This is a genomic window from Streptomyces sp. S.PNR 29 (genome assembly GCF_030386795.1).
In the GTDB taxonomy this organism is placed as follows: Bacteria; Actinomycetota; Actinomycetes; order Streptomycetales; family Streptomycetaceae; genus Streptomyces.
Genome location: NZ_JANUQM010000001.1, coordinates 741,944 through 798,232, shown reverse-complemented (window position 1 = coordinate 798,232; position 56,289 = coordinate 741,944). Strand labels below are relative to the sequence as shown.

The following is a 56,289-nucleotide window of genomic DNA, read 5'->3' as shown; positions in this document are numbered from 1 at the left end:
CAGCTGGGCGTGGTTCATGGAAGTCAGAATCGCATACGGGACTGACAACGCCCCTTACGCAGGGACGGCCAGGCGGTCCAGGAGGTCGTACTGATCCCGGGTCAGGCGCAGGTCGGCCGCCGCCACGTTCTCCTCCAGGTGGGCGATGCTCGCCGTGCCGGGGATGGGCAGGACGACCGGGGAGCGGGCGAGGAGCCAGGCGAGGGCGACCTGCGTCGGGGTGGCGCCGAGTTCGGTGGCCACGGCCGTGATCGCGGGCTGCGTGTCCGCGGCGTCCGGGGCGAGGGGGCGCCAGGGCAGGAAGGCGATGCCGGCGGCCTCGCAGGCCTTCAGGACGGCCTCGTGTTCGCGGTCGAGGACGTTGTACCGGTTCTGCACGCTCGCGATGTCGACGACGGCCCGCGCCGCGTCCAGTTCGGTGACGGTGACCTCGGACAGGCCGATGTGCCTGATCTTGCCTTCGTCGCGCAGGTCGCGGAGGGCGCCGAGTTGGTCGGGGAGCGGGACGCCCGGGTCGAGGCGGTGGAGCTGGAGGAGTTCGATGCGGTCGAGGCGGAGGCGTCGAAGGGCCTCGTCGACCTGCGCGCGGAGATCGGCCGGCTCGCCCGCGTGCCGCCAGCCCTCGCCGGAGGTCGTGTGGCGGATGCCGACCTTGGTGGCGATCACCAGCCCTTCCGGGTACGGGTGCAGGGCCTCGGCCAGGAGGTCCTCGTTCGCTCCCCAGCCGTACATGTGTGCCGTGTCGATCAGCGTGACGCCCAGCTCGACGGCGTGCCGGGCCACCACGAGACCGGCGGCGCGGCCCTCCGCGGTCCCGGGCAGCAGACGCATCGCCCCGAAACCAAGTCGCCGTACTTCCAGGTCGCCGCCGATGCGGAACGTAGTCGGTGCCGTCATGTGGCCACGTTAACAGGGGAGTTGGAGTCGCAGCCGTCAGCTCTGCACCGCTCCGAGCGCCGCCCGGAGGTGGCCGTCCGCCTTGGACAGGAGTCCCGTCGCCGTGGGGCCGTCCACATCGGCCAGCAGGATGAGGATCGCCGTCTTCACTTCGCCGCCCGCCTCGGCCAGGGCGCGTTCGATCTCCTCGTCGCCCGCTCCCGTGGCGAGGGCGACGATGCGGTGGGAGCGGGCGCGCAGCTTCTCGTTCGAGGCGCGTACGTCGACCATCAGGTTCCCGTACGTCTTGCCCAGGCGGATCATCGTGATCGTCGAGAGCATGTTGAGGACCAGCTTCTGTGCCGTGCCGGCCTTCAGGCGGGTGGAGCCGGTGAGCAGTTCGGGGCCGACGACGATCTCGATGCCGTGGTCGGCGGCCGCCGCGAGGTCGCTGTCCGGGTTGCAGGACAGGCCGACCGTCAGGGCACCCTTCTCCCGCGCGTACTCGACCGCGCCGACCGCGTACGGGGTGCGCCCGGAGGCGGAGATGCCGACGACCGTGTCGTCCGTCGTCAGGCGGAGCGCGTCGAGGTCCGCCCGCGCCAGGTCCTTCGAGTCCTCCGCGCCCTCGACGGAGGTGACCATGGCGTCCGGGCCGCCCGCGATGAGGCCGACGACCTGGGAGGGGTCCGTGTTGAAGGTGGGCGGGCACTCCGAGGCGTCCAGCACGCCGAGCCGGCCCGCCGTGCCCGCGCCCGCGTACACCAGCCGGCCACCGCGTGCCATGCGCGCCGCCACGGCGTCGATCGCGGCGGCGATCTCCGGCAGCCGCCGCCCGACCGCCGCGGGCACGGTGGCGTCCTCGGTGTTCATCAGCCGCGCGATCTCGAGGGTGGGGAGGCGGTCGATCTCGGCGAGCTCGGGGCGGAAGGCCTCGGTGGTCAGGTTCTCCAACTCGGCTCTGAGATCGCGGGGGTTGGATGTGGAGGTCATGGCGGGTGGCTCTCTTGAGGTGATCTTCCGAGTGCGGTGGTACGGCTACCTGCGGTGCCGGTGCGCCAGCGCCTCGTACGACGCCGACAGCGCCGGCGCGGCCGTCTCGTACGTCCGCTGCGCCACCCCCACGAACAGGCAGTCCACGACCAGCAGCTGGCTGGTGCGGGACGACATCGCCGCCGGGCGCAGCTCGCTCTCCCGGGCGGTGGAGGTGGTGAGGACGTGGTCGGCGTACTGGGTGACGGCGCTGTCGGGCCGTCCGGTGATCGCGACGGTGGTCGCGCCGTGCTCGAAGGCGACGCGCAGCGGCTCGATGACATCGCCGGTGGAACCCGAATGGGTGATCGCGATGGCGACGTCGCCGGCGCGCAGTTGCACGGCGTTCGTCACGGCGAGGTGCGGATCGCTGTGTGCGTGGGCTATGCGCCCTATGCGCAGCAGTTTCTGGGTGAGGTCCTGGGCGACCAGCCCGGACGCGCCGACGCCGTAGACGTCGATGCGGCGGGCGGCGGCGGCCGCGGTGACGGCCGCGCCGAGCTGGACGGTGTCGAGGCCGGCGGCGGTGTCGGCGAGGGTCTGCTGCTCGTCGTGGGCGAGTTTCGTCACGACGTCCGCGATCGGGTCGTCGACCGCGATGTCCGTCGTGAGGGCCGGGGCCCGGCCGGACTGCTGCTGGGCGGCGAGGCCGGCGAGGGCCAGGCGCAGGTCGCGGTAGCCCGGATAGCCGAGCAGGCGGGCGGTGCGTACGACGGTGGCCTCGCTGGTGCCGGTGAGCTCGGCGAGGCCGGTGACCGTGAGGGCCGCGCAGCCGGCCGGGTCGTTCGCGACGGCCTCGGCGACCCGCTGCATGGACCGGGTCATCGACGGGGCGAGCGTGCGCACCTTGGCCGCCAGAGCGGCGGGCGCGGGGAGCGAGCCCCTCGCTGCGAAAGTTTCCTTCAGGCGCTGGGTCACAGATGAAAGATATTTTCGACTCTGCGTTGTGGTCAAGAGTGCGCACAATGGGTGCATGGACCCCATCAGCCCCCTGGAGCAGGCCCTGCACGCGGCCCGCGCCCTGGTACTCGCCGACCTGGTCGCCGGCCAGGTCGCCGAGGCCGACGTCGTGTCCCTGGTCGAGGAGTCCGTCACTCAGCGGCGATGGTGGGTCGAGCAGTGGCCGGAGGGCGCGCAGTACGTGGCCGGGCTGGTCGCCCAGGACGTGCAGGACGCCCTGCTGGAGCGCAAGGGCCGCTGGCCCCTGTGCCCGGTGTGCGGCTCCGGCGACCCGCACGCGCTGGACGTCGAGCCGGAACTCGGGCCCGACCCGCACTGGGTGTGCGGCAAGGCGGGCGTGAAGGTCGCCGCGGTGGGGTCGCTGGGGGAGGCGACCGGCGGCATGGCCTCGTCGTGACGGTGTACATCGACCCGCCGACCTGGCCGGGCCACGGACGTATGTGGTCGCACCTGGTCAGCGACGCCTCGTTCGACGAACTGCACGCCTTCGCCGAGGAACTGGGCATCCCCCGCCGCGCCTTCGAACGCGACCACTACGACATCCCCGCCCACCGGTACGCGGACGTGGTGCGGGCCGGGGCGGTGGAGGTCAGCAGCCGCGAGGTGGTGCGGCTGCTGCACAGCTCCGGTCTGCGGCGGCCGAAGGGGCGGATTCAGCCGCGCAGTTCGTAGCCGAGCTGTTCCTCGTCCTCCGTGGCCGGCCTGAAGCCCGCGCGCGTGAGCACACGCTGGGACGGAGTGTTGTCCCGGTCGGTGGTGGCCCACACCGTCCGTACGTCGTCCCGGGCCAGCGCCCACGCCGACAGCGCGCGCAGCGCTTCCGTGGCGTAGCCGTTGCCGCGGGCGCCCTCGGCGAGGTCGTAGCCGACCTCCACCCGGCCGTCCTCGTCCGGGGGGCCGTGGAAGCCCATGCCGCCGACCGCGCGGTCGTCCTCCCGCCGGACGAGGACGAACACGCCCCACTCCGGCCGGTGCACTCCGGACTCATAGGCCTTGACCACCATCCCGGCGGCCTCCCGCGTCCCCTCGAACGGCCCGCCCTCGACCCACGAGAACCCGCCGTCACCGCCCGCGCTCAGATCGGCCGCGGCCGCCGGGGTGATCCCCTCCAGGGTGAGCCGTTCGGCGGGCACGACGAGATTGTTCGACCAGCGCCACTCGGTGACCGGGGCACGGCCGGGCAGCTCGCCACGGCCCGTGGCCCACAGCAGGGTGCGCCAGTGATCGGGGCCGGGCTGGACGTGCGGGAAGATCCGGGTGAGCACGTACGCACACAGCTCGGCGGGCGGCTCGTACGTGATGCCGAGCCCCTCGGCGATGTCGTGCGTGTGCAGCAGCACCTCGGCGACCCCCATCGCGGCGAATCCCACACGGTTCGCACTGCGGAAGGGGTACGGGTGGAAGGCGCGGACCTCGCGGGGGGTGGTGCGGACGGCGGCGGTGAGGAGGGCGCCGGTCGTCTCGATCACGTGGAGGACACCGTCGTTGTCGGTGCCGTCCTCCACCACGAGCTCGAAGGGAACGTAGGAATCGGTCGGACGTCCGGTGAGCTGTCCGGCGTACGCGAGCAGACACTCGGCCATGTGCTGCGCCGTCGAGCGGCAGCTCCAGTCCAGGTTCTTGGCGTTCACCCTTTCCCAGTCCTGGTCCGTCACGGTCCGCAGCGCTGCTGTGGCGCTTGCTACGGCTTGCTGTACGTGGTCCCCGCCCTTGTCTGCCATGGGGGCAGGCTATGAGGCCCAACTGCTCGGGGCTACCGTATTTTTGAGCGGCTCAGAGTGGGTCGGGGGCGAACCAGTCCTCGATTTCGTGGCGCATGCCGAGTTCGGTGGCTTTCAGGGCCACTTCGCGGAGGGTTCTGGCGGTCGACAGGGCTACTACGGCAAGGGTCACCAGGGAGAGCGGGGGATCATCGGGGTCTGCGGGGACAGAGAGGGTCGGGGTGGTGAGGGCCTGGAGCAGGTCCTTCTCCAACTGGCGTTCTCTGAGCCAGGCCTCGGACGGGGGAACGAGGTCGTAGCCGAGGTCGGCGAGGGATGGGGCGGCCTGGTCGCCCACCGCTTGGACGGTGTCGGGGGAGACAGGGCCGAAGGCGACGGGGTCGTGAACGTCTGCGTAGCCGACATGTGAGGCCGCCTCGGCTGTGACGGAGCACCTGAAGCCCCACGAGGAGAACACGGAGATGGCCTCGGGCAGGGAGAAGCCCGCCTTCCTCGCGCTGTCGGCCACCCGGCTCAGCTCCAGCGGACGGTTCCGGTCCAGCCTGATACCGAGGTCGATGAGATCGAGCTCCGCGGAAGAAGGCAGCTGATCTGCGCCGTCGGGGACCGGCGCCACCGCGTAACCGAGTTCGCGCAGCCGTGCCGCCACCGCACGGACGGGTCTGTGCAGGTGCTGGGCGACGGCTGCCATGTAGAAGAGCGATACCTCCTGGTCGGCCCACGGGGCCTGTCCCTTGTACAGGAGAAGCGACCGGTCGTCCTCCCTCAGGTCGGGTCTGGCCGAGGCGTCGGCGGGCAGGAGGAAGCCGAGTCCGGACAGGAATTCGGTGACATCGCGCACGGTCGTGTCCGTCTCGAACACCACTGACGTCAGCTGGGCGTGGGAGATGTGGGGAGCCGCTTCCGGGGACGGTGGTTCGGCGTGCGACGACCAGAGGAGCCCGATGATGCGCCGTTCCTCATCGGTCCATCGGCCCCGGGCCGGGTAGTCCGCCGGCACGGTGAAGCCCAGTTCTCGCAGGCGCTCCGCGGCCTCGCGGGTGGAGCAGGAGCGCCAGGCCGCGCTGACGCACACCTGGACCGCGGAGAGGGTGGAGCCGGGAACCAGCCAGCCCGACGAGTCACCTGCCCGCCGCAGCAGCGGAAGGTCGTCCCAGTCGGCGTCGGCGCAGCCGGACAGAGGCTCGACCCGGTACCCCAGAGCGGTCATCCGCTCGGCGACCTCGGTGGGCGCGTGCTTCGACCACAGGCTCAGCTCGAAGACGTCGGCCGCACTGAGCGGCTCGGAGGGTTCCCGCCAGTGAAAGAGCGCGCCGAGCACCTTCACGGGGTGCTGCCTCGGGCCGTCCTGCTGCTGCCAATCGAGGTACGCCCTGTCCCAGGGCGGAAGGCGCCGGTGGAGTTCCCTGGACAGCAGCAACAGATCCGACGGTCGTGCGCACACCTCATCCGACGGGTCGGTCCCCGGAAGCGACACCGGGCCGCCGGCTCCCGCGCGGTACAGCGCGCGCAGACGCCAACGCAGCACCAAAGACGGCATGGTGCGGAAGAACTGGGCGACGTACGGCTGGTGACCCTCCGGGTAGGCGCCTGTCACCAGCGGAAGGAGGCCGATATCGGGGAGGAAGTAACCGACCGCGCCGAAGGGTACCGAGACATCCCCGAGCCGCCACTCCAGATCGGCACACTGCGCATGCTCCGCCACAGCGTCGCCGTACCGCAGCGCGGACCTGCTGGCTTGCGTCAGCCAGCCGACCGTGGGAAGGGGAAGCCCCGGACGCGTCAGACTCGGCAAGGCGGCCGTCACCACCGCGCTCAGATGGTCGGTGTCGTAGGAGCGCACCGTCTTCCGGTCCACCGTCAGAACCGGCGCGTGCTCACCGTGCAGGTTCACGATCATGCCGTAGGGACACCGGACCGTTCTGCCGAAGACGAAGCGCTCGGGCTCTGTCAACAGACCGTCCGCCAGGATGATGCCCTCGTGGTCGATCCACCACAGGTCGGGAGAGCCTGACACCAGGCAGACCGGACTCCTCCCCCGCCGGCGCGACTCGTGCTTCGAGAACTCGATCTCAAGTGCCGCCCGGGACAGCTCCCCAGGCACCCATGTGTGCTCCCGTGACCCGTGCACGACCGACGTCCGGTACGGCGCGACCCACAGCAACCGGCGCAGAGCGTCCAGACAGGAGACCCGCTTCCCCTGCCGCGACAACAGCAACCGGACCGACGTCCCCGGCTCGATGCCCTCCCCCAGATCCTCCACCCGGAACAGATTCCCCGGCCCCGCGATCGTCACCTGCAACAACCGCCCCGGCCGGCCGTCCCGCCCCATCCGGCAGGTCCGGACGACGATCTCGTCGGCGAGCATGAAGTAGCTCAGCACGCCGATGCCGAACCGCGAGTTGGGGTGGAGCCGGAGCCTGGGCTCCGGGAGCTCGCTCCAGGCGACCTGTTCCTCGATGTACTCGGGCAGGTCGACGAAGCGCGTCCCGCCCTGGGAGAAGACGCTGCCGAGCTCGGTGATGCCCATGCCGATGCCGTTGTCGCGGCACTCCAGGTAGGGGCGTCCGTCGGAGCCGACGCCCTGCACGAACTCGATCCGCCCCTCCCAGGGGGCCGTCGGGCGATGGGTGCGCTGGAGGTACTGCGTGCGGCAGTCCCGGTAGCGAAGGGCGTCCAGGGCGTTCTGGTACAGCTCGCGGACGGCGAGCTCGCGGTCGCCGTAGAGCTGTTCGCCCATGAGGAGTTCCTGGACGCGGTCCTCGGCCAGCTGGAAGCGGATGCCGTCGGAGAGCTGGTCGGGGGTGTTGCCGTCGAGGCGTACCCGGCTGCCGTCGGCATAGGGAGGCAGGGCACGAAGCGGAGCCAGGGCAGGGTTGTCGCCGCGGTTGATCTCGCGGAGCAGGGCGTCCACGCGGGTGGCGTGCTCCCGCAGGGCGATCTGCACGGCCGGGTGGGTGCACACGGCGTTCAGGGAGCGGCCCACGCCCGAGCTGTGCCAGTCGGAGCGGCGGACGGTGACCATGAGGGCGTCGAGGTCGACGCTGTCGTAGATCCCGATGTGCTCCACGACGATCTCGGGCAGGTCGACGGGGTCCACGGCCATCGCGTACGCCGCCTTGAGCAGGGCCGAGACCAGGGGCGTGCGCACCTCGTGCTCGTCGCCCGTGCTGGCGGCGATGACGTCGTGGTCCTCGTGGTGCGTGCCGACGCCCGGCCGGGGCCCGGGGTGCGCGGCTCGCCGTACCGAGAAGGGGGCCGTGCGATGCTCCTTCAGCAGCCGCATCAGCCGGTCCGCGGAGAGTGCGTCGGCCACCCACGGCGGCTGCTCGGGGGCGCTCGCCACCTCGCCGAGAAGTGACTTGAGGGACTCCGCCGCGTACAGCTCCGGCTGCTGGATCAGCCAGCGGTGGAACAGCCACCACCGGATCCGTTCCACGGAACCGGTCGCTCCGCTCGCGTGGTCCAGGGTGAGCAGCCGGCGCTTCAGGCGGGGGAAACCCTGGGTGAACTTGCGGAAGCGGTTGTGGTCGGGGCCTGGGGCGCAGACGTCGCTGCCGAGGATGCCGACGCGCTGCGCGGCCTCCTGGGCCCAGAAGGTCTGCTCCACCAGAGGCAGCAGGACGGCCAGCGCGGCCTCGGTCGGCGACAGGGACACACCGTCCGCCAGTCGGCGGGTGAGGAAGCCCAGTCTGACGTGCGTGCGCTGGGCCAGCTCCGCGTCGTGCCAGGGGTCGCCGTGCAGGGCGCGCGCCGCGCCCTCGTACGCCGTGGCCAGCCGGGCCGCCAGGGCCGTGCAGGTCTCCTGGAGCAGCCGGTGCGCGGTGCCGTCGGGGGTGAGCTGCCAGATCGGGTGCCGTTCGACGGCACGGATCCACGGGTGCGCCCCGGTGTGCCGGTCGGGGCCGGGCAGCAGCGGGAAGTCCTCGCCGCCGGGGGTGGCTTCGGTGGCCGTGACGACGGTGACGCGCTGCGGTGGGCGGTTCTTGCCGTAGGCGTGGTGCAGTTCCTCGACGCGCAGCTGGACCCGCCGTGCGAACTCGTGCAGACGCAGGGCGTGGGGGTCGGCCGCGATCGTGTCCGCGAGGGCCCGGGAGAAGAGGCTGAACGACTCTCCCGGCTGCGTGCCGGGGTCGAAGCCCGGCCGTACGGTCTCCTTCTCGCCGACGAACAGCGCCAGTTGGGGTGCCGCGCAGGCGTGGACGTACGCCACCTTGCGCCGCAGCGCGTCGGCGACCTTGCGGCGGGGCCAGGGCTGCACGCCCGGCAGGGCCGCCATGCTGTCCCGGTCGACGCCCTCCCGGCAGGCGTCGACGAGGAAGACGACATGACCCGCGGGGGAGTCCTCCAGCTCCCGCTCCCAGCCGATCTCGATGCAGCTGTCGGCGAACACCCCGACATCGAAGGTGGCGTCCTCCGGGATCAGGTAGTCCTTGCCCTCGAAGTGCTGTCCGTGCCCGCTGAGCAGGATCAGCAGCGTGTCCCCCTGGCCGGCGTCGCGCAGGAAGCTCCGGATCCGTCCGTTGACCGTGTTCGGGGTGATGCCGCGCTTGCTCTCGACGATCTCCGCCGACTGGAACCCGCGGTCGGCCAGGACGTCACGGATCCGCTGGAGGTCGTCGCGGACGAACGGCAGGTCCTGGATGCGCGGGTCGTCGTACTCGCTCGCGCCGATGAGCAGGGCCTTGTGCCGGGGCGTACGCGGCGCCGCGCTTCCGCTCATGCCGTCCCCGCCCCCTCGGCCGTCGTGGTGGACCAACTTTAGTTCTCACGGGGACTGTTGTGGCCGGAGTCGGTGGGCCACCAGTCCTGCGCGTCGTGGGTGAAGCCGAGTTCTGTCGCCCTGGCCGCGACCTCCCGGAACGGGCGGCGCACCCTGAGGGCGGCGGAGGCGATCTCGGCGAGGGTGATGTCGCTGCCGCGGCCCGGGTGGGGTGGGAGGGTGGCGGGGTCCTGGAAGGCGCGGACGAGGAGCTCGTCGTGGGCGGGGTGGTCGGGGACGTCCGCTCCGTACGCGTCCTCGAGGGCGGCCAGGGGGATGCCGGAGAGGGCGGCGGCGCGCAGGTGGACCGCCGTGATGACGGGGGTTTCTGGTTCGCGGGCAGCCGGACGGGCCGTGACGCCGAAGTCGGCGAGCACCGCCTGCAGCTCGGGGCTGGTCACTGGCCACAGCAGGACGTCGGCAGGCCTGACGGAACGTGTCCCGGACGGTGCGGCCGGGATGCTGAGGGAGGCCACCCTGTGGTGTGCCGGCGTGAGCACCACGTGCTGCTCGACGTGGGGAACGACGAAACCGAGCTCGGTCAGCCTCTTCGCCACGTCGTCCGGACTGGACCGGCTGAGTGCCGCCGCGAAGAGGAGCTGGCCGCGAGTGATCCGGTCGCCGTCCGACGCCGTGGCCGGGATCGCGTCACGATGACACATGACATCCCGCGCGAGCTCCAGATCCGCCTCGCGGACCGAACCCCGGTCGAGGAGTACGTCGAAGGCGCGCGGCGGCAGGACGTATCCCAGCTCCTGCAGACGGCGGGCCGCGGCGACGGGGTCGTCCTGCAGGTACAGATGGGCGAGAGGAATGCAGGCGCCGGGGACAAGGAAGTCGTGGGGGGACGGTTGTCCCCGGTAGGGACCGCCCGGCGGGGGCAGACTTCTGCGCACCGCGAGGAGAGGGAGATCGCCGACGGTTGCCTGGGCCAGAGGACCCAGATCGCCGACGCTGTAACCGAGTTCGGTCAGCCGGGCGGAGACCTGGGCGGGGGAGCGGCCCATACCGGCAGCTGTGACGAGCACCTCCCTCTGCTCGACCGTGGTGTGGGCCGGGCGCCACCGCGGCAGGAGACCTCGCAGCTGGGCCAGCGCGTGCAGGGCGCGGTCCTGTGCGGCAGCCGAGCCGAGGTGTGCGGGTGGCTCGGCACGCGCCTCGTGGATCTGCCTGGTCACCTCCTGGAGGCCGCGTCTCCAGGTTTGGCGGCCACCGACGCAGAGCAGCGCCAGGTCGGAGGGACGGGCCACCGACGCACGGGCCGCCGGCAGATCGCTGTGCAGGACCCGCAGCCGCCAGCGCAGGACGGGCTCCGGCATGCCGAGGACGAAAAGGGCCGCGACGCTGTCATGGGCGCCTTCGGGCCAGGGGAAGGTTCCGGTGACGGCCGGCAGGAGAAGCAGATCCGGCGGAAAGAAACCGGTCCTGCTCACGTCGAGCTTCCATGTGTAGCTCGTCCAGACGACCGCCCTCTCCGCCGCCCGGAGAGCGATCGCCTCGGCGAGTTCGGCGTCCTGCCTGAGCAGCCTGTCCAGCCAGGCGGGCGACAGCAGGCCGGGCGCGTCGATCAGGTCGTCCACAGCCGCCAGGCACCGGTCGTGGACCAGTCGCGCGTCGTAGGAACGGAGTTTCTTGCGGTCGACGGACAGGGTCGCCTGCTCGGAGCCCGAGAGATCGACCACGCGCCCGAACAGAGCGGTGTCGTTGGCGATCCCGTCCACCAGGACGGCGCCGCTGCCGTCCGTCCACCACACGCCGTCCTGTCGGCAGACCACCGCGTATGCGGGCTTGGCCGGTCCGCGTTGGGGTGTGCGGAATGGCTGTCGGCCGAGTTCCGAGGACCAGACGTACGGTGTGGCGTCATCGCTGGACTGGTACCCGGGCAGGGAGTGGCCTGGCACCCGCACGTGGCCCTCCGTCTCCCCGGCCTCACCCACCAACTCCCGCGCCGCCCACTCCAACTGGGCCTCGCGCCCCGGAGCCGACACCCGATACGGCGACACCCACAGGTACTTGCCCAGCTCCTCCCCACTGGACGGAATCGGCCGCTCCGGCACGCTGTGCAGCCGCACCCTGGTCCCCGCCTCCCGCCCGGGACCGAGGTCCTCGACCCGGAACAGGTTGCCGGGGCCGGCGATGGTCACCTTCAGCAGGTGACCGGGGCGCCCTTCGCGGTCCAGGCGGCAGGTCAGGACGGTGAGCTCGTCGGCGATCATGAAGTAGCTCAGGACACCCAGGCCGAAGCGGCTCACCGGGACCAGCTCGATCGGCGGGTCGAGCGAGGCCCACAGGGCGCCCTCCTCCAGGTACTCGGGGAGGTCCACGAAGCGGGAGCCGCCCTGCGCGAAGGCACGGCTCAGTTCCGCCACGCCCATGCCGATGCCGTTGTCGGCGCACTCCAGGTAGGGACGGCCGTCGTCGTCGACGCCCTCCGTGAAGACGACCTCGCCCCGCCAGTCGGGGACGGGGACGCCGGTGCGGCGCAGGTACTCCGTGCGGGCCTCGCGGTAGCGGAGGGCGTCCAGGGCGTTCTGGTACAGCTCGCGGATCGCGAGCGCCCGGTCGCCGTAGAGCTGTTCGCCCATGAGGAGTTCCTGGACCCGGTCGTCCGCGAGGCGGAACTTGATGCCGCTCGACAGTTCGGCGGGCGCCGCACCGCTCGGACGTACCTGCTGGGCGTCGGCGTAGGCGGGCAGGGAGGCGAGAGGGGCGAGGGAACTGCCCCTCTTGACCGACTCCTTGTTGATGTCGCGCAGCAGGATGTCCACCGTCTCGGCGTGGCGCTTGAGCGCCAGCTCGACGGCGGGGTGATCGCACAGCGCGCTGAGAGAGCGGCCCGCCCCCGAGGGCAGCCAGTGCGCCTGGTGCAAGGTGGCCCGAAGGTCGTCGAGACGGACGCTGTCGGAGATGCCGAGGTGCTCGACGAGGACTTCCGGCAGGTCGGCCGGGTCGATGGCCAGGGCGTGGGCCACCTTGAACAGGGCGGAGACCAGGTGGTCCCGGACCGCGTGTTCGTGCGGGGTGCTGGGGGCGACCTGCCGCTCCTCCTGGAGTGCGGTGCTTCGGGTGGTGCCGGGTACGGACGAGGGGGCGATGCGCTGTTCTTTGATGAAGGGCACAAGACGGTCGGCGGAAAGCTCCGCGACGGCCCAGGCGGGCGCCATGGCCCGCGGCTGCGGGGCGGCGGCGGGAAGGAACGCCGGGCCGAAGGCGTCCGGGTGCCGGACCAGCCAGCGGTGGTAGCCCCACCAGCGGATGTCGTCCAGGGCCCGCGACGGGTTCTGTTCCAGCGTGCGAAGGCGGCGGGCCAGACGGGGGAACGACGCGAGGAAACCGTCCAGCTCGGCGGTGGGAAGGATCTGGCCGACGGTCTGCCGTACCCAGTGGGTCTGGGCGGCGAAGGGCAGAAGGGCGAGCAGCGCGGCCTCCGTGGGAGACAGCTCGGTGCCCTCGGCCAGGCGCAGCAGCAGGAAGCCGACGCGCTCCGTGACGCGTTCGGCCAGGTTCCTGTCGTACCAGGGGTCGTTGGCGAGCTGTGGCTCGGCGTCCGCGCAGGCGCGGGCGTACCGGCTCGCCAGATGACCGCAGAGCGTCCTGAGGACCTCCACGCTCGCGGCCCGGGCCGGGGCGGTGAGGTTCCAGGCCGGATGGCTCGTGACCGTCTCGGCCCAGGTCCGCTCGGCACCGCTGAGGCCCACCGTGCTCTCCGGCGGGGGGAAGAGCACGAAGGTGTCGTGGTCCTCCTCGGTGAGGACGCGGACGTGCTGCGGTCTGCCGCGTTTCCCGTACGCCTCGTGCAGGGCGTCGACGCGTTCCTGAGCGGCCGGACGGAACTCGCCCAGGGTGCTGACCGGGCCGGCGAGCAGTTCGGTGACCGTCCGGGAGAACAGACTGAAGGTGTCCCCCGGCTCGGTCCCCACGTCGTGGCCGTTGCGGACCTCGTCGGTCTCCCGGACGTAACGCGCCGTCTCGGCCTGCGAGCAGGCGAAGACGTAGGCGACCTTGCGCCGCAGCGTCCTGGCGATCTTGCGGTCCGGCCACTTCGAGAGGCCCATCTCGTCGCCGCGGACGGCCTCCTGGAAGCCCTCACGGCAGGTGTCGACCAGGAAGACGACCTGGTCCGCGCGGCTGTTCTCCAGCTCGCCGCGCCAGTCGATCTCGACGCAGCCGCCGGTGAACGGGGACAGCTCCGGGCGGAAGTCCTCGGGGACCAGGTAGTCCTTCCCGCCGGAGTGCACTCCGTGACCGCTCAGCACGATGAGCAGCCGGTCGCCGGGCCCGGCCGCGGCCAGGAACGCCGTCACCTCGCCGTTGATCACGTTGGGTGAGAAGTAGGGCGACTGGGCCAGGTGGACCTTGTGGAAGCCGCGTGTCTTCAGCGCGGTCGTCATCCGGTCCAGGTCGTCCGGGACGAAGGGCAGCGGGCTGATACCCGGGGCTCCGTACTGGGAGACCCCGATGAGCAGTGCCTTGTAACGGGCCAATCCGGCACCGCTTTCAGGACGGCCGCTTGAAGACCAGCGTCAGCCCGCGGGTGCCCTGCATCTGACCGGTGCCGATGAGCTGGATGCCGCCGCTCGCGGTGACCTGGAAGGACAGCTGGGCCTCGGCGAGCGGGAGGGTGCCGCCGTGGGCCGAGGCGTCGGCGAACAGCTGCTGGAGGGCGTCGACGGTCTCCGCGAGGTTCTTGCGCAGGGGGCCGAGGGGGACGGAGCGCAGGGCCGGTTCGCCGTTGCCGCTGCCGAACAGGCCCATCGAGTCGTCGTCGCCCTCCTCGGTGACGGTGACCCAGAACGGCAGGCTCGGCTCCAGTGCCTCGTGGTCGTTCGTGTCGTGCATCTGCACTTCCCTCCCCGTGACGCAGATGGGCCAACCATAGGGCTCGTGGGGCGGCCGGGGGAGCGAAACCGCTGGATACGGCCGGGTGCGCTCAGTCCGCGAGCAGGTCCAGCTCCGACCGCAGGTTGTAGCGGGCGGTCGCCTCCCAGTGCTCCTCCCCGTAGGGCGTCCTGAACAGCCTTGGCAGGTCGAGGAGTTGGCGCAGGATCGCGGCGCGGCCCGCGCGGAAGGCGTCGCTGGGGACGAAGTGGTACTCCTCGCGGACGGCGGCGGTGTAGGCGGCGTACGCGGACGGGGGCGCGGCGAGGACCGCCAGGTCGGCGTCGCACAGGACCTGGCCGTCGCGGTCGTCGTCGGCCGGGTCGTGGCTGACGGTGAGCCGGACCAGCCGGGCCACCTCGGCGGTCTTCCCGTCCGGGACCCCGGCCTCGGGGAGGGCGCGTTCGGCGAGTCGGGCCGAGCGCTCCTCGTTCTCGGAGCGGTCGGGGAGGTAGACGGCGTCGTGGAACCAGGCGGCGAGGCGGACGACGTCCGGGTCGGCCGCGTGCTTCTCCAGGACGTCGATGTGGTCCAGGACCGCCGTGAGGTGGGTGAGCGTGTGGTAGCGGCGCTGCGGTTCCTGCCAGCGGGCGAGCAGGTTGTCGGCGTACGGGGCCGGGTCCGGGCCGCCGCCGGGGCCCCGGGCTCCTTCCAGCGCACGGGCGAAGCGGGCACGCAGGGCGTCGAGATCGGCCATGGGGTCATTCTCCCGCCGAGGGGCTGTGACCCCTAGCGTGGACACCATGACGACTCCTGCCGATGTGAACGAGGTACGGGACCCCGAGCTGCCCGGGCGGCTCCTGACCATCGAGCGTGACGCGCTGATTCCGCTGCTGCGGGGGAGGGCGGACGCGGACTTCGCGTTGCCGGTCGCCGCGTGTCCGGGGTGGACGGTACGGGATGTGCTCGCGCACTGCTCCTCCGCGCTGATGCGGGTGGTGGAAGGCCGGTTCGAGGAGGGTGTCTTCTCCCCCGAGTCCAACGACCGGGACATCGCCGAGCGCGCCGAGTGGACGAACGCCCAGGTCGTGGACGAGCTGGAGCGCGGGATGACCGAGGCCGGGCCGGCGATCGCCAAGGCGGGCGGGGTGCTGGACGGCGTCGCGCTGGGCGAGTGGGTGCACGCCGGTGACGTGCGCGAGGCCTTCGGGGAGCCGGGGGCGTACGCGGGTGACGGGCTGCCGGACGCGCTCGCGCTGCTCGCCTGGGTCACCCAGAGCCGGGGGCATGTGCCGCTGCACGCCGACCTCGACGACGTGGACGAGCCGGTACGGCTGGGGGAGGCGAGCGGTGAGCGGCCTCCGGGGCGTTTCATCGGCGACGCCCCGACACTCGTACGGCTGTACACGGGGCGGCCGGTCGCGGGGGCCGCTTATGAGCTGGTCGGGGTGGAGGCGGCGGAGCTGAACCTCTACGGGTGAGCGGCTCGGGCCGGGTGCGTGGGCGTAGGCTTGGATTGGACTAGACCTCTCGGTCGGACCCGCAGTGTCCAACCCAGCCGCCGACGAATGGGGCCCCATGAGCAAGCGTGCAGTCCTGGAGGTGATCGCCCTCGACGTCGAGGACGCGGTCGCCGCCCGGGCCGGAGGCGCGGACCGCCTCGAACTGGTCACCGACATGGCCGCCGACGGGCTCACCCCGCCGGCCCGGACCGTCGCCCGGATCCGCGGTGCCGTCGACATCCCGCTGCGGGTGATGCTGCGGACGGCGGACGGGTTCGCCGCCGGAGACGCCGCGGATGTCGAGCGGCTCGTGCGGGTGGCGGCGGAGTTGCGGCAGGCCGGGGCCGAGGAGTTCGTGCTCGGGTTCCTCGACGCGGAGGGGGACGTCGACCTGGGGGCCGTGGAGCGGGTCCTCGGGGTGCTGGACGGGTGCCGGTGGACCTTCCACCGGGCGATCGACCGCGCCGCCGACCGGCACGCCCTGCGCAAGCGGCTCGCCGGCCTGCCGGGCCTCGACACCTACCTGACGGCCGGCTCGGCGACCGGCGTCGACGACGGCCTCCCCACGCTGCTCGCCGAGGCGGAACGGCACGGGGAGCCCGGGTACGAGCAGCGGCTGCTGGTCGGCGGCGGGCTACGGCTGGAGCACGTGCCGGCGCTGATGGCCGCCGGGATCGACGGCTTCCACATCGGCGGCGCGGCTCGGCCGGGGGGCTGGGGCGGGCCCGTGTCGGCGGATGCGGTCGGAAAGTGGCGGGCTGCGCTGGACGCCGCTTGACCGGCGGCGGGCGCTGGGCTGAGGCGGGGCGTGCGCGCGACCCGGCCCTGCCAAGCGCCGCCCGCGCCCGCCTGTGCCGTCCGCGCCTGCCCGCGTCCGCCTCTGCCGTGCGCGTCTGCTCGTCCGCGCCTGCCCGTGCCCGCCTGCCCGTGCCCGCCTGTGCCGTGCGCGTCTGCCCGCGTCCGCCTGTGCCGTGCGCGTCTGCCCGTGCCGTCCCGGGCGGCACGCATGCCCGTGGCTGGGGTTCAGCCCAGCTGATGCGGCAACGGTGCCTTGTGCGTCACGATCAGGCCCGAGACCGCTCGGGTCAGGGCCACGTACAGGCGCCGCAGGCCGGTGCGTTCGTCCGGTTCGCCGTCGACCACCGCCTGCGGCTCGTCGAGGACCACGTAGTCGTACTCCAGGCCCTTGGCGAGCGAGGCCGGGACCAGGGTCAGGCGGGTCTGGCGGGTCGTCTCCTCGCCGGGCGCGAGGCAGGGCAGGCCGGAGGCCGCGAGCGCCTCGGTGAGCTCCGGGATCCGGGCGTCGGCGGCGATCAGGCCGACCGAACCCTCGCGGCGCAGCAACTCCTCGCAGGCGGCGGTCACGCCGGCGGTGGCGGAGACCTCGCGGATCTCGAAGAAGCCGGGGTTCTCACGGATCGAACGCACCGGTGTCAGGCCCGGCGCGATGTGCGGCAGCAGTCGCGAGGCGTACGCGATGACGTCCGTCGGCACGCGGAAACCGGCCGTCAGCTCCTCGATCACCGCGTCCTGCTTGCCCAGGTGGGCCAGCGCCTCCTGCCAGCTCCGCGTGGCCCAGGGCGTGGTGCCCTGCGCCAGGTCGCCGAGCACGGTCGCCGAGCCGGTGGTGCAGCGCCGGCCCACCGCCCGGTACTGCATCGGGGAGAGGTCCTGCGCCTCGTCGAGGACGACATGTCCGAGGGAGTGGGTGCGCTGGATCAGGTCCTGCGCCTCGTCGATCAGCACCGCGTCCGCCGGCGACCACTTGGCCGACTTCACCGACCGGGCCGGCTTCGCCCACACGATCGCCTTCTGCTCCTCCTCGGTGAGGACACCCTCGGCGTGCACGGCGAGGAAGTCCGGGTCCGTGAGCAGGCGCAGGACGAGCTTCGCCGGGTCGACCGGCGGCCAGATCGCCTTGACCGCCGCCTTCACCGCGCTGTTGCGGGCCACCGCGTCCTGCACCCGGTCGTCCGGTGCCTCGCCGGCCCGCTCCATCTGCACCAGCACGGCGTGCGCGATGCGCTGCGGAAGGGCCTCGCGGGCGGCGCCGTAACGAATGCCCCGGTCCAGCAACTCCCGGACGATGTCCTCCAGTTCGTACGCGGGCACCCGCCAGCGGCGCGAGCCGCGCACCACCACGACCGGCTCGGTCGGCATGGTCACGTGCGCGTGGACGGCCCTGCGCAGGACCTCCGCCATACGCGCGTCGCCCTTGACGGTCGCGGCCGTCGCGTCGTCGCTCCCGCGCACCTCGACATGGGCGACCAGGTCGTCCACGGTGGCCTGCTGGACCGTCAACTCGCCCAGTGCGGGGAGGACCTGCTCGATGTAGTGCAGGAAGGACCTGTTCGGCCCGATGACGAGGGTGCCGGTGCGGGCGAGGCGCTCGCGGTGGGCGTAGAGCAGGTACGCGACCCGGTGCAGGCCGACGGCGGTCTTCCCGGTCCCCGGCCCTCCCTGCACGCACACGGTGCCGCCGAGCCCGCTGCGCACGATCTCGTCCTGCTCCGGCTGGATGGTCGCCACGATGTCCCGCATCGGGCCGACGCGCGGGCGCTCGATCTCCTGCTGGAGCAGCTTGCTGGTGGCGGCGGCCTCCGCGGGGTCGGACAGGTGCTCGTCCTCGTACGCCGTGAGGTCGCCGCCCGTGTAGCCGAAGCGGCGGCGCAGCGCGATGTCCATCGGGTCCTTCTTGGACGCCCGGTAGAACGGCTGCGAGACCGGCGCACGCCAGTCGATGACCATCGGGTCGCCGTCGGCGTCGTGCACATGCCGCCGCCCAATATAGAAGCGCTCGCCTTCCGCTCCCTCCGCCTGCTCGGCGCCGACCGCGTGCAGGTAGTCGAGGCGGCCGAAGAACAGCGGGGTGTCGCTGAGGTCGGCCAGGGCCTTGATGCGTTCCCCGATCTGGCGTTCCAGGACCTGGGCGTTGACCCAGTTCGCGGTGACGTCGCTGATGTCGAGGGACTCGACGTCCTTCCGCATGGCCCGCAGGGCGGCGCGGGACGCGGCGAGATGGGAGCGCTCGCGGGAGAGTGGGTCGGCGGCGGGCGTGGACAAGGGGGTGCCTCCGGAGGGCCTGCTGAGGGGTGGCGGTGAGATGCCGGCCGGTTTCCGTCCGGTCGGCGGCACTCCGTGAGGGAGGCGGGCAAGAGCGGAGATTTTAGAGCAGCGGCAGAGACGACGGCCAACGGTTTTCTCACCCTCCTTCTCACCTCCTTCTCGCCCCCCTCTGCTCATCCCCTAGGGGGCGGAGGCCTCCTCCCTGGGGGGAACGGGTCACTCCGGAGGCGTACGTAGGCAGTACGGAGGTTCGGCCTTCAGGCCGATGCCGTCAGCGTGTCCGGAAATCCACCATGGACCCATGAGCGCAGCCATCATCTCCCCAGCCCCCGCACCGGGCCGGCCGTCAGGTGCCGCTGTCCTGCCCGGCAGCCACGCCCACCCCTTGGGCACCGCCCTGCGCGCCCTCAGGGTCTTCGCGGGCGCCGCCTTCGACGTGGTGATCCTCGGTGAGTACGCCGAGGAAGCGGGCGTCGTACGGCGGAAATAACCGGCCGGGTCACCGCGTGCATCGAGTACGACGACGCGCACCCGCTGAGTACGCGCACCGGTGTTCCGGCACCCGCCGGGCCGCTTCACTGTGCGCATGACGAGCACGACGGCAGACGAGATCACGCCACGCCCCGCCCCCTTCTGGACGGCGCCGGTCATCGCGACGGTGCTGCTGGCCGTGCTGTGGCCCGCCGCCCTGTTCTTCGGCGGCCTCTCCGCCATGGCCACCGACGCCTGCGGCCCCGACGACTGCTCCTCCGGGCTGATGACGTCGCTGTCCGTGATCTACGGGACGCTGTCCTACGGCGGCCTGTTCTCGGCCGCCGCCTACGTCGCCGCGTGGGCGCTGCCCCGGGAGCGCCGCTGGTCCGCCCTGCGCTCCTGGACCGCGATCGCCGCGCTGCTGCCCCCGGGGCTCGTGCTGCTCCTGGTGTTCACCCTCCCGGCGCCCTGAGCCCGCCCAGCCGCCCCGCTCAGCTCTCCGCCAGGATCTCGTCCGCGTCCACGATCCGGTACGCGTAGCCCTGTTCCGCCAGGAAGCGCTGGCGGTGGGCGGCGAAGTCCTGGTCGATGGTGTCGCGGGCGACGACCGAGTAGAAGTGGGCCTGGTGGCCGTCGGCCTTGGGGCGGAGCACCCGGCCGAGGCGCTGCGCCTCCTCCTGCCGTGATCCGAAGGTCCCCGAGACCTGGATGGCGACGGTCGCCTCCGGCAGGTCGATGGAGAAGTTCGCGACCTTCGACACCACCAGCACGCTGATCTCGCCCTCCCGGAAGGCGTCGAACAGCTTCTCCCGCTGTGCGTTCGACGTCTCGCCCTTGATCACGGGCGCGTTCAGATGCTCACCCAGCTCGTCCAGCTGGTCGATGTACTGCCCGATGACGAGGATCTGCTGCCCGGCGAACCGCCGCACGATCGCCTCCGTCACCTTCCGCTTCGTCTCGGTCGTCGCGCAGAAGCGGTACTTCTCCTCCGTCTCGGCGGTGGCGTACGCCAGCCGCTCGGAGTCGGTGAGGTTGACCCGGACCTCCACGCAGTCGGCGGGCGCGATGTAGCCCTGCGCCTCGATCTCCTTCCACGGCGCGTCGAAACGCTTGGGGCCGATGAGGGAGAACACGTCCGACTCGCGGCCGTCCTCCCGCACCAGGGTCGCGGTCAGCCCCAGCCGACGCCGGGCCTGCAGGTCCGCCGTGAACTTGAAGACCGGCGCGGGCAGCAGATGCACCTCGTCGTAGACGATCAGCCCCCAGTCCCGGGAGTCGAACAGCTCCAGGTGCGGGTAGACGCCCTTCCGCTTCGTCGTCAGCACCTGGTACGTGGCGATGGTGACGGGCCGGATCTCCTTCCTCGTCCCGCTGTACTCGCCGATCTCGTCCTCCGTCAGCGAGGTCCGCCGCACCAGCTCGTGCTTCCACTGCCGGGCCGAGACGGTGTTCGTGACCAGGATCAGGGTGGTCGACTTCGCCTGCGCCATCGACCCGGCGCCGACCAGCGTCTTGCCCGCGCCGCAGGGCAGGACGACCACACCGGACCCGCCGTGCCAGAAGTTCTCCACGGCCTGCTTCTGGTAGGGCCTGAGCGCCCAGCCGTCCTCGGCCAGCTCGATCGGGTGCGCCTCGCCGTCGACGTACCCGGCGAGGTCCTCGGCGGGCCAGCCCAGCTTCAGCAGCACCTGCTTGATCTGCCCGCGCTCCGAGGGGTGCACGGCGACGGTGTCGGGGTCGATGCGGGCGCCGACCAGCGGCGCGATCCGCTTCGACTTCAGGACCTCCTCCAGCACCGGCCGGTCGGTGGTGGAAAGGACCAGCCCGTGCGCCGGGTGCTTGGTCAGGGTGAGGCGCCCGTAGCGGTCCATCGTCTCGGCGACGTCCACGAGCAGCGCGTGCGGCACGGGGTAGCGGCTGTACTGCACCAGCGCGTCCACGACCTGCTCGGCGTCATGGCCGGCCGCCCGCGCGTTCCACAGGCCGAGCGGTGTCACGCGGTAGGTGTGGATGTGCTCCGGCGCACGCTCCAGCTCGGCGAAGGGGGCGATGGCCCGACGGCAGTCGTCGGCCCGCTCGTGGTCGACTTCCAGGAGCAGGGTCTTGTCGGACTGGACGATCAGTGGACCATTCACGCGGGCACCCTTTCGTACGGCCTGACGGTTCGGCCAAACGTCCAGTGTGCCTGATCGTTTTCGCAGCTGGGGCGGTGTACGCGTCCGGTCCTACAGAATGTCTATTCATTCCTGTGGGTGGCATGGATTGAGCTGTTCGGCGGTGCCTTCCGAAGAATGGCGCGCGTGCAGCCCTCCACGCCTTCGCCGTCCCCGCCGACCGCCATGCTCGGGTACTCCCTGTTCGCGACCCGCTGGCTCCAGGCGCCCCTCTACTTCGGCCTGGTCGCCGTCCAGGGGGTCTACGTCTACAAGTTCTTCAACGAGCTGTGGACCTTGATCCTCCGGTGCGTGACCGGGCGGGCCACCGAGACGTACGTGATGCTCTCGGTGCTGAAGCTGGTCGACGTCGTCATGATCGCCAACCTGCTGATCATGGTGATCGTCGGCGGCTACGAGACCTTCGTCTCGCGCATCGACCTGCACGGCCACCGCGACCAGCCGGAGTGGCTCTCGCACGTCAACCCCAACGTGCTGAAGGTGAAGCTGGCCACCGCCATCGTGGGCATCTCCTCCGTCCACCTGCTCCAGATGTTCGTGAACGTCGATCACACCGCGCACCACTCCCTGCTGTGGGGCACGGTGATCCACATGGCCTTCATCGGATCGGCGGCGATCCTGGCCTACATGTCGGGGCCGATGCTCGCGCAGGCCGAGCAGACACACAGGGCCGGACAGGCGGAGCACGCCCACAAGGAGCAGGCCCACCAGGAGGCTCCGGCGCACCGGACCGACCCCGGCCCCCGGGCGCACGCCACCGTGCCGGTCCCCGCCCAGGCGGCCCCGCCCACCGCCGACGCGGGCGCCGAGGCCCGCGTCCGGGCCGCCGGGTTCCCCGCGCGGAAGCTGCTGGAGGACTTCGACGAGGCGCACCCCCGGTCCTTCGACCGGGAGACCCTGGCCCGGCTCGGCAAGCTGGACTTCGTCGCGGCCCGGCGGAACGTCGTGTTCGTCGGCCCGCCCGGCACCGGCAAGACCCATCTGGCCGTCGGTCTCGGGGTGCGCGCCTGCCAGGTGGGCCACCGGGTGCTGTTCGCGACCGCCGGCGAGTGGGCGGCCCGGCTGGCCGGCGCCCGGAACGCCGGCCGGCTCGCCGCGGAACTGACCGGCCTCGACGGCTACCCGCTGCTGATCGTGGACGAGGTCGGCTACACGCCCTTCGACGCCGAGACCTCCGCCCTCTTCTTCCAGCTGGTCGCCCACCGCTACGAGCGGGGCGCGCTGATCGTGACCGGCGACCGCCCGCTCGGCCGCTGGCACGAGATCTTCGGCGGCCCGTCCGCACCGGCCATGGTGGACCGCCTGGCCCACCACGCCGAGGTCGTACGGCTCGAAGGGGAGAGCTACCGGACACGCCGCGCTACTTCCCCGTGGGCAGACTGACGTTGTTGACCAGCGGCCCTTCGACGCTCACGCCCTCGGTGACCAGGGACTCCGGTCCGGCCGCCGGGACCGGCAGCGGCGCAGGGGCCGCGGCGGCCACGGGGGCGAGCGCGGCGACGAGCGCGGCGGCGGAGATCAGGGTGCCGACGGAGGCGGCGACGACGGCGGAGCGGGTACGGACGGGAAGTTCGGGACGCATGGGGCTTCCGGGCCTTTCGCATGCACTCGGACGGTGACAGGGCGGGCCGGACCCAGGAGGGGCTGGGACCGGCCCGGCGGACGAGATTCGAACGCGTCAGACCTGCGGGGTCTCGACGACGAGCCCGGCGACATCGACACTGACCGCCGATGCCTCCGCGGCGAACCCGCCGAGCAACAGGGCGGTGGTGGCCAGAACGGCGGCCACACGACGGACGGCACGCATGGGACTTCCTTTCTGTCGCGCGCGAACGAGCTCGCCCCACAGGGGAGTTGAGCACGCTCAGGACACCGGGTGGCTGCCCTGCGGTTCGCGGCGCGATGCGGAACGGCCCGGAAGGTCATTCGAGAGGGGGAAAGGCCCGGCGTGTCGTGCATGACGCCCAGCGTTGACCCGGACGGGTGAGGTCAGGTCGCGTCGTCGGCGAGCTCGGCGACCCCGGTGATCCGGTGCAGCGGATACGTGCGCACCTCGTCCGCGGTGTGGTCGTACGCCGTGACGAAGCCGCCCTCCACCCGGATCGGGGCGATCACGCGCTGACTGGCGGCGCCCTCGGCGTTGACGTAGCCGATCCACAGGGCCTCGCCGGTCAGCACGGCGGCCTGCATGGTGGCGAGGGTCTCCGCGGAGCTGGTGCGGGGCAGGTCGCCGCCCGCGGCCGGGGCGCCGGCGCCGGGCTTGCGCGGGGCGGTGGAGGCCAGGTCACCGGCCCGGATGGCGCGGAGCGCGGCCGTGAGGAGCGTGTCGTCGGGAACCGGCGGACCGTCCGGGACCGGCTCCGGGGGCGTACGCGGCGGCGTGCGGTGGGCGTGGGCGCGGGTGATCAGCACATCGCCCTCGGCGGACTCGGCGGCCGGTGCGAACCCCATCGCGCGCAGACCCTCCAGCAGCGCGGCCGGGTCGGCCTGCGCGGCCAGCACGGTCGGCGCGAGGCGGCGCAGCCCGAGGTTCGCGGCGCGCTTGTCGGCGAGGATCTCGTTGAGCATCGCGTCGTCGTCGCAGCGCACGTACGCCGAGGCCGCGCCCACCCGCAGATGCCCGTGCCTGCGCGCCACGTCGTCGATGAGGTACGTCAGCGGCTGCGGCACCGGCGTGCGGGAGTGCGCGGCGAGGAAGGCGTGCAGGTCGGCGGCGGCCCGCCCGGCGTCCAGCGCGCGCCGCACCGAGCCGGGCGTGAACCGGTACACCGTCGCCCCGCCCTTGGACTCCACGTCCGCGAGCACCCCCAGCACGTCCGCGAGCGGCCGCTGCAACGGGCCGGGAGCCACCGCCGTCAGATCGGCCTGGAGCAGGACGTGGTCCAGCGGTTCGGGCAGCAGCGGCGCGAGCAGGCGGGCCGCGGCGGCGGAGGCGACGGCCTGCTCGGCAGGGGGCAGGGGCGCGCGGGGAGCGGGCGTGCGGTGGTGCACGGGGAGCCGGTCACCGGGGCCCTGGGGATCCACCTGGGCCGCGTGGGTCACGTGCGCCCCCAGCAGCGCCCGCCCGTGCGCCGACAGCGCGCCGCGCCCCGTCACGCCCAGCAGCTCCGCCTCGCTCAGCGTCCACCGGGCGAGCCGGCTCCGCAGGTCGTCGTCCTGCTGCTGCGCCCCGCGCAACGGCCGCTCCCAGCGCAACCGCGCCAGCACCGACTCGGCGGACGGCGCCGCGCCCTCCGGGAGCCCGGCCAGCAGCGTCAGCACCCGGTGCCGCACCTCCGGCGCGGCCGACCGGTCGAGCCCCGGCCCCAGCGCCGACAACGTACGGTCCTTGGCGTCCCGCCCGCCGACCAGCCCGGACGTCCGGGTCGCCGTCAGCCAGGTCTCGGCGAGCCGCGCCCAGCGCTCGGCGGGCGGCAGCCGGAGCCACTCGTCGTACGCCGGGGTCGCCGCGTACCGCTCGTCCGCCTCCCCGTCGGAGGCCAGCAGACCCGCACCGTAGGCGAGTTCGACCCAGAACGCGGCGACCGGCTCGGGCACGTCGAGCGCGACGGCGGTCCGCTTCAGGTCCCGCACGCTCAGCCCACCGGCCCGCAGCACCGCCGGGCCGCCCTCGTCCCAGTCCTTCAGCAGCTCCTCGACGGTCGCCAGCGCGGTCTGCGCCTGCCCGGCCGCCGTGCCGTCCACAACCTGTGGACGGTGCGTCGCGGCGGCCTCGACGGGCGGCGGCACCGGCTCCGGCGTCCGGTGCGCCCGCCCCGCGCGCAGATGCAGGGCCACCTCGCGGGGCAGGACGACCGTGCCGGGCGCGGTCGGCAGCAGCAGCCCACGGTCCAGGAGCCAGCGCAGACGGGGTGCGGGCTCGGCGGTGACCTGGCCGTAGGGCGGCCCCCAGACGAGACGGGAGAGGACCTCCCGCGACTCCTCCGGGGCGCCGGCCAGCAGCGCGGCCATCCGGGCGCGGTCCCGGAACAGGCCGGTGAGGGCGGTCACGGCGGACACCGAGTCGTGCGTCGAGGGAAGTCCGGCGGCGGTGAGGATCTCCTGGATGCGGCCCGGCGACATACCCGCGGTGGCCTCCTGCACGGTGGGCCCGAGGCCGGTCGGGGACGGATGCTGCGGCGAGGGCGCGAGCAGCTCACGGGCCGTGCGGACGAGCCGCAGCCGGTCGTCGTCGCCCCACACCAGGGCCTGTTCGCGCAGGGTGCCGAGGGCACGGGGGAAGGCCGCCGTGACGGCCGGATCGCCCGCGTCGCCGGCCATGAGCCCGAGCAGCTCCTCGTACGTCGCCGGATCCGCCGCCACGGCCAGCGCCTCCGCCGTCTGCAGCGCGAAGCGGTCCAGCCGCTCCAGGGCGCGGACGACCGAGGCGCGGGTGCCGGCGCGGGTCGCGAGCTGGGTGATGTCGGAGGGGACCGGGGTGATGAGGTCGGGGCGGCTGCGCAGAAGGACGGCCAGGGAGGCGTCATCCCTCGCGCGGAGCGCTTCGGCGAGGGAACGGGGGGCTGCCGACTTCTCCTCGGTGCTCATCCGGTCAACGTTAGCGGGTTGCCTCCGGCGGCCGGGCCGACTGTGCGTGGGGGAGTGTTCCCGGAACACGCGGTACCGTCGACCAACGGCGTTTTCAACGGGCTGCCCCCGGAGGGCTTCGTGGGGATCGAGAGCGACCAGGTCGTCTACGAGTATCTGAGCCGCGTCGGTGACGTGGCGCAGCAGCGGCAGTTGCCGTCGTCGGCCCGTATGCGTCTGGTGTCCGAGCTGCGCAACGAGATCGACCGGCGCCGTGCCAAGGCCCCCGTCGACAGCCCCGCCGCCGTCCGCCGCATCATCGCCCGCCTCGGCAGTCCCGACGAGGTGGTCGCCGCCGCGGGCGACGGCACCGACGGTGCCCCCCAGGCGCCGGACGCCTCCGTGCCCGTACAGCGGGAGCCGGACGGGAAGGACCGGCGGGGAGGCCTGCGCCGCGTCGTACCGCGTCCGCGCCCCGCCGCCCCGCCCTCCGCCGCCCCCTCCGACGTCCCGTCCCCGCCGCACCTCGCGAGTGCGCAGGAGCTCGGGAGGAGTGCGACGCAGCCGGACTGGTGGCGGGTGGAGGGCAGTCCCTTCGGGGGTGACGACGGCGTGCCGGGGTTCGTGGGCGGTGTGGAGATCCCGGAGCTGCTCAAGCCCCCGCCGCCGAAGGAGAAGGAGGCGGAGAAGGAGGCGGGCAAGCCGGTCGCCGGGGAGCCCGCGCCGGTCACGGAGAAGGCCGAGGAGGCCGAGGTGGCCGCCCCCCGCCGCCGCCTGCCCCGCCTGCGCCCCGACGGCGGCCGGCACAACCCCCTCCTGCTGCTCGCCGCCGCGCTGCTGGTCGCGGGCGCCGTGGCCGGCAACCTCGTTCCGCTGGGCCTGGGCTGGCTCATCGCCTACCTCTCCCGCCGTCTGACGCCGGCCGAGGCGAAGTGGGCGGTGCTGGGGCTGCCCGGTGCGGTCGCCGCGGCCGGGATCGTCTGGCTGTGGGGCCGTGTGGACGGCCGCTGGGGCGACCCCATCGCCCAGGGGCACATGAACGACGCCGTCGCCGAGACATGGCCGTGGGTGCTGCGGGGCGCGGCCGTCGCGTCGGCGCTGTTCCTGGTCTGGCGGGCCCGTCGCCCCCGTGGCTGACGGGCGTTGTCACACCGCCCCGGCACAATGTCCCGTATGGCCTCCATGACCTCGCCCGCCCTGACCGTCGGTTTCGACCTGGACATGACCCTGATCGACTCACGCCCCGGCATCCACGCGTGCTACACGGCACTGGCCGAGCGGACGGGCACGTACATCGACGCCGACCTGGCGATCACGCGGCTCGGGCCGCCGCTGGAGGAGGAGCTGGCCAACTGGTTCCCGGCGGAGCAGGTGGCGGCCATTGCGGACATGTACCGCGCGATGTACCCCACGATCGCCATCGCCGCCACACCCGCGCTGCCCGGCGCCCGCGAGGCGATCACGGCGGTACGGGCGTCCGGCGGGCGGGCGGTCGTCGTCACCGCCAAGTACGAGCCGAACGCCAAGCTGCACCTGGAGTACCTCGGCATCGAGCCGGACGCGGTGATCGGCGACCTGTGGGCGGAACAGAAGGCCGAGGCGCTGCGCGAACACGGCGCGCACGTGTACGTCGGCGACCACCTCGGCGACATACGCGGCGCGCGCAGGGCCGACGCCTACTCCGTCGCCGTGGCCACCGGCCCGTACGCCGCCGAGGAACTGCGCGCGGCGGGCGCGGACGCCGTCCTCACCGATCTGACGGCGTTTCCGGAATGGCTCGCGGCCTACCGGGAGGCGCCCGAGGCGCCGCGCGCCTGACGCCGGCCCGCCGCGACCGATCGGAGTACTCCCGCACCGGCCATCAGGAATCCGACGGCCATGAGCATGCTCAATCCGAACATGTATGTGGGAAAGGGCGTCGTCCCGAGGAACAGCGGGGCGACCGTGACCAGGGTGGCCACGGCACCGATGAAGAACACGATCGCACCGGCGCGGATCAGTCGGTCACCGGGCGCGGCGGAATTCGTTTGGGTTTTGTCACGCACCGGACCAGGGTAGTTCCCAGCGCGAAGGAACAACCGGGCGACGTCTTGTCACCGGCCTGAAGACCATTAGCCTTGGTACCGGCGGGTCCCGACGGCCCGCCCGAGTGCTATCAAGAGCCGTTTCCGAAGCAGTTTTCCGACGAGTACGAGGACGAGGACAGACGTGCCTACCGGCAAGGTCAAGTGGTTCAACAGCGAGAAGGGCTTCGGCTTTCTCTCCCGCGACGACGGCGGTGACGTCTTCGTCCATTCCTCGGTCCTCCCCGCCGGAGTCGAGACACTCAAGCCGGGACAGCGAGTGGAGTTCGGTGTCGTCGCCGGACAGCGCGGCGACCAGGCGCTGTCCCTGACGATTCTGGACCCGACCCCCTCGGTGGCGGCCGCGACCCGCAAGAAGCCGGACGAGCTCGCCTCCATCGTCCAGGATCTGACGACGCTCCTGGAGAACATCACGCCGATGCTGGAGCGGGGCCGCTACCCCGAGAAGACCGCCGGCAAGAAGATCGCGGGCCTGCTGCGCGCGGTCGCCGACCAGTTGGACGTGTAGACCGCTTACGGGAATCGCAGCGCGTTCGGGCCGAGGGGCGGCACCAGCCCCTCGGCCGCGGCGCGCGTCAGCAGGCCCCGTACGGCCGCGTAGCCGTCCTCGCCCAGGTCGGCGGTGAATTCGTTGACGTACAGCCCGATGTGCTGGTCGGCGACGGCCGGGTCCATTTCCTGGGCGTGTTCCATGACGTACGGGCGGGACGCCTCCGGGTCGTCCCAGGCCGCCCGTACGGACGTGCGGATCGAGTCGGCGAGCAGCCGCAGCGTGTCCGCGCCCAGGGACCGCCTGGCGATGATGGCGCCCAGCGGGATCGGCAGACCGGTGGTGTGCTCCCAGTGCTCGCCCATGTCGGCGAGCTTGTGCAGCCCGTAGTTCCGATAGGTGAAGCGCGCCTCGTGGATGACGAGCCCCGCGTCGACCTTCCCGTCCCGCACGGCGGGCATGATCTCGTGGAACGGCATGACCACGATCTCGCCGACCCCGCCCGGGACCGTGTCCGCCGCCCACAGCCTGAACAGCAGATACGCCGTCGACTTCTCGCTCGGCACGGCGACCGTACGGCCCGTCAGGTCGACGCCGGCCTCACGGGTGAGGACGAGCGGCCCGCAGCCCCGCCCCAGCGCGCCCCCGCAGGGCAGCAGGGCGTACTCGCCGAGGACGTACGGCAGCACGGCGTACGACACCTTCAGCACGTCGAACTCGCCGCGCTCGGCCATGCCGTTGGTGATGTCGATGTCCGCGAAGGTCACGTCGAGCGCGGGCGCGCCCGGCACCCGGCCGTGGGCCAGGGCGTCGAAGACGAAGGTGTCGTTCGGGCAGGGGGAGTAGGCGATCTGCAACGGCTCAGCGGTCATGGCGGTCATGTGGGTTCCAACTCGTGAGGACGGGCGCGAGCTTCCCGAAGGCCGCCGCCAGGGCCGTCAGGGCGTCGCCGATGCGCCAGGCGGCGCGGTCGCGCGGGCCGACGGCGTTGGAGACCGCGCGCAGCTCCAGCACGGGCACGCCGTGCGCGGCGGCGGCCTCGGCGACGCCGAAGCCCTCCATGGCCTCGGCGAGGGCGCGGGGGTGCCGGGCGCGCAGCTCGGCGGCACGTTCGGCGGTCCCGGTGACGGTCGAGACGGTGAGGACGGTGCCGGGGAGCGCTCCAGTGGCCTGTGTGACCTGTCGTACGAGGTCCGCGGGAGGGCGGTGGGTGACGGTGCCGAAGCCGAGGTCGGTGACCGGCAGGAACCCGTCGGCCGTCTCGGCGCCCAGGTCGGCCGCGGTGATCTCGTCGGCGACGACGAGCGAGGCGAGCGGGGCCTCGGGCGGGAAACCGCCGGCGATCCCGGCGGAGACGACCAGGCCGTAGGGGGCGCCGTCCAGGCCGGCCACGGTCAGGGCCGAGGCGGTGGAGGCGGCGGCGAGGGCCGGACCGACGCCGGCCGCGAGGAGGTCGACGCCGGTGTCAGGGACCCGGTGAAGCGTCACCCCGGGCAGGGCGACCTCCCGGACCGGCTCCGGGAACGCCCCGGCCACCGCGTCCCGCTCGACGGGAACCGCGGTGGCCACGAGAACGCGTGAGGACACCACCGAAGGCGCTGTCAGGAGTCCTTCTTCAGCTTGAAGGACCACAGGCCCGTGACGTCCTTCTCGCCCTCCTTGATCGACACCAGCGTCGAGTTGCCGCTGGCGCCGTACTGGGCGTTGAAGAACACGCTGCCCGGGACCGTGCGGTAGGTCTTGGTGCTGGAGTCCGTCAGCGGCTGGCCGTTCATCAGGATCGTCCAGCCCTCGTCGGCGATCTCCGGGTCGACACCGAACCGCACGGTCTCGTCCGGGTCGACGTCGATGGTCTTGATGTCCTGGTCCTTCAGGCACTGGGTGAGGTCCGCGCTCTGCAGGGCCTTGCCCTCGCCGCCGCAGGTGGCCTCGGAGCTCACCGAGGAGCGGCCGACGGTGATCGTGGACATCGCGGTCGGCTTGTCACACGCCGACAGGACGAGCAGTCCGGCGGAAACGGCGCCGGCGGCGGCGACGGCGCGGCGGCGTCGCACAACGGATTGCAACGTGTTCATAAGGCGAAGGCTATAGGGCTCAGCCGGACGCCCCCCTACGCGGGGTGCGGCGTGGACGGCGCGCTACGCCACCCGCGGCCGCGTGGCACCCCCGCGGCGGGCCGACGAGAGCAGACTCCGCGAGGTGGCCAGCCAGCCCGTCGCGATGATCCCGGCGCCCACCGACAGGCCGAGGGTGCCGTTCAGGGGCAGCACGATGCCGACCGCCCCGCCGAGCACCCACGACATCTGCAGCAGCGTCTCCGACCGCGCGAACGCCGACGTACGGACCAGTTCGGGCACGTCCCGCTGGATCAGCGCGTCCAGCGACAGCTTGGCCAGCGCCTGCGCGAACCCGGCGATCGCGGCCAGGCACGCCACCAGCACCGTGCCGAAGAACACGGCGGCCAGGATCGCCGCGCCCAGCACACACCCGAGGACCGTCACGATGATGATCTCCGGCGCGCGGGACCGCAGCCACGCCCCCACCGCCGTACCGAGCGCGTTGCCCGCGCCGGCCGCGCCGGCCACCATGCCGAGCGAGACGGCCGCGGTCTGCCCCGTCATCGGGTGCTCGCGCAGCAGGAACGCCAGGAAGAAGATCAGGAACCCGGTCAGGCAGCGGATGGCGGCGTTGGCGGCGAGGGCGTGCGTGACGGCCGCACCGACCGTGCGCAGGCCGGGCCGCTTGACCGGCCTGCGGTGCGGCCCGTGCAGATGCTGCTCGTCGGCGGCGAGCAGCGCCGTGTCCTCGCCCTTGGCCGAGTCGACCTTCGGCGGCAGCTGGAAGGACAGGAACGTTCCCGCCACGAAGATCATGAAGGCGCCGTACAGCGGCCAGCGCGGCCCGATCTGCTGCAGCCCCGCCCCGATGGGAGCCGCGACGCCGGTCGCGAGCAGCCCGCCGAGCGTGACCCGCGAGTTCGCCTTCACCAGGGAGAACCGGGGCGGGAGCAGACGCGGGACGACCGCGCTTCGGACCACCCCGTACGCCTTCGACGCGACGAGCACGCCGAGGGCGGCCGGATACATCTCGATGCTGCCGGTGATGACCGCGCCGGACAGGACCAGGGCCAGCAGTGCCCTGGCGAGCATCGCGCAGGCCATCGCCGCGCGGCGGCCGTGCGGGACGCGGTCGAGGAGCGGGCCGATCACCGGGGCGAGGAGCGTGAACGGCGCCATGGTGATGGCGAGGTACAGCGCGACCCGGCCGCGGGCCTCGTCGGTCGGGACGGAGAAGAAGACGGTGGAGGCGAGGGCGACGGTGATCATGACGTCGCCGGCGCCGTTCACTCCATGGAGTTCGATCAGCTTGCCGAGGCCGGACTCGCCGGCGCCGTGCGCGTGCGTCGCCCGGCGGATTCCGCGGGCCGTTGTGGTCACCGGCAGGTGCAGGGCACGGCCGACCGCGCGGAACGGGCCGCGCGCCCGGTCCGTTCCGGTGCGTCGGCTGCTCCCCTTGACCCCTTTCGCTCCGCCGACCCCGGCGGCACCTTGGGGCGTCCTCGCGGCTGCCACGACGTTCAATATGCCCCGAGAACGGTGTTCGTAGTGCGTTTACGGCGCGGATGGCGGTGTGCGGTGCGGCCGGCCGCACGCGGGGGTGTGCGGGGAAACAACGCCGGGAAGCAGCGATCATGTCCCGTCGGTGTAGGCCGAGCGCCGCTGAACAGGTAGCGTGCGTAGCGCGCCGCGGCGAACGTTCTCGGCCGCGCGCCTTACGGGCATGCCGCAGAATGGATGACGTAGGTGCGCCCGAGCGCGAGCGGGCGCGGACGTCGACGCGGCCCACCGGTCCGCTCCGTCCGCCGCCCCCACCGCCGGCAGTGGCGCACTTGTGAGACGGCGTATGGAGAGAAGCGATACCTGTGAGCGCAGCGACAACGCGAAGCCGCACCCCTGACCGTCTGTGCGCCGAGGCCGTCGACCTCGCCCGCGCCGCAGCCGAGGAGGCGGCCGCGCCCGGTGTGGTCGGCGAGCATGTGGGGCTGGTCTCCGAAGGGGACCGTGTTGTCACGCACTTCTTCGAGTGCAAGGAGCTCGGGTATCGCGGCTGGCGCTGGGCCGTGACGGTGGCCCGTGCGTCCCGCGCCAAGATCGTCACGGTGGACGAGGCGGTCCTCCTTCCCGGCCCCGATGCGCTGCTCGCCCCCGAGTGGGTCCCGTGGAGCGAACGGCTCCGCCCCGGCGACATGGGCCCGGGCGACCTGCTGCCCACCGACGCGGAGGATCTCCGGCTGGAGCCGGGGTACGCCGGCGAGGACGAGCCGCTGCCCAGCTCCGCCGTGTCGCACGAGATGGCCGACCTGGTGGAGGCGGAGGACGCGGAGGTCACGGCCGGGACGCCGGCGAACCTCCCGGCCGTCCCGTCCCGCGGCACCATCGCGGCGGTCGCGGAGGAACTGGGCATGCGGCGGGCCCGCGTTCTGTCCCGCTACGGCCTCCATATCGCCGCCGACCGCTGGGAGGAGGCGTTCGGCGCGAAGACGCCGATGGCCCAGGCGGCGCCCGCGGCATGTGTGAGCTGCGGGTTCCTGGTGCGTATCGGGGGTTCGCTCGGGCAGGCCTTCGGGGTGTGCGCGAACGAGTTCTCCCCGGCCGACGGCCGGGTGGTGTCCCTGGCCTACGGCTGCGGGGGCCACTCCGAGGCGGCCGTCATGCCCAAGCCGCCGCAGCCGGCTCCGCCGGTGATCGACGAGACGAGGGTGGATCCGTTCCCGCTGCGGCCGGCCCGGGATTCGGGATCCGTGCCGGATGTCTCCGACGGCGAGACGGACGAACTGGGCCACTCGTAGCGACGTCCGGTCGCCGACGGCGGCCGACGGCTGCGTCGAGGTCGCCGCGCCCTCCGTCACGTACGGGTCGGGAGCCGACCGGGGACGGGCGCCGCGTCCTCGCTCGTCAGGCGGTACCTTCGTCCTCACGTCGACGAGGAGTTGGAACGTGAGCAGCAAGTTCGTGCGGCCTGCCGCCGAAGGGGCCGACCCGTTCGGTACCGCCCGCCTGCGGCGCGGCGTGCTGGACGCCTGGGCCACCAGCCCCGCCCGGTTCCGTGAGGACGCCAACGCCGAGGAGGACCTGGTCCTCGGGGGCTACCGGGACCGGCTCGTCGTCGAGCTCGCGCAGAACGCCGCCGACGCCGCGGCCCGCGCGGGCGTGCCCGGCCGGCTGCGTCTCACCCTCCGCGACGGCGTCCTCGTCGCCGCCAACACCGGCGCCCCGCTGGACGCGGCCGGCGTGGAGTCGCTGTCCACGCTTCGTGCCTCCGCCAAGCGGGACACCCCGTCAGTGGGCCGTTTCGGCGTCGGTTTCGCCGCCGTCCTCGCCGTCACCGACGAGCCCGCCGTCATCGGCCGCCACGGCGGCGTCCGCTGGTCCCTCGCCGAGGCGCGCCTGCTCGCGACCGAGACCGCCCGGCACAGCCCCGGGCTGGGCGACGAGATCCGCCGGCGCGACGGCCACGTCCCCCTGCTGCGCCTGCCCTTCGCCGCCGAGGGCACCGCCCCCGACCCGTACGACACGGTCGTCATCCTGCCCCTGCGCGACACGCCCGCCGCCGACCTCGCCGAACGCCTCCTGCACGCCGTCGACGACGCTCTGCTCCTCGCCCTGCCCGGCCTGGAGGAGGTCGTCGTCGAGACCGGCCAGGAGACACGGACCCTGCGCCGACGTGCCGAGGGCGCCCTCACCGTCGTGGAGGACTCGCGTGAGGGCACGACCCGGTGGCGTACCGCCTCCGCGCACGGGCCGGTCGCGCCGGAGCTGCTCGCCGACCGGCCGGTGGAGGAGCGCCTGCGCCCGCACTGGTCGGTCACCTGGGCCGTGCCCGTCGACGCCGCCGACGGCACTCCCGCCCGCCCCCGCACGAGCCCCGTCGTCCATGCCCCCACCCCGAGCGACGAGCCCCTCGGCGTCCCCGCCCTGCTCATCGCCTCCTTCCCCCTCGACAGCACCCGCCGGCACGCCGCCCCCGGTGCGCTGACCGACTTCCTCGTCGAGCGCGCGGCGGACGCGTACGCCGAACTCCTCGCCGACTGGCGGCCGGTGACCACGGGCGTCATCGACCTCGTACCCGGCCCGCTCGGCAAGGGCGAGCTGGACGGGGCCCTGCGGCAGGCGATCCTCGAACGGCTGCCGCGGACCTCCTTCCTGCCGCCCGCGGTGGAGGCCGAGGAACCCGACTCCGAGCTGCCGGAGTCCCTGCGGCCGCGTGATGCCGAGGTGGTGGAGGGCGCGGGCGCCGACACCGTACGGGTCCTCGCGGACGTCCTGCCGACCCTCCTGCCCGCCGGGCTGGAACGGCGCGTGGAACTGCGTACCCTCGGCGTCGCCCGCGTTCCGCTCACCGACGCGATCGATCGCCTGGCCGGGCTGGAGAGGGACCCCGGCTGGTGGTGGCGGCTGTACGACAGCCTCGCCGGGGTCGACCCGGACCGGCTGTCCGGGCTGCCGGTGCCGCTGGCCGACCGGCGGACGACGATCGGGCCCCGGCAGGTCCTGCTCCCCGGCACCGACACTGCCCGCATCGACCCGGAGGTGCTCGCCCGGCTCGGCCTCAAGGTCGCCCACCCGGACGCCGCCCACCCGCTGCTGGAGAAGCTGGGCGCCCTCCCGGCCACGCCCCGGGCCGTGCTCACCACCCCGCAGGTGCGGGCCGCCGTCGCCGCCTCGCTCGACGAGGAGGGCGGGGTGTCCTGGGAGGAGGACGCCCTGGACGCCGAGGAGCTGGCCGACACCGTGCTCGCCCTCGTCCGCGACGCGGGCCTGGAGCCCGGGGACGAGCCCTGGCTCGGTGCCCTCGCCCTCACCGACGAGGACGGCGAGCTGTCCCCCGCCGGTGAGCTGGTCTTCCCCGGCGGCCCCTTCGCTCAGGTCATGCGCGAGGGCGAACTCGCCGCCGTGGACGCCGAGCTGGCGGACAAGTGGGGCGAGGAGCCGCTGGCCGCCTGCGGTGTGCTGGTGAACTTCGCCCTCGTCCGCGCCACCGACGTCGTCCTCGACCCGGACGAGCTGGAGCCCCGGGAAGGGGACTTCCCGGAACCCGACGACCCCGGTCTGCTGGACGCGGTCGACGTGTGGTCGGAGGACGTCCTCGACCGCTTCCCCGACTCGCCCGTCCCCCCGGTCGCCACCGAGATCGTCGCCGTACGCGACCTCGACCTCGTCGACGACGACAAGTGGCCGCAGGCCCTCGCCCTGCTTGCCCAGCCGCCCCTGCGGGACGCCCTCACCCAGCCGGTGCGGATCCTGCTCCACGACGGCACCCACGAGGTCGTACGGCCGTACACCGCCTGGTGGCTGCGCGGCCACCCGGTGCTCGCCGGCCGCCGCCCGGCGGGCCTGCGGGCGGCCGGCGGCGACCCGCTCCTCAGAGGCCTGTACGACGAGGCCGACGCCACCGGCTTCGACGACGAGCAGGTGCTGCGGGCGCTGGGCGTACGGACGTCGGTGGCCGCGCTGCTCGACGAGCCGGGCGGCGCGGCCGAGCTGCTGGACCGCCTCGCCGACCCCGAGCGGGAGGTGACCCCGGCCCAGCTGCACGCCCTCTACGGCGCGCTGGCCGAGCTGGACCCGGAGCAGGTGACCCTGCCGGACGAGCTGCGTGCCGTCATCGACGGCCGGGTGGAGGTCGTGGACGCGGCCGACGCCGTGGTGTGCGACTCGCCGGACCTGCTGCCCTTCACGTCCGGTGTCCCGCTGCTCCCCGTCCGCCCGACCCGGGCCGCCGAGCTGGCCGAGCTGTTCCAGGTGCGGCGGCTGAGCGAGTCCGTGACGGGAGAGGTCGACTCCGAGGGGACCGAGCACGGCGTACCGGAGCCGGTGCGGGTGCTGCTGGGCCCGCGGACCCCGGCCTCGTACGTCGAGCACGAGGAACTCGTCGTCGACGGCGTGGAGATCGACTGGCGGCTGACCGACGACGGTGTACTGCACGCGGCCACCCTTGAGGGCGTGGCCGCGGGACTGGCCTGGGCGGCCGGTCAGTGGCCCCGGCGGTTCGAGGTGGCGGCGCTGCTGGAGGATCCGTCGCGGACGGAGGAGCTGGCGCGGGACCGCTGGTTCGACTGACCGGCCGGGGCACGCGTCACCGGTCCGATACGCAGGTCTCCGTCAGCTGCCGTTGCCAGGCGAGCAGGTTCAGGAAGTACTCCGCGCCGGCGCCGGTCCACCGGGCGGCCGTGCGCAGCACCGCGGTGGTGGCGCGCAGCCGCTCCAGTGCGTCGTCCCGTCGTCGCACGACCTCCTCCGGCGCCCCGGGGTCCGACGACCAGCGGTGCAGACCGGCGGCCATACGGGCCAGGACGTGGGCCGCGTGCAGCGTCCCGGAGACGGGCCTCGGATCCGGCCGCAACGCGTGGCTCACCAGGTCGTCCCCGTTGTCGACGAAGCTGCCGAACGCGTTGCGCAGATACAGCGAGTGGTGGCCGGTCTCGTGCAGCAGCATCTCGAAGGCCGCGGGGACGGTCCGCAGGTGGTCGACGCCGGCGAACACGGCGCCGTAGTTCCGCTGAAGCGTCGCGGAGCGGAAGGCGCCGCCGCCGACGTAGACGACGGCCCGTACCAGGAGACCGAGTTCGACGGCGGCCTCCGGCCACACCCGGCGCAGCACACCGGCCGCCTCGTCGACCCGTGCGACGGCCTCGGACGCCGCGGTGGCGGTCATCTCGGGGGTGCCGACGCCCGCCGTGCGCAGCATGTCCTCCCGCAGGTCCGTCAGCGCCGCCCGGCACCACAGCGGATAGCCGGGCACACCGGTGACGTGCTCCAGCGGCGGAAGGCCCGGCCCGTCCGGCGCGAGGGAGGCACGGATGTCCGCCAGGCAGGCCTCGTCCACGGGCCGGCCCGCCCGGAGTTCGCCCGCGGCCCACACCGTCCTCGGGTGCGGGCCGGTGGCGGGGACCCGCTCGGGGGCCGTCACGTGCGGGGCGAGCCGCCGCAGCACGTCGCGGTGGTAGGCCCGGGCGAGGCGCGCGGTGCCCTTCGGGTCCGGTGCGACGGTGGTGATCTCGGCGTACACGTCGGCCTGTGTGTCGACTGTCATGGTGCGGTCTCCCCCCTGGGTCGGGTCAGGGCTGCGCTGGTCAGAACTGCTCTTTGAGCGCGAGCCGGTCGGCGAGCGCTCCCGGCGCGGGCGCCGACGGGACCTGCCGGGCGCGCATCCGCCGGACGATCAGGGCGGCGACCTTCTCGTCGCTGAAGGTCCTCAGGTGTTCCAGCAGGCTGTCCCGTACGGTGTGCCACTCCTGACGGGACCGGCCGGCCATGACGTCGTCCAGGGCCGGCAGGCGGGTGCGCAGGGCCAGGAGCTCATCGGCGGCGAGGTCGAGGACGTCGTGCAGCAGACCGATCCACGCGTCCTCGGTGCCCTCCGAGAACGACAGGTGGACCGAGCCCTCGCCGTCGGTCCGCCCCTCGTGGTAGAAGCCCCGCGGCACGTACAGGCAGTCCCCGGGTTCGAGGCGGGTCTCCAGCACGACGGGGGTGTCGGGCACGTCGCCCGCCCGGCCCCGGACGACGGGCAGGGTCTGGCGCGGTGCGCGCACGCACCAGGTCTTGGCGCCCGCGAGCTGCCGGATGAAGACGCCGGACAGGTCGTAGTGCGGGGCGGCTCCCCTGGCGCCGGGCGGGGTGAGGAACGCCGTCGGTGAGACGGGGTAGCCGGTCTCGTCCGCGAGCGCCTCGCAGAAGGCGGCGACCTCGGGGCAGTACAGGGCGAGGGACTGCAGGACGAGGGTGGCGCCCGCGTCGATCTGCGCCAGGACGTGGTGGGGGTCGGCCAGTCCGGACAGCTGCCGGTGCTCACCGACCGCGCCGCCCCGCGCGGCACCGGCGGGACGCGGTCGTACGTCCAGTTCGCCGCCGTCGCGCAGCAGCCGCACGTACGGTGTCCGCAGGCCGCGGTGGAAGAGCAGGTCCTGCGCGTGACCGGTGGTGAAGACGTCGTCCAACGGGCCGAGCCCGCGGCTCACATGGGGGGTGCGGTCCCGGATCTCCGGCAGCCGGGCCGGATCGTCGAGGAGTCTGTCCAGCGCCATCGTCAATTTCCCTTCGCACGACCAGTCGGTGAACGGCCACCTCCCCGGCGCACGGCCCGCGCTACCGGGCCAGTGGGGCGCCGTCGGGTTCCTCCTGCGGGCCGGGCGCCGCGTCCTGGTGGAAGTCGCGCACGCCGGGGACGAGCAGCACGAGGGCCGCGGAGACGACCTGCACGACCGCCGCGACCAGCAGCACCGGCGTACGTCCCACCAGGTCGGCGACGGGCCCCGCGACCATCAGCCCCAGCGGCAGCAGCCCCAGGCTGACCAGCCAGTCGACCGAGGTGACCCGGCCCATCAGCTCGGCGGGGAACTGGCGTTGCAGCGCCGTCTCCCACAGCACGTTGAACGGCATCATCGCCACACCGGCGACGGCGTAGCCGGCGATGACCCACCCCAGTGACACGGGGCTGAGCAGCACGATCGGTACGGCGACGAACAGCGCGTTGAAGCAGACGGCCACCAGTCCCGGGCGGCGCGGCCGCAGCCGCCCGACGAGCAGGGTGCCGAGGAGTCCGCTGAGGCTGAAGACCGCGAGGACGGTGCCGTACGCGGACTCGCTGTCGAACTCCTCGCTGGTGACGATCGGCAGGAGCACCATGTGCGGCGCGACGACCAGCAGCGTCTGTACGGCCGTCATGGCCAGGACGGCCGTCGTCCAGCGCGTGGCGCGCACCGCCGACAGCCCGGCCCGGACCTCGCTGAGCATGGACGTGCGGGGCGCCGCCGTGCGGGCGGGCTCGCGGACCAGCAGGACGCACAGCAGGCTGACCGCGAAGCTCGCCGCGTTGACCGCGAAGGCGGTCCTGGTGCCGGCCAGGGCGACCACGACACCGCCCAGCGCCGGTCCGAGGACGGCGGCCGTGCTCTCCGTCGCGCCGCGCAACGCGTTGGCGGCGACGAGGCGTTCGGCCGGTACGACGCTGGGGACGAGACCGCCGTAGGCCGGCCGGAAGAACGCCTCGCCCGTGCCGAGCACGAACGTCAGCAGGGCGAGGCCGAGCGTCCCGGCCCCCGAGGGCACGGCCACCACCGCCACCAGGCACAGCATCCGCACGACATCGGCGGTGATCATCACCCGGCGCCGGGGCAGCCGGTCGGCCCAGACACCGCCGGCCAGGGCGAACACCACGACCGCCAGGATCCGTCCGGCCAGCACGAGGCCCACGTCACCCGCGTCGCCGCCGAGTTCGACCACGCGCAGGGAGACGGCCACGACGAAGAGCTGGTCACCGATGGAGCTGACCGCCTGTCCGGCCCACAGGTTGCGGAAGCCCGGGAGTCCGAGGACGCTCCCGGCGACCCGGGTGCGGAGCGCGTGCCGGAGACTCTGACTCACCCGGCCTCACCCGGCCTCACTCGGCCCCTTCGTCGGTCAGCTCGCCGTATCCGAAGCCGCAGCAGTCGCCGGTGATGTCCTCGTCGCGGGCGATTTCCGGGTGCGGTACGGAACTCGGGGTGAAGGTCGCCAGGTCGATCGGCTCCTCGTCGTCGTCCACGAAGATCTCGGCGCCGTCGGTGATCAGGTCGAGATGGACCTTTTCCTGATAGCCGATCTTGTCCTTGTCCTGGTTGTGCTGGCCGAACCCGATGTGCACTCCGACGCGGCGCTCGTTGATGTGGGAATTCGCGGGAATGAACGCGTCGATTCCCGAGTTGGTGCCGAATCCGAGTTCACCGACCCGCTTTCCGTACGGCTGCCGGAAGCACAGTCCCACGAGTTCCCGGATATCCGCGTCCTGGCATTCGAAGCCGACGGCCCGGCCGTCCGATATCTCGACCCGCAGCGGGTTCTCGCCGAGTCTGGTGTCGATACGGGTGATGACATTGCAGTTCAACGCGCCGTCCGCCACGAGTACGCCGTCGATACGGGCGGGAAAGGTGGCGATCTCGCCGGCCGGCAGAATGGTGAAACCGCCGGGGCGCCACACGCCGCGATTGCTGATCCAGTCGTACTCGTCGGAGTCGAGGCGTATGCGCAGGTCGGTTCCGCCGCGGCTGCGGACCCGGATGTCGTGGACGCCGAGCAGCCGGTCGAGGAGGGTCGCGTTGCGCGCGCTGAGCTCCGCCGGCGACAGGTTGAGCGCCTTCTCGAAGAACTCGGGCGAGGCGCTGATGACCCGTACGACCATGCACTTCTGCCCGCCGTAGCGCCGCAGCACCTCGGTGAACGGCCCGAAGTGCGACATCGTGTCCTTCTCCAGGGTGAAGAGCACGAGCCGCCCCGTCAGTTCGCCGGGGTCGGGCAGGACGGCGTTCAGACGGCCGGCGAGTTCGTAGTCGACCAGGGGGCGCATGGCGACCAGGGCGGGGACCACGCCCCGTTGCCGGAGGCCGACCGTGATGAGGGCCGCCGATTCCCGGCTGTCCGGGGTGTACGCGATGACACAGCGGTCGTTTTCGCCGATGTTCGTGTACTGCCGGAGAAGAGCGTCCACGCCCGTCATGATGGCGGGACTCGTCAACGAGGTGGTCACTGGTCGGGGCCTCTCGTCACGGCGGTCGGGCGATTTCGCGGAACAGTGCGGAACGAGGGTTCCGGCCCCGTCCGCGAACGCGACCGGAACCCTCGTTCCTGTCGCGTCAGGTGGCGATGAACCACGCCATCGCGGGACCCTTGTCGCCGCTCTCCACGGGGGCGAGGACGTCATCGGTCTCAGCGGCGCTGAGTTCCTGCAGGGTCGCCTCTACCAGGGCCTGGTACTCGGCATCGGGCATTTTGTGCTCCCTCCGGTAAGTGGAAAGGCCGCTGAAACGGTATCCGGCGGTCTTTGTACGCAGCAACGACGCACGAGTGAATGTCCGAATCCATTCCGAGGCGGTGGCGCCGCCCCCTGCTCCCGCTTTTCGGGAATTCCCCCCGGCAATAGCCCAAACCGGACGTCTGGCCGCCCGGGCCTACCCGTGTCCATGTCACATCAAACACATGACTCACATCGAGTGAAACTCGGCCACACCGGTTCCGATCATGACGAAAAACGCCCCCCGCGGGAGGCCGGGCCGCTCGTGCGGCACGGACGTGTGGAAGCATCCGCACAAATTTTTCACCAGCCGTACAACCATCCCCGCCCGTCGCGGATCTGATCACCTGAGTCAGCAGACTCCAAGCACACTTGGGCCCCGTTGAGAGCACGATCCGTTGGGGGGCGAGGACCAACGGGGCCCCTTCCACGTGGGGAAACACATGCGCATACGAGCCACCGTGGCCGCCGTCTCCGGTGCCCTGGCCCTGTCCGCCGTCGCCGTTCCGGCCGCGCAGGCGGACGGCAGCCTCGGCGACACCACGATCACCAAGGTCGTCGTCGACGGCGACAACAAGGTGTCCGTGGGCACGTCCACCGCGAAGACCATCAAGGTCAGCGTGACGGCCACCGACGACTCGGGCATCGCGGGCGCCGACGAGTTCTCGCTGGAGGGCCCCGACCTCGGTTTCTTCACGACCGGCAAGCCGACCTGCACGGCGATCAGCTCCACCACCTCCACCTGCACCGCCTCGGTGCTGGTGGACCCGAAGGTCGACTTCCTCAGCAACGCCAGCGCCGGCACCTGGTACGTCGACGCCTGGATCGACGCCAAGGACGAGGACTTCGTGTGGAAGGAGAAGGCCGGCTCCTTCAAGTTCCAGCGCGCCGCCCAGCTGACGGCCAACGCCTCGCCGGAGCCGGTGAAGAAGGGCAAGACCATCACGGTCACCGGCAAGCTGTCCCGCGCCAACTGGGAGTCCCTCAAGTACGCGGGCTACTCCGGCCAGTCGGTGAAGCTGCAGTACCGCAAGAAGGGCAGCGACACCTACACCACCGTGAAGACGATCACGTCGAACTCGACGGGCAACCTCAGCACCACCGTCACCGCGTCGGCCGACGGCTACTACCGCTACTCCTTCGCGGGCACGACGACCACCGCGGCGGTCAACGCCACCGGTGACTTCATCGACGTGCAGTAAGCAACCCGGCGGTTCCCACCGCCGTTCACCGGGCTCCGTGCCGTGCGGGGCCCGGTGTTTCACTCCGTCCTTTCCACTTGGGGGAAACACATGCGCATACGAGCCACCGTGGCCGCCGTCTCCGGTGCCCTGGCCCTGTCCGCCGTCGCCGTTCCGGCCGCGCAGGCGGACGAGCACAAGCCGAGCCTGGCCTCGCTGGTCCCGTCCACCTCGAAGGTGACGCCGTTCACCACCGCCGCTCCGGCGGACGAGTCCGAGGGTGACACCAAGATCACGAGCGTGACCGTCAACGGCGGCAAGAACATCGTCGTCGGCACCACCGCGAAGAAGTCGTTCACCGTCTCCGTGACGGCCACCGACCCCGAGGGCATCGCCGACGCCTTCCCCGTCCTGTGGCACGGTGCGGACGTCGACCACATCGACGGGGCGATCGAACCGACGACCATCGACGAGGACCAGGTCGGCACCTGCACCCACTCCAGCGCCACCACCGCGACCTGCAAGGTGACGCTCATCGCCGACCCGTACACCAACATCCTCGGCAACTTCCTGGCCGGCACCTGGAAGGTGTGGGTCGGCGCCGTCGGCAACGACGGCGACTACATCATCCGGGACGCCTACAAGACCACCAAGGTCCAGCGCAACTCCAAGCTGACCGTCAACGCGTCCCCGGAGCCGGTGAAGAAGGGCAAGACCATCACGGTCACCGGCAAGCTGTCCCGCGCCAACTGGGACACCCTGAAGTACGCCGGGTACTCCGGCCAGTCGGTGAAGCTGCAGTACCGCAAGAAGGGCAGCGACACCTACACCACGCTGAAGACCATCAAGTCCAACTCGACGGGCAACCTCAGCACCACCGTCACCGCGTCGGCCGACGGCTACTACCGCTACTCCTTCGCGGGCACCTCGACCACCCCGGCGGTCAACGCCACGGGTGACTTCGTCGACGTGCAGTAGGCGCACAGCGCACCGCCGGCTCCGGAGACCCCGGAGCCGGCGGTGATCTTCGTAACACGGGCGCCAAAGATTGTGTAAGCGCCGACAAAATCCGTATCTCCAGATACAACCCATCCCCGGTGTCGCGGATCAGACCACGTGAGTCAGTCAGACTCCTAGATCACTTCTCCACCTGGGGAACACATGCACATGCGAGCCACCGTGGCCGCCGTCTCCGGCGCCCTGGCCCTCTCCGCCCTCGTCGTTCCGGCCGCGCAGGCCGCCGACGCCCCGTCCGGCAAGGCCGCCTTCAGCGCCGCCACCGCCGACGGCACCGCGGGCACCGCCGCCACGCTCGACGTCACCTTCTCCGACATGAAGGTGAACAGCGGCAAGAACATCGTCGTCGGCACCACGAACGTGGTCAGCGTCCCGGTCACCTACACCCTGACGCACCCCGCCGACATGGACACCAGCTCCGACAACTTCGCCAGCGGCCCGCTCATCTACAAGGGCTCCTCGGTGGACACCGCCAGCAACGTGCTGATCAGCGACGACCCGGCCACCTGCACCGCCACCTCGTCGACCACCCTCAGCTGCAAGGGCGTCATCAACATCCGTCCCGCCGACGGCGACCTGGCGAGCTCCGAGGCCGGCACCTGGAACGCGGGCGGCCTCGCCGTCACCAGCAACGGTGACTCCAAGACCCAGGGCGGCCTCGGCACCACCCTGGTGCAGCGCTACTCCAAGCTCACCGTCAACGCCGGCCCCGAGCCCGTCGCCAAGGGCAAGACCATCACCTCGACCGGCAAGCTGTCCCGCGCCAACTGGGACGACAACCAGTACCACGGCTACACCAACCAGCCGGTCAAGCTGCAGTTCCGCAAGGCGGGCACCAGCACGTACACCACCGTCAAGACGGTCTACTCCGACTCGTACGGCAACGTGAAGGCCACCGCCACGGCCGCCTACGACGGCTACTGGCGCTTCAGCTTCGCGGGCACCTCGACGACCCCGGCGGTCAACGCCACGGGTGACTACGTCGACGTCCAGTAACCGCCGCTAGGCGGGAACGCGGCGGTCGACCCACCTCCACACGAGTTCCAGGGCGGCCGCCGCCACCGCCGCGATGCCCACCGCGATCCACGGCATCTGCATCCCGACCAGCTTCAGCGCGAAGAAGTCCTGCAGCCACGGGACCACCAGCACCAGCAGGAACGCCCCGCCCATCGCCGCGACCAGCGCGATCCGCCACCAGGTGTAGGGGCGCGCGATGATCGCCAGCACCCACATCGAGATGAGGAACAGGGTCAGCGTGGCGGCGCTGGTCTCCGCGTCCAGCGATCCCGGCCCGGTGTAGTGGTGCTGGGCGAGCAGATACGTCGCGAAGGTCGCCGCCGCGGCCACCACCCCGCCCGGGATCGCGTACCGCATGACCCGCCGGACGAAGTGGGGCCGAGCCCGTTCCCTGTTGGGCGCGAGGGCGAGGAAGAAGGCCGGGACGCCGATGGTCAGCGTGGACAGCAGGGTCAGGTGGCGGGGCAGGAAGGGGTACTCCACCTGCCAGCACACCACCAGCAGTGCCAGCAGCACCGAGTAGACCGTCTTCACCAGGAACAGGGTCGCGACCCGGGTGATGTTGCCGATGACCCGCCGTCCCTCCGCCACCACCGAGGGCAGCGTGGCGAAGCTGTTGTCCAGCAGCACGATCTGCGCGACCGCCCGCGTGGCCTCCGAACCGGAGCCCATCGCCACCCCGATGTCGGCGTCCTTCAGGGCCAGGACGTCGTTCACGCCGTCGCCGGTCATCGCGACCGTGTGCCCGCGCGCCTGCAGCGCGCCCACCATGTCCCGCTTCTGCTGCGGGGCGACCCGCCCGAACACCGTGGCCTCGTCGAGGGCCTTCCCCATGCCCTCCCGGTCGGTGGGCAGCCGGCGGGCGTCGACCGTGGTGCCGGCGATGCCCAGCTTGCCTGCCACCGCCCCGACCGACACCGCGTTGTCCCCGGAGATGACCTTGGCCTGGACGTTCTCCTCGGCGAAGTAGCGCAGGGTGTCGGCGGCGTCCGGCCGCAGCCGCTGCTCCAGGACGACCAGGGCGGCCGGCTCGACGCCCCCCGCGACCTCGGGGTCGTCGAGAGCGCGGTCACGGGAGGCCCGGGCGAGCAGCAGCACCCGCAGACCCTGTTCGTTGAGCCGCTCGGTCTCGCCGAGCGCGGGGTCGTCGTCGGGCAGCAGCACGTCGGGCGCGCCCAGCAGCCACGTACTGGACGCGCCGTCGCCCTCGCTGAAGGAGGCGCCGCTGTACTTGCGGGTGGAGGAGAAGGGGAGGGCCTCGGTGCAGTGCCAGCCGTCGACGTTGTCGGGGTAGGCCTCGATGATCGCCTTCAGGGAGGCGTTCGGGCGCGGGTCGGACTCGCCCAGGGCGCCGAGGACCTGGCGCACGTACGTCTCGTCGTGGCCGCCCAGGGCGCGCAGCCCGGCGACGTCCATGCCGCCCTCGGTGAGGGTGCCGGTCTTGTCGAGGCAGACGGTGTCCACGCGGGCCAGTCCCTCGATGGCGGGGAGCTCCTGGACCAGGCACTGCTTGCGGCCGAGCCGGATCACGCCGACGGCGAAGGCGACGGAGGTGAGGAGGACCAGCCCCTCCGGGACCATGGGGACGATCCCCCCGACCGTCCGCGCCACGGAGTCCTTGAAGGCGTGGTCCTTGACGAACAGCTGGCTGATGATCAGGCCCGTCGCGGTCGGGACCATCATCCACGTCACGTACTTGAGGATCGTGGAGATGCCGGAGCGCAGCTCGGAGTGGACCAGCGTGAACCGGGAGGCCTCCTCCGCGAGCTGGGCGGCGTACGCCTGGCGCCCCACCTTGACGGCCTGGTACGCGCCGCCGCCGGCGACCACGAAACTGCCGGACATGACCGGGTCTCCCGGCCGCTTCACGACGGGGTCGGCCTCACCGGTGAGCAGCGACTCGTCGATCTCCAGCCCGCCCGCCTCGACGCACACCCCGTCGACGACCACCTTGTCCCCGGGGCCGAACTCGATGACGTCGCCCAGCACGATCTCGGACGTACCGACCTCCGTCGCGGCCCCGTCCCGGCGCACGGTCGGCCGGACCTCGCCGATCAGCGCGAGGGAGTCGAGGGTCTTCTTCGCCCGCCACTCCTGGACGATGCCGATGCCGGTGTTGGCGAGGATCACGAAGCCGAACAGGCTGTCCTGGATCGGCGCGACGATCAGCATGATCAGCCAGAGCACGCCGATGATCGCGTTGAACCGGGTGAAGACGTTGGCGCGGACGATGTCGACGGTGGAGCGGCTGCTGCGCACCGGCACGTCGTTGACCTGCCCACGCGCGACCCGTTCGGCGACCTCCGCGGCGGTGAGCCCGGTTGCCGGCAGGGGGGCGGCGGCGGGGTGCACAGCGTCGACTTCGGCGTCCGCGTCGGTGTGCGTCATGCATTCGACGGTACGTGCGGATGTGGGGGTTCACCCGCCGAGTGCGCGGAAGATCCGACTTGGGTAGGACGGGCGTCGGGAGATGTGATGCCGTGGTACTAAGCGGCGCCGGTCATTCGGCAGCGGGCGTCCTGGCGTTCTCTTCGGCCGCCGCGGCCGCCGCCGCCCGCTTGATCGCCGCGTCCCGCCTGCGTACGTACCAGATGCCGAACAGACCGAGCCCGCCGCCCGCCAGACAGGTCCACAGCCACCAGGTGTGCCCGTGGTCGTCGAACCAGCCGTAGAAGGGCAGCTGCACGAGGAAGAGGACGAACCAGACGGCGGTGCCGCCGGTGATGGTGGCGACCACGGGGCCCTCCAGGGGCTCCGGCGCCTCGTGTCTCGGTGTCCACTTCGCCATGCGCACAGCTTACGAGGCGATCAGGTCTACGCGCGGAGATAGCATTCACCGAGTCATATGTTCATACTGAAACCGTTTGTCTTCGACCGTTTCTTTTCGTAGGAAGCACCAACTGGACCTGGGGGAAGTCCGCCGGTGATGAGGTTCCGCATGTCCACCTCGGCCCCCGCCAAGGTTCCCGCCCCCCGGCAGCCGGGCGGCGCGCCCGCGTACGGCGCCCTCGACCGCTTCTTCAAGATCTCCGAGCGCGGCAGCACCCTGTCCCGCGAGATCCGGGGCGGCTTCGCCACCTTCTTCGCGATGGCCTACATCATCGTGCTGAACCCGATCATCCTCGGCAGCGCGAAGGACATGTACGGGCACCAGCTGGACAACGGGCAGCTGGTCACCGCTACGGCCGTGACAGCGGCGTTCACCACCCTGCTCATGGGTGTCATCGGCAATGTGCCGATCGCGCTGGCGGCCGGTCTGGGGGTGAACTCGGTCGTCGCACTCCAGCTGGCGCCCCGGATGTCCTGGCCGGACGCCATGGGCATGGTGGTGCTGGCCGGTTTCGTCGTCATGCTGCTCGTCGCCACCGGGCTGCGCGAGCGAGTGATGAACGCCGTGCCCTACGGCCTGCGCAAGGCCATCTCCATCGGTATCGGCCTGTTCATCATGCTGATCGGTCTCGTCGACTCCGGCTTCGTCTCCCGCATCCCGGACTCCGCGCAGACCACCGTCCCGCTGCAGCTCGGCGGTACGGGCCACCTCAACGGCTGGCCGGTGCTGGTCTTCGTCCTCGGCGCGCTGCTCACCCTCGCCCTGATCGTGCGCAAGGTGTCCGGCGCGATCCTCATCTCGATCGTCACCATGACCGTCCTCGCGGTGATCATCAACGCGGTCGCGAAGGTGCCGTCCTGGGGCCTGACGACCCCGAAGTGGCCCGGCAACCCCGTCGCCACCCCCGACTTCGGCCTCATCGGCCAGGTCAGTCTCTTCGGCGGCTTCGGCAAGGTCGGTCTGCTCACCGGCGTCCTCTTCGTCTTCACCGTCCTGCTGTCCTGCTTCTTCGACGCCATGGGCACGATCATGGGCGTCGGCGACGAGGCGCAGCTGACCGACAGCCAGGGCCAGATGCCCGGCATCAACAAGGTGCTCTTCGTCGACGGCATCGCGGTCGCCGCGGGCGGCGCCGGCTCCTCCTCCGCCACCACCTGCTTCGTCGAGTCCACGGCGGGCGTCGGCGAGGGGGCCCGTACCGGCTTCGCGAACGTGGTCACCGGTGGGCTGTTCGCCGCGGCCCTGTTCCTGACACCGGTCGCCACCATGGTCCCGTCCCAGGCGGCCACCCCGGCGCTGCTCGCGGTGGGCTTCCTGATCCTGGCCGGGTCGGTCAAGGAGATCGACTGGGCCGACCACACGATCGCCATCCCGGCCTTCGTGACGATGGTGATGATGCCGTTCACCTACTCGATCACCAACGGCATCGGCATGGGCTTCATCACCTTCGTGGTGCTGCGCCTGGCGGCCGGGCGGGGCCGGGAGGTGCCGGTGGCGATGTACGTCGTCGCCGCGGTGTTCGGCTTCTACTACCTGATGCCGGCGCTGGGGCTGACCTGAGCGGCGGGCGCCGGGTGACCGTCAGGTGACCCCGTAGAACCTCTCCGTCTCCTCGACGGCGGCCTGGAACCGCTCGTCGAAGTCATCGCGCATGAGCGTCCGGACGACGTAGTCCTGGACGCTCATTCCTCGTTTCGCGGCCCGGCCCCGGAGCCGTTCCAGCAGGTCGTGGTCTATGCGCAGGCTGAGCACACTGGTCCTCATGGAGACGAGGGTCGCGGCAGGCGTCGGTGCGGTGTGTCACGATCCGCGCATGTATCACCCGTTTGAGTGATGTCGGGCTTCCGTGGCCAGGGTCACTCTGGTCAGAGCGTGTCCCCAGTGGTCGTTCGCGAGACTAATGAGTTACGCTAAAGAACATGCCGGACCTTAGCCATGGCGACGACGCGGCCGCCGTGAACTCCCTGCGATCCGCCGTGATGCGGCTGTCCCGTCGGCTCAAGCACCAGCGGGTCGACGAGTCGCTGAGCCCCACCGAGATGTCGGTGCTCGGCACCTTGTCCCTGTGCGGCAGTGCCACTCCTGGCGAACTCGCCCGCAAGGAACACGTCCAGCCTCCCTCGATGACCCGCATCGTGGCGCTGCTGGAAGCCAAGGGCCTGGTCCGGCTGGAGCCGCACCCCGAGGACCGGCGCCAGAAGGTCGTGACGCGCACCGAGCAGGCCGAGGCGATGCTCGAAGAGAGCCGAGCCAAGCGGAACGCGTTCCTGGCCAGCCTGGTCGAGGGCCTCGACGAGGACGAGTGGGCGAAACTCCGCGCCGCCGCCCCCGTGCTGGAAAAGCTCGCGCATCTGTAAGCAGCACTCGCAAGGAGGCGAACCCTGTTGAGTACGGGACCCGGAGCAGCTTCCGCCCCCGCACCACACCCCGACGACTCCCGGACCGCCCCCGACACCCCCCGCAAGACCTCGATGTTCTCCTCGCTGAGGGTCAGGAACTACCGCCTGTTCTTCCTCGGCCAGGTCGTCTCCAACATCGGCACCTGGATGCAGCGCATCGCCCAGGACTGGCTGGTCCTCAGCCTCACCGGTTCCTCGGCCGCCGTCGGCATCACGACGGCCCTGCAGTTCCTGCCGATGCTGCTCTTCGGCCTCTACGGCGGCGTCCTGGTCGACCGCCTCCGCAAGCGCCCCACGCTGCTGGTCACCCAGTCCGCGATGGCGCTCACCGCGCTCGCCCTCGCCGCCCTCACCCTGACGGGCCACGTCCAGGTCTGGCACGTGTACGTCGCCGCCTTCGCCGTGGGTCTCGCCACGGTCGTCGACAACCCGGCCCGCCAGTCCTTCGTCTCCGAGCTGGTCGGCCCGGGGCAGCTGCAGAACGCGGTCAGCCTGAACTCGGCCAACTTCCAGTCGGCCCGCCTGGTCGGCCCCGCCGTCGCGGGCCTGATGATCACCGGCGTCGGCACCGGCTGGGCGTTCCTCTTCAACGGCCTGTCCTTCGTCGCGCCCCTCACCGGGCTGCTGCTGATGCGCTCCCGTGAGCTGCACGTCGTCGAGCGCGCCGCGCGGGGCAAGGGGCAGCTGCGCGAGGGCCTGCGCTATGTCACGGGGCGTCCCGAGCTGATCTGGCCGATCGTCCTGGTGGGCTTCATCGGCACCTTCGGCTTCAACTTCCCCGTCTTCCTGTCGGCCTTCGCGGACGACGTGTTCGACGCGGGCGCGGGCGCCTACAGCCTCTTCAACACCCTGATGGCCGTCGGTTCGCTCACCGGCGCCCTGCTGGCCGCCCGGCGCGGCACGTCACGGCTGCGGGTGCTGATCGCGGCGGCGGTGGCCTTCGGCGCGCTGGAGATCGTCGCGGCACTGGCCCCGTCCCTGTGGCTGTTCGCGCTGCTCATGGTGCCGATAGGGATCTTCAGCATGACGGTGAACGTCACCACGAACACCAGCATCCAGATGGCCACCGACCCGGCCATGCGGGGCCGCGTCATGGCCCTGTACATGATGGTCTTCCTCGGCGGCTCGCCGGTCGGCGCCCCGATCGTCGGCTGGGTCACGGACGTCTACGGTGCCCGGGTCGGCCTTGCCGCCGGCGGCGCCGTCGCGGCCACCGCCGCCGTCGTGATCGGCCTGGTCCTGGCCCGCGTCGGCAATCTGCGGCTGTCGGTCGGGTGGAACCACGGTCATCCGCGGTTGCGGTTCGTGTCGCGGGAGCGGGAGCGACTGGCCGAGGCGGCGTAGTACCTCGGTCAGTCGCGGGGGAACTCGTCCGTCTTGAGGGTGAGACCGACCACGGTGTCGGTGAGGTCCACCTCGTCGCCGAAGTCGACCTTCGTCTCGGTGGCGTAGTCGTCGCCCTTGGGGTGGGTGTAGACGTGGCACCGGCGCTGGTACGGGTCGGCGACGAGGTACACGGGAACCTCGGCCTTGGCGTAGGCGCTCTTCTTCGGGCCGTAGTCGTTGGCGGCGGTGCCCTTCGAGATGACCTCGGCGACGAACTCGACGTCCTCGTAGCGCCAGCGGCCGTCCTCCGTCTTGGCGGCGCCCTCCGCCATCACGGTCACATCGGTCGCGAATCCGTTCAGGTGTCCCGGATAGTCGACGCGCACGTCGGACTTCAGGCGCTTCCGTGGGTACTTCGTCCGCAGCTGCTCGACGATGTCCAGGATGATCTCCCAGTGGGTGTCCCGCTGTGGCGACATGAAGACGGTCCCCTCGACGATCTCGACCTTGTATCCCTCGGGGACGGGCATCGTCTCGAGCCGTTCGAACATCTCGTCGAGCGTGCTCGTGTTGTCGCTCTCGGCCATCGCGATCCTGTCTTCAAGGACGGTCATCGTGGCGCTCCTCCCCGGCTGCCTCGTCGACGAATGCAGCCGCGCGGTACAACGATACGCATGGTGACCAGGACACGGCCGGGGGCGCGGCGAGGACACTGGTCGCATGAGACTCTTCGCCGCCGTGCTGCCCCCCGAGGACGTCACCCGTGAGCTCGGCTCCGAGATCGCCCGGTTGAAGCAGCTCCCCGGCGCGGACGGACTGCGCTGGACCGGCCGCCCCGGCTGGCACTTCACGCTCGCGTTCTACGGGGAGGTCGACGACGCCCTTCTGCCGGAGCTGTCGGCCCGGCTGGAGCGCGCCGCGCACCGCACCCGCCCCTTCCCGCTGGCCGTACGCGGCGGCGGGCAGTTCGGGCGCGGGCGGGCCCTGTGGGCGGGCGCGGAGGGTGATCTCGACACCCTGCGCCTGCTGGCCGACCGCGCCGAGGCGGCGGCCCGGAAGGCGGGGCTGCCGATGGGGGAGCACCGCCGCTACAAGGCCCACCTGACGGTGGCGCGCAGCCGGGACGCGGCCGACGTACGGGCGTACGTGGACGCCCTGCACCGCTTCACGAGCCGTACGTGGACGGTGGAGGACCTGGTGCTGGTGCGCAGCAACCTGCCGAAGTCGGGGGCGCCGGGCGAGCAGCCCCGCTATGAGGCGGTCGCCCGCTGGCCGCTCGGCGCGGCCGGTTAACCTCGACTACGTGGACCCGAAGACCCGGAACCGGATCATGGCCGGTGCGCTTGTGCTGATGCTCGTCGTGGTGGCGGTGGCGGCGGCGCTCGGAAAGTAGCCGCCGCCACCATGCCGCCGCCCCCCATGGGGCGCCGGGATCACCAGGCGAACGCCTCAGGGGACGGACCCGGCCCCGGGAAGATCTCGTCCAGCCCGGTCAGCAGTTCCTCCGACAGCTCCAGTTCGACCGCGCGCAGGGCGGACTCCAGCTGCCCGGCCGTACGCGGGCCGACGATCGGGCCGGTCACGCCGGGCCGGGTGAGCAGCCAGGCCAGGGCCACCTCTCCCGGGGTGTGGCCGTGCTTGTCGACCAGGTCCTCGTACGACTGGATCCGCGCGCGGACGGCAGGGTCGGCGAGGGTCTCGGCCGCCCGCCCGGAGGTGCGGCGGGCGCCCTCGACCTCCTTCTTGAGCACGCCGCCCAGCAGACCGCCGTGCAGCGGCGACCACGGAATCACCCCGAGCCCGTAGTCCTGCGCGGCCGGTATGACCTCCATCTCCGCGCGGCGCTCGAAGAGGTTGTACAGGCACTGTTCACTGACCAGGCCGATGGTCCCGTCGCGCCGGGCGGCGATCTCGTTGGCCTGGGCGATCTTGTACCCGGGGAAGTTGCTCGACCCGACGTAGAGGATCTTCCCCTGCTGCACCAGGACGTCGATCGCCTGCCAGATCTCCTCGAAGGGAGTGTTCCGGTCGATGTGGTGGAACTGGTAGACGTCGATGTAGTCCGTCTGCAGCCGCTTCAGCGACGCGTCCACGGCCCGCCGGATGTTCAGGGCGGACAGCTTGTCGTGGTTGGGCCACACGGTGGCGCCGTCCGGGTCCATGTTCCCGTACACCTTGGTGGCGATGACCGTCTTGTCGCGACGGCCGCCGCCCTTAGCGAACCAGTTGCCGATGATCTTCTCGGTGCGGCCCTTGTTCTCGCCCCAGCCGTAGACGTTGGCGGTGTCGAAGAAGTTGATGCCCGCGTCCAGCGCCGCGTCCATGATGGCGTGGCTGTCCGCTTCTTCGGTCTGCGGACCGAAGTTCATGGTTCCGAGGACCAGCCGGCTGACCTTGAGTCCCGTGCGTCCGAGCTGCGTGTACTTCATGGTCCACAAGCCAACGACCTGGAGTGCACTCCACGCAAGGGCCCGCCGGGCAAGGGTCCGGGCAAGGGCCTAGGCAAGCGTGCTCTCCTCCACGTTCTCCATCCGCCCGTACAGCACCTGCTCGTTGACCTCCAGGTCGTTGATCAGCCGCAGGGCCGCGGCGATGCCGTGTCCGACCAGTTCGCCCGCGACCTCGCCGTACTCGACCTGCACCAGCAGGTTCGGCGCCCGCTCGTCGTGGGCGCGGCCCGCCGGGTCCTGCCAGGTGCCCACGGCGCCGATCTCGGTCGCGGCGCGCAGCATGAACGACACCGCGTGCGCCTTCGCGCTGGGGACGGTGAGAGTGAGGAGCTCACGCTCCACGCGGCCGAGGCGGACGCCCTCGTCGTCGCCGCCGAACAGCAGGGCGTACAACAGGTCCTTGGCTTCGCGGAGCAGGTCCTCGCCGGCGGGGGAGCGGTGGTGAGGTGCGATGAGGGGTCCGCCCTTGGCGGGCGGGCCGAGGAGCAGCCCCTCGGCCTCCAGCCGTTCGCGGGTCCAGTCCGTCATACGGGCGACCCGGTCGCGGAGCCCCTCGTGGTCGAGGGACCAGGCGCGGATGCGGTCGCGGCGACGGGCGCGGTCGGTGTCCGTCTCGGGGCCGGGGGAGGGCTCGCCACCGGCCCTCGGCGGGGGCACCCGGGCCAGCAACTGTTCCACCAGCCACTCCTTGGGTTGCCGGAGCAACTCCGCCCGCAGCCGGTCCCGGAACTCCCCGAGCAACTCCTGGCCCACGCGCCGGGCCAGTTCGTCCACCGTGGTCTGTGTCGCCATGCGGTGGACGGTAGGGGCGGGCGGGGACGGGGTCGACGGGATCGAGGGTAAACCGCTCGGTGGGGTGATCGATGACTGACGTGGTGTCAGTCGCGGGGAAAGTCGCCGGTGGTGAGGGTGAGGTCGACGACGGTGCCGGTCAGGTCGAGGCCGGTGCCGAAGTCCACGGACGTCCTCATCGCTGCGGCGTCATGCGGACGGTGCCCCCGACGATCTCGACCCTGAATCCTTCGGGGACGGGCATCCGCTCAAGTCGCTCGAACCACTCGTCCAGGCGCTTGGTGTTGGTGTCGGCCATCTCGATCCTGTCTTCCAGGACGGTCATCGTGGCGCTCCTCCCCGACCGCACCGTCGACAGGCGCAGCCGCGCAGTACAACGATACGCACGGTGAACCACGACACGGGGAGAGCCGCATATGCCAGCCGACCACGCCACCCACGTCGTACGACTCCTCCATCACACGCTCGGCGACAACCTCCTGGGCGCCTACCTCCACGGCTCCGCCACCCTCGGTGGCCTCCGCCCTCACAGCGACATCGACGTCCTGGCCGTCGTACGCCATTCCACGACCGAAGCCCAGCGCCGGGAGCTGGTCGACGAGTTGCTCAAGGTGTCCGGCACCGACGGGCGGCGGTACGTCGAGCTGATCGTGGTCGTGCGGGACGCCGTGCGGCCCTGGCGTTACCCGCCCACCTGCGACTTCCTCTACGGCGACTGGCTACGCGCCGACTTCGAGCGGGGTGTCACGCCCGCCCCCGGGCCCATGCCCGACCTCGCCCCGCTCCTCACCATGGTCCTTCGGGCGAACGCACCTCTCCACGGTCCCCCGCCCGCCGACCTCCTCGACCCCGTCCCGCCCGCCGACCTGCGGCGCGCGATCGTCGCCGGGGTGCCGCAGCTCATGGCGGAGCTGGACTCCGACACCCGCAACGTCCTGCTCACCCTGGCCCGCGTCTGGACGACCCTCGTCACCGGCGAGATCCGTTCGAAGGACACGGCGGCCGACTGGGCGCTGCGGCGGCTCCCGGCCGAGCACCGTCCCGTGCTGGCCCGCGCGCGGGCGGTCCACCTGGGGGACGAGGAGGAGCACTGGGACGACCTGCGCCCGCGCGTACGGCCCTGCGCCGAGTTCCTGGTCCGTGTGATCGCGGACAGTCACCCGTCGTAGGGACCGCCCAGTCCCCACCCCTGGTGCATGGCGTCCGCGAACGCCCCAGCGATCTTGTGTTCGCCGCTCGCGTTGGGATGCGTGCCGTCGTAGGTGTCGGTGTGGATGTCGTACGTCGGCGGGGTCGAGGCCAGCAGCAGCGCGGAGCCCGGCTCGTCCAGGTCGGCGGCCGTCTTGGCGAGCAGTTCGTTGAAGCGGGTGACCTGCGCGGCGAAGGGGGCGTCGTGCTCGGCGCGGATGTTGGGGATGACCGGCAGCCACACCATCCGGACGTGCGGGTTGGCCGAGCGGGCCTCGGCGACGAAGGCGCGTACGTTCTCGGCCGTCTGGTCGGCGTCGGTGTAGAAGCCCAGGTCTATCAGGCCCAGCGACACCAGCAGCACGTCCGCGCGGCAGGACCGCACCGCCTCGCCGACCAGCGGGGCCATGTGCAGCCAGCCCTCGCCCCAGCCGGCCAGATGGGCGCGGGGGAAGTCCGGATCGGCGTACGCGTACGAGGTCGGCGCGTCCGCCGCCTTGTCGTACAGCGTCTCGCGCGGGCCGACGAGGCGGAAGGGGCCGCCGTACGACCCGCACAGGTGCTGCCACAGCCGGTAGCGCCACGTGTGTTCGCCCGCGCTGCCGATCGTCATGGAGTCACCGACGGGCATGAACCTGAGCATCCGCTCATCATGGACGATCACCCGGGCCGGTGGGGTGTGAAGCCGACCACTGGCCCCGCGAACCCTCCCCCGTGATGGCAGGCTTGGGGCATGCGCAGACCGTTCGCACTCCTCGCCGCGGCCCTTCTCGTGGGCGCCTTCGCCGTGCCCGCC

The 56,289-nt window shown here is 71.9% G+C and carries 52 protein-coding genes and 1 pseudogene (2 of these 53 only partly in view); 21 read left to right on the top strand and 32 right to left on the bottom strand.

Going from position 1 to position 56,289, the window contains the following annotated elements:
* The 4 genes in view from NW895_RS03875 to NW895_RS03860 are tightly spaced (at most 45 nt apart) and all read right to left on the bottom strand, a layout consistent with a single transcriptional unit that may run on beyond the window.
* Window positions 1-18 carry the 5' end (the start) of a hypothetical protein gene (locus NW895_RS03875; RefSeq protein ID WP_289933686.1) on the bottom strand. The gene continues 546 nt to the left of window position 1, outside the view, so only the first 18 of its 564 coding nucleotides appear in the window; it begins with the start codon at window positions 16-18; the stop codon falls past the left edge of the window.
* 36 nt (window positions 19-54) lie between these two features.
* A complete protein-coding gene (locus NW895_RS03870; RefSeq protein WP_289933685.1) occupies window positions 55-897 on the bottom strand; it encodes an aldo/keto reductase in 843 nt (280 codons plus the stop codon).
* A 36-nt stretch (window positions 898-933) separates the two neighbouring features.
* The gene (murQ, locus tag NW895_RS03865; protein ID WP_289933684.1) at window positions 934-1,869 is read right to left on the bottom strand and encodes an N-acetylmuramic acid 6-phosphate etherase; all 936 of its coding nucleotides are present in this window, start codon (window positions 1,867-1,869) and stop codon (window positions 934-936) included.
* A 45-nt stretch (window positions 1,870-1,914) separates the two neighbouring features.
* Window positions 1,915-2,826 (bottom strand): MurR/RpiR family transcriptional regulator, encoded by a 912-nt coding sequence (locus tag NW895_RS03860; RefSeq protein WP_289933683.1) that lies wholly within the window; start codon window positions 2,824-2,826, stop codon window positions 1,915-1,917.
* A 55-nt stretch (window positions 2,827-2,881) separates the two neighbouring features.
* On the opposite strand from NW895_RS03860, the gene NW895_RS03855 reads away from it, so the two are divergent.
* A complete protein-coding gene (locus NW895_RS03855) occupies window positions 2,882-3,265 on the top strand; it encodes a hypothetical protein (RefSeq protein WP_289933682.1) in 384 nt (127 codons plus the stop codon).
* Entirely contained in the window at window positions 3,262-3,540 is a 279-nt protein-coding gene (locus NW895_RS03850) for a DUF4031 domain-containing protein (protein ID WP_289933680.1), read from the top strand. Before NW895_RS03855 ends, NW895_RS03850 begins: the two co-directional genes overlap by 4 nt.
* Here the strand turns inward: NW895_RS03850 and NW895_RS03845 are convergent.
* From NW895_RS03845 to NW895_RS03825, 5 genes are all read right to left on the bottom strand, one after another.
* Window positions 3,522-4,589 (bottom strand): GNAT family N-acetyltransferase, encoded by a 1,068-nt coding sequence (locus NW895_RS03845; RefSeq protein ID WP_289933678.1) that lies wholly within the window; start codon window positions 4,587-4,589, stop codon window positions 3,522-3,524. The genes NW895_RS03850 and NW895_RS03845 overlap by 19 nt on opposite strands.
* A 52-nt stretch (window positions 4,590-4,641) precedes the next feature.
* Window positions 4,642-9,312, bottom strand: a complete 4,671-nt coding sequence (locus tag NW895_RS03840; RefSeq protein WP_289933677.1) for a caspase family protein — start codon at window positions 9,310-9,312, stop codon at window positions 4,642-4,644.
* A 38-nt stretch (window positions 9,313-9,350) separates the two neighbouring features.
* On the bottom strand, window positions 9,351-13,835 hold the full coding sequence (locus NW895_RS03835; RefSeq protein ID WP_289933676.1) for a hypothetical protein: 4,485 nt from the start codon (window positions 13,833-13,835) through the stop codon (window positions 9,351-9,353).
* 13 nt (window positions 13,836-13,848) lie between these two features.
* Window positions 13,849-14,190 (bottom strand): hypothetical protein, encoded by a 342-nt coding sequence (locus NW895_RS03830; protein WP_289933675.1) that lies wholly within the window; start codon window positions 14,188-14,190, stop codon window positions 13,849-13,851.
* Between the two features lie 91 nt (window positions 14,191-14,281).
* Window positions 14,282-14,926 carry a hypothetical protein gene (locus tag NW895_RS03825; protein ID WP_289933674.1) on the bottom strand — a complete coding sequence of 215 codons (645 nt, stop codon included), beginning with the start codon at window positions 14,924-14,926 and terminating at the stop codon, window positions 14,282-14,284.
* A 46-nt stretch (window positions 14,927-14,972) separates the two neighbouring features.
* Here NW895_RS03825 and NW895_RS03820 point away from each other — a divergent pair, with 46 nt between their 5' ends.
* Together NW895_RS03820 and NW895_RS03815 are read left to right on the top strand one after the other, a co-directional pair.
* The gene (locus NW895_RS03820; RefSeq protein WP_289933673.1) at window positions 14,973-15,650 is read left to right on the top strand and encodes a maleylpyruvate isomerase family mycothiol-dependent enzyme; all 678 of its coding nucleotides are present in this window, start codon (window positions 14,973-14,975) and stop codon (window positions 15,648-15,650) included.
* 97 nt (window positions 15,651-15,747) lie between these two features.
* On the top strand, window positions 15,748-16,449 hold the full coding sequence (locus NW895_RS03815; protein WP_289933671.1) for a copper homeostasis protein CutC: 702 nt from the start codon (window positions 15,748-15,750) through the stop codon (window positions 16,447-16,449).
* Between the two features lie 245 nt (window positions 16,450-16,694).
* On the opposite strand, the gene NW895_RS03810 is transcribed toward NW895_RS03815, so the two are convergent.
* Entirely contained in the window at window positions 16,695-18,659 is a 1,965-nt protein-coding gene (locus NW895_RS03810) for a UvrD-helicase domain-containing protein (protein WP_289933952.1), read from the bottom strand.
* A gap of 379 nt (window positions 18,660-19,038) precedes the next feature.
* Here NW895_RS03810 and NW895_RS03805 point away from each other — a divergent pair, with 379 nt between their 5' ends.
* Together NW895_RS03805 and NW895_RS03800 are read left to right on the top strand one after the other, a co-directional pair.
* Entirely contained in the window at window positions 19,039-19,227 is a 189-nt protein-coding gene (locus tag NW895_RS03805; protein ID WP_289933669.1) for a hypothetical protein, read from the top strand.
* 96 nt (window positions 19,228-19,323) lie between these two features.
* On the top strand, window positions 19,324-19,683 hold the full coding sequence (locus NW895_RS03800; RefSeq protein WP_289933668.1) for a hypothetical protein: 360 nt from the start codon (window positions 19,324-19,326) through the stop codon (window positions 19,681-19,683).
* A gap of 19 nt (window positions 19,684-19,702) precedes the next feature.
* Here the strand turns inward: NW895_RS03800 and NW895_RS03795 are convergent, their stop codons facing one another.
* Window positions 19,703-21,346: a DNA repair helicase XPB gene (locus NW895_RS03795; protein ID WP_289933667.1), complete on the bottom strand. Its 1,644-nt coding sequence runs from the start codon at window positions 21,344-21,346 to the stop codon at window positions 19,703-19,705.
* A gap of 156 nt (window positions 21,347-21,502) precedes the next feature.
* Between NW895_RS03795 and istB the strand changes: the two genes are divergently transcribed.
* Window positions 21,503-22,768, top strand: coding sequence for an IS21-like element helper ATPase IstB (gene istB / locus NW895_RS03790; RefSeq protein WP_289933666.1), 1,266 nt, complete (start codon window positions 21,503-21,505; stop codon window positions 22,766-22,768).
* On the opposite strand, the gene NW895_RS03785 is transcribed toward istB, so the two are convergent.
* From NW895_RS03785 to NW895_RS03775, 3 genes are all read right to left on the bottom strand, one after another.
* Window positions 22,746-22,967, bottom strand: a complete 222-nt coding sequence (locus NW895_RS03785) for a hypothetical protein (RefSeq protein ID WP_289933664.1) — start codon at window positions 22,965-22,967, stop codon at window positions 22,746-22,748. The two genes, istB and NW895_RS03785, sit on opposite strands and share 23 nt — an antisense overlap.
* 96 nt (window positions 22,968-23,063) lie before the next feature.
* Window positions 23,064-23,192, bottom strand: coding sequence for a hypothetical protein (locus NW895_RS03780; protein WP_289933663.1), 129 nt, complete (start codon window positions 23,190-23,192; stop codon window positions 23,064-23,066).
* Window positions 23,193-23,374: 182 nt separating this feature from the next.
* Window positions 23,375-25,912: a helicase C-terminal domain-containing protein gene (locus NW895_RS03775; RefSeq protein ID WP_289933662.1), complete on the bottom strand. Its 2,538-nt coding sequence runs from the start codon at window positions 25,910-25,912 to the stop codon at window positions 23,375-23,377.
* A gap of 120 nt (window positions 25,913-26,032) precedes the next feature.
* Between NW895_RS03775 and NW895_RS03770 the strand changes: the two genes are divergently transcribed.
* Window positions 26,033-27,028 (top strand): hypothetical protein, encoded by a 996-nt coding sequence (locus NW895_RS03770; RefSeq protein WP_289933661.1) that lies wholly within the window; start codon window positions 26,033-26,035, stop codon window positions 27,026-27,028.
* A 27-nt stretch (window positions 27,029-27,055) separates the two neighbouring features.
* Window positions 27,056-27,709 (top strand): HAD family hydrolase, encoded by a 654-nt coding sequence (locus NW895_RS03765; protein ID WP_289933660.1) that lies wholly within the window; start codon window positions 27,056-27,058, stop codon window positions 27,707-27,709.
* On the opposite strand, the gene NW895_RS03760 is transcribed toward NW895_RS03765, so the two are convergent.
* Window positions 27,676-27,936 carry a hypothetical protein gene (locus NW895_RS03760; RefSeq protein ID WP_289933659.1) on the bottom strand — a complete coding sequence of 87 codons (261 nt, stop codon included), beginning with the start codon at window positions 27,934-27,936 and terminating at the stop codon, window positions 27,676-27,678. The two genes, NW895_RS03765 and NW895_RS03760, sit on opposite strands and share 34 nt — an antisense overlap.
* A gap of 163 nt (window positions 27,937-28,099) precedes the next feature.
* Between NW895_RS03760 and NW895_RS03755 the strand changes: the two genes are divergently transcribed.
* Complete coding sequence (locus tag NW895_RS03755) at window positions 28,100-28,483, top strand: cold-shock protein (RefSeq protein ID WP_010035896.1); 384 nt, start codon at window positions 28,100-28,102, stop codon at window positions 28,481-28,483.
* A 5-nt stretch (window positions 28,484-28,488) separates the two neighbouring features.
* Here NW895_RS03755 and NW895_RS03750 read toward each other — a convergent pair whose 3' ends face one another.
* The 4 genes from NW895_RS03750 to NW895_RS03735 form a co-directional block, all read right to left on the bottom strand.
* Complete coding sequence (locus NW895_RS03750; protein ID WP_289933951.1) at window positions 28,489-29,337, bottom strand: 1,4-dihydroxy-6-naphthoate synthase; 849 nt, start codon at window positions 29,335-29,337, stop codon at window positions 28,489-28,491.
* Window positions 29,327-30,052 carry a futalosine hydrolase gene (locus NW895_RS03745; protein ID WP_289933656.1) on the bottom strand — a complete coding sequence of 242 codons (726 nt, stop codon included), beginning with the start codon at window positions 30,050-30,052 and terminating at the stop codon, window positions 29,327-29,329. The genes NW895_RS03750 and NW895_RS03745 overlap by 11 nt, the downstream gene beginning before the upstream one ends.
* Before the next feature lie 14 nt (window positions 30,053-30,066).
* The gene (locus NW895_RS03740; protein ID WP_289933654.1) at window positions 30,067-30,540 is read right to left on the bottom strand and encodes a DUF2771 domain-containing protein; all 474 of its coding nucleotides are present in this window, start codon (window positions 30,538-30,540) and stop codon (window positions 30,067-30,069) included.
* Between the two features lie 63 nt (window positions 30,541-30,603).
* Window positions 30,604-32,037, bottom strand: coding sequence for an MFS transporter (locus NW895_RS03735; RefSeq protein ID WP_289933653.1), 1,434 nt, complete (start codon window positions 32,035-32,037; stop codon window positions 30,604-30,606).
* Window positions 32,038-32,387: 350 nt separating this feature from the next.
* Here NW895_RS03735 and NW895_RS03730 point away from each other — a divergent pair, with 350 nt between their 5' ends.
* On the top strand, window positions 32,388-33,314 hold the full coding sequence (locus NW895_RS03730; protein WP_289933651.1) for a DUF3027 domain-containing protein: 927 nt from the start codon (window positions 32,388-32,390) through the stop codon (window positions 33,312-33,314).
* 148 nt (window positions 33,315-33,462) lie between these two features.
* A complete protein-coding gene (locus NW895_RS03725) occupies window positions 33,463-36,585 on the top strand; it encodes a molecular chaperone Hsp90 (RefSeq protein WP_289933650.1) in 3,123 nt (1,040 codons plus the stop codon).
* A gap of 16 nt (window positions 36,586-36,601) precedes the next feature.
* On the opposite strand, the gene NW895_RS03720 is transcribed toward NW895_RS03725, so the two are convergent.
* The 5 genes from NW895_RS03720 to NW895_RS03700 form a co-directional block, all read right to left on the bottom strand.
* A complete protein-coding gene (locus NW895_RS03720) occupies window positions 36,602-37,558 on the bottom strand; it encodes an HEXXH motif-containing putative peptide modification protein (protein ID WP_289933649.1) in 957 nt (318 codons plus the stop codon).
* Between the two features lie 40 nt (window positions 37,559-37,598).
* The gene (locus tag NW895_RS03715) at window positions 37,599-38,552 is read right to left on the bottom strand and encodes a cupin domain-containing protein (protein WP_289933648.1); all 954 of its coding nucleotides are present in this window, start codon (window positions 38,550-38,552) and stop codon (window positions 37,599-37,601) included.
* Between the two features lie 61 nt (window positions 38,553-38,613).
* Window positions 38,614-39,891 (bottom strand): MFS transporter, encoded by a 1,278-nt coding sequence (locus NW895_RS03710; RefSeq protein ID WP_289933647.1) that lies wholly within the window; start codon window positions 39,889-39,891, stop codon window positions 38,614-38,616.
* A gap of 16 nt (window positions 39,892-39,907) precedes the next feature.
* The gene (locus tag NW895_RS03705; protein WP_289933646.1) at window positions 39,908-40,990 is read right to left on the bottom strand and encodes a hypothetical protein; all 1,083 of its coding nucleotides are present in this window, start codon (window positions 40,988-40,990) and stop codon (window positions 39,908-39,910) included.
* 145 nt (window positions 40,991-41,135) lie between these two features.
* Entirely contained in the window at window positions 41,136-41,270 is a 135-nt protein-coding gene (locus NW895_RS03700) for a hypothetical protein (RefSeq protein ID WP_289933645.1), read from the bottom strand.
* 466 nt (window positions 41,271-41,736) lie between these two features.
* Here NW895_RS03700 and NW895_RS03695 point away from each other — a divergent pair, with 466 nt between their 5' ends.
* The 3 genes from NW895_RS03695 to NW895_RS03685 all read left to right on the top strand — a co-directional run bounded on the left by NW895_RS03695 (window position 41,737) and on the right by NW895_RS03685 (window position 44,487).
* Window positions 41,737-42,495, top strand: coding sequence for a calcium-binding protein (locus tag NW895_RS03695; protein WP_289933643.1), 759 nt, complete (start codon window positions 41,737-41,739; stop codon window positions 42,493-42,495).
* 90 nt (window positions 42,496-42,585) lie between these two features.
* The gene (locus tag NW895_RS03690) at window positions 42,586-43,452 is read left to right on the top strand and encodes a calcium-binding protein (RefSeq protein ID WP_289933642.1); all 867 of its coding nucleotides are present in this window, start codon (window positions 42,586-42,588) and stop codon (window positions 43,450-43,452) included.
* 183 nt (window positions 43,453-43,635) lie between these two features.
* Window positions 43,636-44,487: a hypothetical protein gene (locus NW895_RS03685; protein WP_289933640.1), complete on the top strand. Its 852-nt coding sequence runs from the start codon at window positions 43,636-43,638 to the stop codon at window positions 44,485-44,487.
* A 6-nt stretch (window positions 44,488-44,493) separates the two neighbouring features.
* On the opposite strand, the gene NW895_RS03680 is transcribed toward NW895_RS03685, so the two are convergent.
* Together NW895_RS03680 and NW895_RS03675 are read right to left on the bottom strand one after the other, a co-directional pair.
* The gene (locus tag NW895_RS03680) at window positions 44,494-46,896 is read right to left on the bottom strand and encodes an HAD-IC family P-type ATPase (RefSeq protein WP_289933639.1); all 2,403 of its coding nucleotides are present in this window, start codon (window positions 46,894-46,896) and stop codon (window positions 44,494-44,496) included.
* 112 nt (window positions 46,897-47,008) lie between these two features.
* Entirely contained in the window at window positions 47,009-47,296 is a 288-nt protein-coding gene (locus NW895_RS03675) for a DUF2530 domain-containing protein (protein ID WP_289933638.1), read from the bottom strand.
* A gap of 150 nt (window positions 47,297-47,446) precedes the next feature.
* On the opposite strand from NW895_RS03675, the gene NW895_RS03670 reads away from it, so the two are divergent.
* Window positions 47,447-48,898 carry an NCS2 family permease gene (locus NW895_RS03670; RefSeq protein ID WP_289933637.1) on the top strand — a complete coding sequence of 484 codons (1,452 nt, stop codon included), beginning with the start codon at window positions 47,447-47,449 and terminating at the stop codon, window positions 48,896-48,898.
* Window positions 48,899-48,919: 21 nt separating this feature from the next.
* On the opposite strand, the gene NW895_RS03665 is transcribed toward NW895_RS03670, so the two are convergent.
* Window positions 48,920-49,102, bottom strand: coding sequence for a CopG family antitoxin (locus tag NW895_RS03665; RefSeq protein ID WP_289933636.1), 183 nt, complete (start codon window positions 49,100-49,102; stop codon window positions 48,920-48,922).
* Between the two features lie 155 nt (window positions 49,103-49,257).
* Between NW895_RS03665 and NW895_RS03660 the strand changes: the two genes are divergently transcribed.
* A complete protein-coding gene (locus NW895_RS03660) occupies window positions 49,258-49,695 on the top strand; it encodes a MarR family transcriptional regulator (RefSeq protein WP_289933635.1) in 438 nt (145 codons plus the stop codon).
* A gap of 27 nt (window positions 49,696-49,722) precedes the next feature.
* Window positions 49,723-51,081 (top strand): MFS transporter, encoded by a 1,359-nt coding sequence (locus NW895_RS03655; RefSeq protein WP_289933634.1) that lies wholly within the window; start codon window positions 49,723-49,725, stop codon window positions 51,079-51,081.
* A gap of 8 nt (window positions 51,082-51,089) precedes the next feature.
* Here NW895_RS03655 and NW895_RS03650 read toward each other — a convergent pair whose 3' ends face one another.
* Complete coding sequence (locus NW895_RS03650) at window positions 51,090-51,677, bottom strand: Uma2 family endonuclease (protein WP_289933633.1); 588 nt, start codon at window positions 51,675-51,677, stop codon at window positions 51,090-51,092.
* A gap of 106 nt (window positions 51,678-51,783) precedes the next feature.
* On the opposite strand from NW895_RS03650, the gene thpR reads away from it, so the two are divergent.
* Window positions 51,784-52,356: an RNA 2',3'-cyclic phosphodiesterase gene (gene thpR, locus NW895_RS03645; RefSeq protein WP_289933632.1), complete on the top strand. Its 573-nt coding sequence runs from the start codon at window positions 51,784-51,786 to the stop codon at window positions 52,354-52,356.
* 140 nt (window positions 52,357-52,496) lie between these two features.
* On the opposite strand, the gene NW895_RS03640 is transcribed toward thpR, so the two are convergent.
* From NW895_RS03640 to NW895_RS03630, 3 genes and pseudogenes are all read right to left on the bottom strand, one after another.
* A complete protein-coding gene (locus tag NW895_RS03640) occupies window positions 52,497-53,492 on the bottom strand; it encodes an aldo/keto reductase (protein ID WP_289933631.1) in 996 nt (331 codons plus the stop codon).
* 69 nt (window positions 53,493-53,561) lie between these two features.
* On the bottom strand, window positions 53,562-54,305 hold the full coding sequence (locus NW895_RS03635; RefSeq protein WP_289933630.1) for a hypothetical protein: 744 nt from the start codon (window positions 54,303-54,305) through the stop codon (window positions 53,562-53,564).
* Between the two features lie 178 nt (window positions 54,306-54,483).
* Window positions 54,484-54,630 (bottom strand): annotated as a pseudogene (locus NW895_RS03630) (Uma2 family endonuclease); the annotation flags it as partial.
* A gap of 91 nt (window positions 54,631-54,721) precedes the next feature.
* Here NW895_RS03630 and NW895_RS03625 point away from each other — a divergent pair.
* Complete coding sequence (locus NW895_RS03625) at window positions 54,722-55,474, top strand: aminoglycoside adenylyltransferase family protein (protein ID WP_289933629.1); 753 nt, start codon at window positions 54,722-54,724, stop codon at window positions 55,472-55,474.
* Here the strand turns inward: NW895_RS03625 and NW895_RS03620 are convergent.
* The gene (locus tag NW895_RS03620) at window positions 55,462-56,136 is read right to left on the bottom strand and encodes an SGNH/GDSL hydrolase family protein (RefSeq protein ID WP_289933628.1); all 675 of its coding nucleotides are present in this window, start codon (window positions 56,134-56,136) and stop codon (window positions 55,462-55,464) included. The genes NW895_RS03625 and NW895_RS03620 overlap by 13 nt on opposite strands.
* A 90-nt stretch (window positions 56,137-56,226) precedes the next feature.
* Between NW895_RS03620 and NW895_RS03615 the strand changes: the two genes are divergently transcribed.
* Window positions 56,227-56,289: the beginning of a WD40 repeat domain-containing protein gene (locus NW895_RS03615; RefSeq protein WP_289933627.1), read on the top strand. Its footprint extends 918 nt past the window's final position; only the first 63 of its 981 coding nucleotides appear in the window; its start codon is at window positions 56,227-56,229; the stop codon falls past the right edge of the window.

Coding starts and splice junctions, on each gene's coding strand:
- NW895_RS03715 (WP_289933648.1), bottom strand. CDS start 38,552: ATGGCGCTGGACAGACTCCTCGACGATCCGGCCCGGCTGCCGGAGATC.
- NW895_RS03800 (WP_289933668.1), top strand. CDS start 19,324: ATGACGAGCACGACGGCAGACGAGATCACGCCACGCCCCGCCCCCTTC.
- NW895_RS03840 (WP_289933677.1), bottom strand. CDS start 9,312: ATGAGCGGAAGCGCGGCGCCGCGTACGCCCCGGCACAAGGCCCTGCTC.
- NW895_RS03685 (WP_289933640.1), top strand. CDS start 43,636: ATGCACATGCGAGCCACCGTGGCCGCCGTCTCCGGCGCCCTGGCCCTC.
- NW895_RS03640 (WP_289933631.1), bottom strand. CDS start 53,492: ATGAAGTACACGCAGCTCGGACGCACGGGACTCAAGGTCAGCCGGCTG.
- NW895_RS03740 (WP_289933654.1), bottom strand. CDS start 30,540: ATGAACACGTTGCAATCCGTTGTGCGACGCCGCCGCGCCGTCGCCGCC.
- NW895_RS03810 (WP_289933952.1), bottom strand. CDS start 18,659: ATGCGGAAGGACGTCGAGTCCCTCGACATCAGCGACGTCACCGCGAAC.
- NW895_RS03650 (WP_289933633.1), bottom strand. CDS start 51,677: ATGACCGTCCTTGAAGACAGGATCGCGATGGCCGAGAGCGACAACACG.
- NW895_RS03635 (WP_289933630.1), bottom strand. CDS start 54,305: ATGGCGACACAGACCACGGTGGACGAACTGGCCCGGCGCGTGGGCCAG.
- NW895_RS03750 (WP_289933951.1), bottom strand. CDS start 29,337: ATGACCGCTGAGCCGTTGCAGATCGCCTACTCCCCCTGCCCGAACGAC.
- NW895_RS03825 (WP_289933674.1), bottom strand. CDS start 14,926: ATGGCCGATCTCGACGCCCTGCGTGCCCGCTTCGCCCGTGCGCTGGAA.
- NW895_RS03845 (WP_289933678.1), bottom strand. CDS start 4,589: ATGGCAGACAAGGGCGGGGACCACGTACAGCAAGCCGTAGCAAGCGCC.
- NW895_RS03855 (WP_289933682.1), top strand. CDS start 2,882: ATGGACCCCATCAGCCCCCTGGAGCAGGCCCTGCACGCGGCCCGCGCC.
- NW895_RS03680 (WP_289933639.1), bottom strand. CDS start 46,896: ATGACGCACACCGACGCGGACGCCGAAGTCGACGCTGTGCACCCCGCC.
- NW895_RS03670 (WP_289933637.1), top strand. CDS start 47,447: ATGTCCACCTCGGCCCCCGCCAAGGTTCCCGCCCCCCGGCAGCCGGGC.
- NW895_RS03695 (WP_289933643.1), top strand. CDS start 41,737: ATGCGCATACGAGCCACCGTGGCCGCCGTCTCCGGTGCCCTGGCCCTG.
- NW895_RS03620 (WP_289933628.1), bottom strand. CDS start 56,136: ATGCTCAGGTTCATGCCCGTCGGTGACTCCATGACGATCGGCAGCGCG.
- NW895_RS03785 (WP_289933664.1), bottom strand. CDS start 22,967: ATGCGTCCCGAACTTCCCGTCCGTACCCGCTCCGCCGTCGTCGCCGCC.
- NW895_RS03805 (WP_289933669.1), top strand. CDS start 19,039: ATGAGCGCAGCCATCATCTCCCCAGCCCCCGCACCGGGCCGGCCGTCA.
- NW895_RS03765 (WP_289933660.1), top strand. CDS start 27,056: ATGTCCCGTATGGCCTCCATGACCTCGCCCGCCCTGACCGTCGGTTTC.
- NW895_RS03820 (WP_289933673.1), top strand. CDS start 14,973: ATGACGACTCCTGCCGATGTGAACGAGGTACGGGACCCCGAGCTGCCC.
- NW895_RS03775 (WP_289933662.1), bottom strand. CDS start 25,912: ATGAGCACCGAGGAGAAGTCGGCAGCCCCCCGTTCCCTCGCCGAAGCG.
- murQ (WP_289933684.1), bottom strand. CDS start 1,869: ATGACCTCCACATCCAACCCCCGCGATCTCAGAGCCGAGTTGGAGAAC.
- NW895_RS03830 (WP_289933675.1), bottom strand. CDS start 14,190: ATGCACGACACGAACGACCACGAGGCACTGGAGCCGAGCCTGCCGTTC.
- NW895_RS03780 (WP_289933663.1), bottom strand. CDS start 23,192: ATGCGTGCCGTCCGTCGTGTGGCCGCCGTTCTGGCCACCACCGCCCTG.
- NW895_RS03720 (WP_289933649.1), bottom strand. CDS start 37,558: ATGACAGTCGACACACAGGCCGACGTGTACGCCGAGATCACCACCGTC.
- NW895_RS03815 (WP_289933671.1), top strand. CDS start 15,748: ATGAGCAAGCGTGCAGTCCTGGAGGTGATCGCCCTCGACGTCGAGGAC.
- NW895_RS03870 (WP_289933685.1), bottom strand. CDS start 897: ATGACGGCACCGACTACGTTCCGCATCGGCGGCGACCTGGAAGTACGG.
- NW895_RS03660 (WP_289933635.1), top strand. CDS start 49,258: ATGCCGGACCTTAGCCATGGCGACGACGCGGCCGCCGTGAACTCCCTG.
- thpR (WP_289933632.1), top strand. CDS start 51,784: ATGAGACTCTTCGCCGCCGTGCTGCCCCCCGAGGACGTCACCCGTGAG.
- NW895_RS03625 (WP_289933629.1), top strand. CDS start 54,722: ATGCCAGCCGACCACGCCACCCACGTCGTACGACTCCTCCATCACACG.
- NW895_RS03675 (WP_289933638.1), bottom strand. CDS start 47,296: ATGGCGAAGTGGACACCGAGACACGAGGCGCCGGAGCCCCTGGAGGGC.
- NW895_RS03665 (WP_289933636.1), bottom strand. CDS start 49,102: ATGAGGACCAGTGTGCTCAGCCTGCGCATAGACCACGACCTGCTGGAA.
- NW895_RS03700 (WP_289933645.1), bottom strand. CDS start 41,270: ATGCCCGATGCCGAGTACCAGGCCCTGGTAGAGGCGACCCTGCAGGAA.
- istB (WP_289933666.1), top strand. CDS start 21,503: ATGGCGCGCGTGCAGCCCTCCACGCCTTCGCCGTCCCCGCCGACCGCC.
- NW895_RS03690 (WP_289933642.1), top strand. CDS start 42,586: ATGCGCATACGAGCCACCGTGGCCGCCGTCTCCGGTGCCCTGGCCCTG.